This is a genomic window from Pseudomonas sp. PS01300 (assembly GCF_029960155.1).
GTDB lineage: Bacteria > Pseudomonadota > Gammaproteobacteria > Pseudomonadales > Pseudomonadaceae > Aquipseudomonas > Aquipseudomonas palmensis.
This window is the reverse complement of sequence record NZ_JASCPN010000047.1, coordinates 1-43,886: the sequence shown is the minus strand read 5'-3', so window position 1 is coordinate 43,886 and position 43,886 is coordinate 1. Positions and strand designations below refer to the sequence as shown.

Genomic DNA, 43,886 nt, shown 5'->3' with positions numbered 1-43,886 from the left:
GGTCAAGCCCGCTCCCACTAGGACTATCGCTGTCCTTGTGGGAGCGGGCTTGACCCGCGATTGTTTCACCCTAGATCCTGAAGCTGCCCACCAGCTGCTTCAACCTGTCCACCTGGCTCTGCAGGTCATTGCAGGCCCGCAGCGTCGCCTGCAAATTCTCCACCCCTTCCTGATTCAGCGTATTGATCTCGGTGATGTCGACATTGATCGATTCCACCACGGCCGTCTGCTCTTCGGTGGCGGTGGCCACCGACTGGTTCATCCCGTCGATTTCGCCAATGCGCACGGTCACGCTGCCCAGGCGCTCGCCGGCCTGGTTGGCAATGCCCACGCTGTGCTCGCTCTGGCGCTGACTCTCGGTCATGGTGCCCACCGCCACCTGTGCGCCGGCCTGCAACTGCTCGATGATCTTCTGCACCTGTTGCGCCGAGTCCTGGGTACGGTGGGCCAGGTTGCGCACCTCGTCGGCCACCACCGCAAACCCGCGACCGGCCTCGCCGGCACGTGCCGCCTCGATGGCCGCGTTCAGTGCCAGCAGGTTGGTCTGCTGGGAAATGCCGCTGATCACCTCGAGAATCTGGCCGATGTTCACCGTGTTGGCGTTGAGCGTCTCGATATGGGTGCTGGCGTCGCTGATCTTGCTCGACAGCTGGTTCATCACCGCAATGGTCTGGTCGACCACCTGCTGGCCGTCCTCGGCCAGGTTGCGTGCTTCGCTGGAGTGCTGTGAGGCAAGGGCGGCGTTGTGGGCAATCTCATGGGCGGCGGCGCCCAGCTGGTTGATCGCCGCCGCCACGCTGCTGGTGCGGCCCGACTGCTGGTCGGCATTGTGGATCGACGCGTTCGAGGCGCTGACCACGCGCAGGGCCACTTCATTGACCCGACCGGTGGCCGAGGACACTTCGCTGATCGAGTTGTGGATACGTTCCACGAAGCGGTTGAACGAGGAGCCCAGCGCGCCGAACTCGTCATGGGCATGAATGCGCAGGCGCCGGGTCAGGTCGCCTTCGCCTTCGGCGATATCGTGCATGGCGCGGCCCATCACATGCAGCGGCTCCATCAGGACGCGGATCAGCACGCCGAGCAAGGCGATGATGATCAGCACGGCGATGGCCGTGGCCACGATGGCCGAGGTACGAAACTCGCCGAGCATGGCAAAGGCGTAGTCCTGGTCGACCACCATCGCCACGTACCAGTCGGCCGAAGGCACGCCGTTGACGCGGGTGAAGCTGATGAACTGCCGGCGCCCGTCCTGCTCGACTTCCTTGAGGCCGCTACCCGGCTGCGGCGTGCCCTGCGGGTAGGCATCGGCCAGGCGCTTGAGGGTCAGCGAGCTGTCCGGGTGGATCAGGATCTTGCCCTCGGCATTGACGATGAACGCCAGGCCGTGGCCGTCGAAGTTCAGCGAGTTGATGATGCTGCTGATGGTGTCCAGGTCGGTGTCGGCACCGCTGACACCGATCAGGCGGCCAGCCTGCTGCACCGGGGTGGCAATGGTGATCACCAGCTTGCCCGAGGAGGCCGAGACGTAGGGTTCGGTAACGATGCTGCGCCCGGCCTCGCTGGCGCCCTTGTACCAGCCGCGTACCCGCGGGTCGTAGTCGGCGGCGCGGTTGCCCGTGGGCACCGATTGCATGCTGCCGTCCTGGCCGCCGAAGTAGGTCAGGGTGAAGTTGCTGGCATACACCGGCAACGCCATCAGCCGGTCCAGGCTCGGCTTGCCGGGGCCATCCACGGCCACCTGCTGGGCAAACGAATGCTGCAGCTGGATGCGGCTCTGCAGCCAGGTCTGGATGTTGCTGGTGGTAAGGCTGCCGAGCTCCTGCATCGTGGCCTCGGTGTTGCTGCGCAGCGACTGGCGCTGGCGGTAATCGTTGAACAGGATGAAACAGGTAAACGCCACCGCGACCACAAGGGCGGCGGCCAGCAGGATCTTGTGGCTGAACTTCAGGTTTTTGGTCATTGCGAGGTCTGTCTGCACAAGGCGGTCAACGGGGAGGGCGCGGCGAAACGTCGCAGCGCCCTCCTGTGTCGTCCGCGCCGGGCAAAAAATGAGGCGGATGTGCGACTAGTCGACAAATGGCAACGATAACCGTGCAGGTAATTGGGGTTGCCGGGAACCGGATAGGGGTTTTTGCTTCTAAGCTCGAGTCAGGCCCCGTGCTTGCACCCTCATGTTCAGGAGTGACCCCATGTCGTTGCGTTCCCTCGCCTTGTTGTCGTTGTGCGTGTTGCTGGCCGCATGCAGCAAGATCAACCAGGAAAACTATTCCAAGCTCCAGGCCGGCATGCCCAAGGCCGAGGTCGAGCGACTGCTGGGCAGCCCCACCGAGTGTTCCGGCGCGCTGGGCATGACCAGTTGTACCTGGGGCGACCAGAAAGCCTTCATCAGCGTGCAGTACGCCGCCGACAAGGTGCTGATGTACTCGGGGCAGGGTCTCAAATGAAACGCCTGCCCCTGCTGTTGAGCCTGTGCGCCGGCCTGCTGCTGACCGGTTGTGCGCATTCGCGCGACGACGGGCCGTTGCCGCCCAAGACCGTCGACAGCGTCGACCTCAAGCGTTACCAGGGCAAGTGGTTCGAGCTGGCGCGGTTGCCGATGTTCTTCCAGCGCAATTGCGCGCAGAGCGAAGCGCATTACAACCTCAAGCCGGACGGCACGGTGGGCGTGCTCAACCGCTGCATCACGCTCGAGGGCGAGTGGGAGGAGGCCAGTGGTACGGCGACGCCACAGGTGCAGGGCAAGACCGACAAGCTGTGGGTGGAGTTCGACAACTGGTTCTCGCGGTTGCTGCCGGGGGTGACGAAGGGCGATTACTGGGTGCTGTACGTGGACAAGGACTACCAGACGGCACTGGTGGGTAACCCGGACCGCAAGTACCTGTGGATACTGTCGCGCACGCCGACGATTCCGGCGCTGGAGCGCGAGAGCCTGCTGGCGCGGGCGCGTCAGCAGGGGTATGACACCACGCGGCTGATCTGGCGGGTTTCGGACAGGGACATCGCGCACAGTCAGTGAGGGCCTCTTCGCGGCGTGGTTCTGGCTCAGCCCAGCAAGTTGCGCAGCACCCCGGCAAACGCCCGCGCACTCTGTTCTTCACCCGCATGCCGCCCCTGCTTGACCACCCACTTGCCATTCACCATCACATCGCGCACCTGCCGGTCGCCGCCGGCAAACAGCCAGCGATTGAGAACCCCGTCCCCGCTCGCCGTGGCGATATACGGATCGGCCCCATCCAGCACGATCCAGTCGGCCCGCCTGCCCACCGCCAGTTCGCCAACCGGCTGCCCCAGCGCCTGCGCACCGCCGGCCAGGGCCGCATCGAACAGGGTGCGCCCCACCATCGGCTGATCGGCCCCATGCAACCGGTTGCGCCGCTGGTCGCGCAGGCGCTGGCCATATTCGAGCCAGCGCAATTCCTCCACCACGCTCAGCGACACATGGCTGTCCGAGCCGATGCCCATGCGCCCGCCCTGGGCCAGGTAGTCGACGGCAGGGAAGATGCCGTCGCCCAGGTTGGCCTCGGTGGTCAGGCACAGGCCGGCCACCGCCTTGCTGCGCGCCATGGCGCTGACTTCGTCGGGCTCGGCGTGGGTGGCGTGCACCAGGCACCAGCGCTGGTCGACATCGACGTTTTCATACAGCCACTGCAACGGCCGGCGGCCACTCCAGGCCAGGCAGTCGTCGACTTCCTTCTGCTGTTCGGCAATGTGGATATGCACCGGGCAGGCCTTGTCGCCGGCAGCCATGACCTGGGCGATCTGCTGCGGGGGGACCGCGCGCAGGGAGTGAAAGCACAGCCCCAGGCGCTGCGCCGGTTGCTGGGCGAGCAGCGGCGCCAGTTGCGTGTGCAGGTGCAGGTACTGCTCGGTGCCGTTGATGAAGCGACGTTGCCCGTCATTGGGCGCCTGCCCGCCGAAACCCGAGTGGCTGTACAGCACCGGCAGCAAGGTCAGGCCGATGCCGGTGTCGGCGGCGGCCTGGCTGATGCGCAGCGACAGTTCGGCCGGGTCGGCATAGGCCTTGCCCTGGGCGTCATGGTGCACGTAATGGAATTCGGCCACCGAGGTGTAGCCGGCCTTGAGCATCTCGATGTACAGCTGGCGCGCGATGATGCCCAGTTGCTCGGGGCTGATCCGGCCCACCAGTCGGTACATCAGCTCGCGCCAGGTCCAGAAGCTGTCGTTGGGGTTGCCGGCCACTTCCGCCAGGCCGGCCATGGCGCGCTGGAAGGCGTGCGAGTGCAGGTTCGGCATGCCCGGCAGCAACGGCCCGGCCAGGCGCTCGGCGCCATCGGCCGAGGCGCCTGGCTGTACGCTATTCAACAGGCCGTCGGGGCCTGTCTCGATTCGCACGTTTTCTGCCCAGCCTGTAGGCAACAAAGCACGTTCGGCAAAGAACACGGACATCGGTACGCCACCCTTTTCTGGTTATTTGTATATACATATACAGACGTTTGCCTGCCCGGTAAACTGCGGCACTCTACCGGTCATACTCATCACCAAGGATTTTTGCCGTGTCGACACCTCCTGTCTCCGCGTTGGTTGCCCACATGGGCGAGGGCCCGGCGCCGCTGTATGCGCGGGTCAAGCAGATGATCGCCCAGCAGATCCAGAACGGCAGCTGGCCGCCGCATCACCGCGTACCGTCCGAGAGCGAACTGGTCACCGAGCTGGGCTTCAGCCGCATGACCATCAACCGCGCCTTGCGCGAGCTGACCGCCGAAGGCCTGCTGGTGCGCATGCAGGGCGTCGGCACCTTCGTCGCCGAGCCCAAGAGTCGCTCGGCGCTGTTCGAGGTCAACAACATCGCCGACGAGATCGCCGCGCGCGGCCACCAGCACAGCTGCAAGGTGATCACCCTGACCGAAGAGGCGGCAGGCTCGGAGCGGGCGCTGGCGCTGGACATGCGCGAAGGGCAGCGGGTGTTCCATTCGCTGATCGTGCACTACGAAAACGGCATCCCGGTGCAGATCGAGGACCGCTTCGTCAACGCCCAGGTCGCCCCGGACTACCTCAAGCAGGACTTCACCCGCCAGACCCCCTACGCCTACCTGTCCCAGGTGGCGCCGCTGACCGAAGGCGAGCACGTGGTCGAAGCGATCCTGGCCGAACCCGAGGAATGCCGCCTGCTGCAGATCGAGCCGGGCGAGCCGTGCCTGCTGATCCGCCGGCGCACCTGGTCGGGTCGCCAGCCGGTCACGGCGGCGCGCCTGATTCACCCCGGTTCCCGTCACCGCCTGGAAGGACGCTTCAGCAAATGAGTTCGTTGACCCTGTTACGTGCCGCCGACTACCCGCGCATGCCGTGGAAGAACGGCGGCGGCAGTACCGAAGAGATCACCCGCGATGGCGGGGCCGGCCTGGAGGGCTTTGGCTGGCGCCTGTCGATTGCCGACATCGCCGAGTCGGGCGGGTTCTCCAGCTTTGCCGGGTATCAGCGCGTGATCAGCGTGCTGCAGGGCGATGGCATGCGCCTGATGGTGGATGGCCAGGCCAGCCGCGAGCTGCTGGCGTTCGATGCCTTTGCCTTCAGCGGCGAAAGTGCAGTGAGCTGCAACCTGCTGGGCGGACCGATTCGCGACTTCAACCTGATCTACGCGCCGCAGCGGTTTGCCGCGCGGTTGCAGTGGCTGTCGGGTGACAGCCGGGTGTACAGCTCGGCCCAGACGCTGCTGGTGTTCGCGGCGCACGAGCGGGTGCGGGTCAAGGTCGCAGGGCATGCCGAGCAGTGGCTGGGTCGCTATGACTGCCTGCGGCTGGACGGCAATCACGGGTTGCTGGAATTCGAGGTCAGTGGGCAGATCTGCCTGATCGAGCTGACCGAACGTTAAGGGCTTCGCCAGCAAGGCTGGCTCCTGCAGGTTCCATTCTTTTTTTGCGTGTGGGAGCCGGCCTTGCCGGCGAAGCGGACGACACTGTTTTTTGGTTGCCTGTACTTGTACATACAAGTAAATATATGTTTGTATTGCATCCATGGCAGTGCCATCCCGAATTCGCCTTTCGCTCGAGGAGCCCTTACGTGACGAACAAGCACAATAAATTCCGTGACGTCGAAATTCGCGCCCCGCGCGGCACCCAGCTCACCGCCAAGAGCTGGCTGACCGAAGCGCCGCTGCGCATGCTGATGAACAACCTCGACCCGCAAGTTGCCGAGAACCCCAAGGAGCTGGTGGTGTACGGCGGCATCGGCCGCGCCGCGCGCAACTGGGAGTGCTACGACAAGATCGTCGAGAGCCTCACCCACCTGAATGACGACGAGACCCTGCTGGTGCAATCCGGCAAGCCGGTCGGCGTGTTCAAGACCCACAGCAACGCCCCGCGCGTACTGATCGCCAACTCCAACCTGGTGCCGCACTGGGCCAACTGGGAACATTTCAACGAACTCGATGCCAAGGGCCTGGCCATGTACGGCCAGATGACCGCCGGCAGCTGGATCTACATCGGCAGCCAGGGCATCGTGCAGGGCACCTACGAAACCTTCGTCGAAGCCGGCCGCCAGCACTACAACGGCAGCCTCAAGGGCAAGTGGGTGCTCACCGCGGGCCTGGGCGGCATGGGCGGCGCGCAGCCACTGGCCGCGACCCTGGCCGGCGCCTGCTCGCTGAACATCGAATGCCAGCAGAGCCGCATCGACTTCCGCCTGAGCAGCCGCTACGTGGATGAACAGGCCACCGACCTGGACGACGCCCTGGCGCGCATCGCCAGATACACGGGCGAAGGCAAGGCCATCTCCATCGCCCTGCTGGGCAATGCCGCCGAAATCCTGCCCGAGCTGGTCAAGCGCGGCGTGCGCCCCGACATGGTCACCGACCAGACCAGCGCCCACGACCCGCTCAATGGCTACCTGCCGGCCGGCTGGACCTGGGAGCAGTACCGCGACCGCGCGCAGACCGAACCGGCGGCGGTGGTCAAGGCTGCCAGGCAGTCGATGGCCGTGCACGTGCAGGCCATGCTCGACTTCCAGAAGCAGGGCATCCCGACCTTCGACTACGGCAACAACATTCGTCAGATGGCCAAGGAAGAGGGTGTGACCAACGCCTTCGACTTCCCCGGCTTCGTACCTGCCTATATCCGCCCGCTGTTCTGCCGCGGCGTGGGCCCGTTCCGCTGGGCCGCGCTGTCGGGCGACGCCCAGGACATCTACAAGACCGACGCCAAGGTCAAGGAACTGATCCCCGACGACGCGCACCTGCACAACTGGCTGGACATGGCCCGCGAGCGCATCAGCTTCCAGGGCCTGCCGGCACGTATCTGCTGGGTCGGCCTGGGCCTGCGCGCCAAGCTGGGCCTGGCGTTCAACGAAATGGTGCGCAGCGGCGAGCTGTCGGCACCGATCGTGATCGGCCGCGACCACCTGGACTCCGGCTCCGTCTCCAGCCCCAACCGTGAAACCGAAGCCATGCAGGACGGCTCCGACGCCGTGTCCGACTGGCCTCTGCTCAATGCCCTGCTCAACACCGCCAGCGGCGCGACCTGGGTCTCGCTGCACCACGGCGGCGGGGTGGGCATGGGCTTCTCGCAGCACTCGGGCATGGTCATCGTGTGCGACGGCACCGACGAAGCCGCCGAGCGTATTGCCCGCGTCCTGCACAACGACCCGGCCACCGGCGTGATGCGCCATGCCGATGCCGGTTATCAGATCGCCATCGACTGTGCGAAAGAGCAGGGCCTGAACCTGCCGATGATCACGCGCTGAGCGGCGCCCTGGTCGATACTGAATTCATGACGGGCGTGAACGCCTTTCGAGACGGAGCAATAACGTGACCCAACTGACCCTGAAGCCTGGCACCCTGACCTTGGCTCAGCTGCGTGCGATCTACCAGCAACCGCTGACCCTGCAACTGGACGCCAGCGCCGACCAGCAGATCGAAGACAGCGTGGCCTGCGTCGAGCAGATCCTTGCCGAGGACCGCACCGCCTACGGCATCAATACCGGTTTCGGCCTGCTGGCCTCGACCCGCATCGCCAGCCACGACCTGGAGAACCTGCAGCGCTCGCTGGTGCTGTCCCACGCCGCCGGCGTCGGCGCGCCGCTGGACGACGCCCTGGTGCGCCTGATCATGGTGCTCAAGGTCAACAGCCTGAGCCGTGGTTTTTCCGGCATCCGGCGCAAGGTGATCGACGCGCTGATCGCCCTGATCAACGCCGAGGTCTACCCGCACATTCCGCTCAAGGGCTCGGTGGGCGCCTCCGGCGACCTCGCACCGCTGGCGCACATGTCGCTGGTGCTGCTGGGCGAAGGCAAGGCCCGCCACAAGGGCCAATGGCTGTCGGCCACCGAAGCGCTGGCGGTGGCCGGCCTCGAACCGCTGACCCTGGCTGCCAAGGAGGGCCTGGCCCTGCTCAACGGCACCCAGGCGTCCACTGCCTATGCGCTGCGCGGGCTGTTCGAAGGCGAAGACCTGTTCGCTGCCGCCGTCGCCTGCGGCAGCCTCACCGTCGAAGCGGTGCTGGGCTCGCGCTCGCCCTTCGATGACCGCATTCATCAGGCCCGCGGCCAGCGTGGCCAGATCGACTCGGCCGTCTGCTACCGCGACCTGCTGGGCGACGGCAGCGAAGTGTCGGCCTCGCACCAGAACTGCGGCAAGGTGCAGGACCCGTACTCCCTGCGTTGCCAGCCACAGGTGATGGGCGCCTGCCTGACCCAGTTGCGCCAGGCCGCCGAGGTACTGGTGGTGGAGGCCAACGCGGTGTCCGACAACCCGCTGGTATTCGCCAAGGAGGGTGACGTGATCTCCGGTGGCAACTTCCACGCCGAGCCGGTGGCCATGGCCGCCGACAACATGGCCCTGGCCATCGCCGAAATCGGTTCGCTGAGCGAGCGGCGCATCTCGCTGATGATGGACAAGCACATGTCGCAGTTGCCGCCGTTCCTGGTGGCCAATGGCGGGGTCAACTCCGGCTTCATGATCGCCCAGGTCACCGCCGCCGCGCTGGCCAGCGAGAACAAGGCGCTGGCGCACCCGCACAGCGTCGACAGCATTCCCACCTCGGCCAACCAGGAAGACCACGTGTCGATGGCCCCGGCCGCCGGCAAGCGCCTGTGGGAAATGGCCGAGAACACCCGCGGTGTGCTGGCCGTGGAATGGCTGGCCGCCTGCCAGGGCCTGGACCTGCGCACCGGCCTCAAGACCTCGCCCAAGCTGGAGCAGGCGCGCCAGGCCCTGCGCGGCCAGGTCGCGCACTACGACAAGGACCGTTTCTTCGCCCCCGACATCGAGGCGGCCATCGCCCTGCTGGCCGCGGGCACGCTGACCGGCCTGCTGCCGGCCAAGGTGCTGCCCAGCCTCTGACGCCACCGGCTGGCCGTGCAGGCCAGCCGTCTGCCGCGCGAACCCTGGCGGGTTCGCGCTGCTTTTCGCCTACAAAAAAAACAGGAACGCGAAATGCAATCTCAAGCACAAGGTCTCAAGCGCGGGCTTACGGCCCGGCACATTCGATTCATGGCACTGGGCTCGGCCATCGGCACCGGGCTGTTCTACGGTTCGGCCGCGGCCATCCAGATGGCCGGCCCGGCGGTGTTGCTGGCCTACCTGATCGGCGGCGCGGCAGTGTTCATGGTGATGCGTGCACTGGGTGAAATGGCCGTGCACAACCCGGTGTCCGGCTCGTTCGGCAAATACGCCAGCACCTACCTGGGGCCCATGGCCGGCTTCGTGCTGGGCTGGACCTACGCCTTTGAAATGATCATCGTGTGCCTGGCCGACGTCACGGCCTTCGGCATCTACATGGGCTTCTGGTTTCCCGAGGTGGCGCGCTGGGTGTGGGTGCTGGGCATCGTGTTCCTGATCGGCGGGCTCAACCTGTGCAACGTCAAGGTGTTCGGCGAGATGGAGTTCTGGCTGTCGCTGCTCAAGGTCGGCGCGATCGTGGCGATGATCCTGGCCGGTTTCGGCATCATGGCCTTCGGCCTGGCCAATGCCGAGGCGGGCAACACGGTGGGCATCGGCAACCTGTTCGATCACGGCGGTTTCATGCCCAACGGTGTCGGTGGCCTGATCGCCTCGTTCGCGGTGGTGATGTTCGCCTTCGGCGGCATCGAGATCATCGGTATCACCGCCGGTGAAGCCAAGGACCCGCAGCGCGTGATCCCCAAGGCGATCAACGCCGTGCCGCTGCGCATCCTGCTGTTCTATGTGCTCACCCTGTTCGTGCTGATGTGCCTGTACCCCTGGCCGCAGATCGGCAGCCAGGGCAGCCCGTTCGTGCAGATCTTCAGCAACCTGGGGATCGGTTCGGCGGCCACGGTGCTCAACATCGTGGTGATCTCGGCGGCGGTGTCGGCCATCAACAGCGATATCTTCGGTGCCGGGCGCATGATGTATGGCCTGGCCGAGCAGGGCCACGCGCCCAAGGGCTTCTCGAAGATCTCGCGCCACGGCGTGCCGTGGATGACCGTGCTGGTGATGGGCGCTGCGCTGCTCGGTGGCGTGGTGCTCAACTACCTGATTCCGGAAAACGTGTTCCTGCTGATCGCCTCCATTGCCACCTTTGCTACGGTATGGGTGTGGCTGATGATCCTGGTGACCCAGGTGGCCATGCGCCGCAGCATGAGCCGCGAAGAGGTCGCGCAACTGAAGTTCCCGGTACCGTTCTGGCCGTATGGGCCGGCCGCAGCCATCGCCTTCATGCTGTTCGTGTTCGGCGTGCTGGGCTACTTCCCCGACACCCAGGCGGCGTTGATCGTCGGCGTGGTGTGGGTGGTGTTCCTGGTGGCCGCCTACTGGCTGTGGTGCAAGCCGCGTGGCACGGTCACGCAGCCGGTGTCGACGCCTCAATAGTTACGGAGACTGTGCATGAAAACCCTCTGGCAGCACTGCCATGTGGCAAGCATGGCGCACGGCGCCTACTCGATCATCGAGGACGCGGCCATTGTCACCTGCGCCGGGCGCATCGAATGGATCGGCCCGCGCCAGGCGCTGGCAGGCCCTGTGCCTGACAGCACGGTCGACCTGGGCGGCGCCTGGGTCACCCCCGGGCTGATCGACTGCCACACCCACGCGGTGTTCGGCGGCAACCGCAGCGGCGAGTTCGAACAGCGCCTGCAAGGCGTGAGCTACGCCGAGATCGCCGCCCAGGGGGGTGGCATCGCCAGCACCGTGCGCGCCACCCGCGCCGCCAGCGAAGACGAGCTGTATGCCAGCGCCCTGCGCCGGGTGCAGGCCCTGATGCGCGATGGTGTGACCACCCTGGAGATCAAGTCCGGCTACGGCCTGGACCTGGACAACGAGCGCAAGATGCTCAAGGTGGCGCGCCGGCTCGGCGAAACGCTGCCGCTGACCGTGCGCAGCACCTGCCTGGCGGCGCATGCCTTGCCGCCCGAGTACGCCGAGCGCGCCGACGACTACATCACTCACATCTGCGAGCAGATGCTTCCGGCGCTGGCTGGCGAAGGGCTGGTGGACGCGGTGGATGCGTTCTGCGAATACCTGGCGTTTTCGCCGGCGCAGGTCGAGCGGGTGTTTCTCAAGGCCCGCGAGCTGGGTCTGCCGGTCAAGCTGCATGCCGAGCAGCTGTCGTCGCTGCACGGTTCGAGCCTGGCGGCGCGCTACCAGGCACTGTCGGCCGATCACCTGGAGTTCATGGACGAGGCCGATGCCATCGCCATGGCCCAGGCCGGTACGGTGGCGGTGCTGCTGCCGGGGGCGTTCTACTTCTTGCGCGAAACCCAGCTGCCGCCGATGGACGCGCTGCGCAGGCACGGCGTGAAGATCGCGATTGCCAGCGACCTCAACCCCGGCACCTCGCCGGCCTTGTCGCTGCGCCTGATGCTGAACATGGCCTGCACCCTGTTTCGCATGACCCCCGAAGAAGCCCTGGCCGGTGTCACCGTGCATGCCGCCACGGCGTTGGGGCTGGGCGACAGTCATGGCTCGCTGGAGGTCGGCAAGGTGGCCGACTTCGTGGCCTGGGACATCGAACGGCCGGCAGACCTGGCCTACTGGCTGGGCGGCGACCTGCACAAGCGGGTGGTGCGCCACGGCGTTGAACTGACCGATAAAGGGGAGGCTGCATGGACAAGGTCGTGAGTTTTCACCAGGGTACGCTGCCGCTGCTGGTCAGCATTCCCCATGCCGGGCTCAGGCTGACCCCGGCGGTCGAGGCCGGGCTGGTGGACGAGGCCAGGGGCCTGCCGGACACCGACTGGCACATTCCGCGCCTGTACGCCTTTGCCCGTGAGCTGGGCGCCAGCGTGGTGGTGGGCGAGTATTCGCGCTTCGTCATCGACCTGAACCGGCCCGAGGATGACCAGCCGCTGTATGCCGGCGCCACCACCGGGCTGTTTCCGGCCACGCTGTTCGAAGGGCAGCCGCTGTTCAAGGCGGGGCTGGAGCCGAGTGCGGCTGAGCGGGCGGGCTACCTGGAGGCCATCTGGCGGCCGTATCACGACACCCTCACCGGCGAGCTGGCGCGCCTGCGCGAGCAGTTCGGCTATGCGTTGCTATGGGATGCACACTCGATCCGCTCGGTGATCCCTCACCTGTTCGACGGCACGTTGCCGGACTTCAACATCGGCACCTTCAATGGCGCGAGCTGCGACGCGGCGCTGGCCGAGCGGGTCAGGGCGGTGGCGGCCGGCGCGCAGGGCTACAGCCATGTGCTCAACGGGCGCTTCAAGGGCGGGCACATCACCCGTCACTATGGCGCCCCGGCCAACAACGTGCATGCGGTGCAGATGGAACTGGCGCAGTGCAACTACATGGAGGAGGTGGCGCCGTTCACCTACCGCGACGATCTGGCGCAGCCGACCCAGCGGGTGCTGGAGCAGATGCTGGTGGCGATGCTGGGGTGGGGGCGCGAGCGTTACCCGGCATAGGACCGCGGCGCTGCCTTCGCCGGCAAGGCCGGCTCCTGCAGACGGTTGCGAACCGGTAGGAGCCGGCCTTGCCGGCCAAGGGGCCCGAAAGCCGAACACTGGTACATGCTCAAAGCGCATTTCGGGTTTATGATGCCCAACGGCAGCCTATTTCCCCACACGGAGTGCGTAATGCAGACCTTGTACCCGCAGATCAAACCCTACGCCCGGCACGATCTGGCCGTGGAAGCACCGCATGTACTGTACGTCGATGAAAGCGGTTCCCCGGAAGGTCTGCCCGTGCTGTTCATTCATGGCGGCCCGGGCGCCGGCTGCGATGCGCAAAGCCGCTGCTATTTCGACCCCAACCTGTACCGCATCGTCACCTTCGACCAGCGCGGCTGCGGTCGCTCCACCCCGCACGCGAGCCTGGAGAACAACACCACCCAGGCCCTGATCGAAGACATCGAGCGTATCCGCGAGCACCTGAACATCGAAAAATGGGTGCTGTTCGGCGGTTCCTGGGGCTCGACCCTGGCCCTGGCCTACGCCCAGACCCACCCCGAGCGAGTGCACGGGCTGATCCTGCGCGGCATCTTCCTGTGCCGCCCGCAGGAAATCGAATGGTTCTACCAGGCGGGTGCCAGCCGACTGTTCCCCGACTACTGGCAGGATTACATCGCGCCGATCCCCGCCGACGAGCGCGACGACCTGGTCAAGGCCTTCCACAAGCGCCTTACCGGCAACGACCAGATCGCCCAGATGCACGCGGCCAAGGCCTGGTCCACCTGGGAGGGCCGCACTGCGACGCTGCGTCCCAACCCGCTGGTGGTCGACCGCTTCTCCGAGCCGCAACGCGCCCTGTCGATTGCCCGCATCGAATGCCACTACTTCATGAACAACGCGTTCCTGGAGCCCGACCAGCTGATCCGCGACATGCCGCGTATCGCCCACCTGCCGGCGGTGATCGTGCACGGTCGCTATGACGTGATCTGCCCGCTGGACAACGCCTGGGCGCTGCACCAGGCCTGGCCCAACAGCGAGCTGAAAGTGATTCGCGACGCCGGCCACGCCGCCTCCGAGCCCGGCATCACCGATGCATTGGTGCGCGCCGCCGACCAGATGGCCCGGCGCCTGCTCGACCTGCCGCTGGAAGAAGCGTGAAGGGCCTGCTGCAACGCGCGCGTGGCGCGCGGGTAGAGGTCGACGGCGAGATCGTCGGGTCCATCGACCAGGGCCTGCTGGTGCTGGTCGCCGTCGAGCCCGGCGACACCCCGGCCCACGCCGACAAACTGCTGCACAAGCTGCTCAACTACCGGGTGTTCAGCGACCCCCAGGGCAAGATGAACCTGTCGCTCAAGGACATCGACGGCGGCCTGCTGCTGGTATCGCAGTTCACCCTGGCTGCCGACACCCAGAGCGGCCTGCGTCCGAGCTTTTCCACCGCCGCGCCACCGGCACTCGGTGCCGAACTGTTCGATTACCTGCTGGCCCAGGCGAGGCTCAAGCACCCCACGGTGGCGAGCGGGCGTTTCGGTGCGGACATGCAGGTTCACCTGGTCAATGATGGCCCTGTGACATTTATGCTACAAATATGAAGGTGAAAAGGCCGCTGCTTGCATGAAAACAGCGGCTTTTCAGCATAAATAGTTGCTTGGCCCTGATGCGTTGTAACGCGGCCTGCTGGATAATCGCGCGAAATGTGGGCCTGCGTTCGCAGGCCCGTTTTACTCTGACTTGAGCATCGTCCGGAACCGTTTGGGGAATCATTGTGCCCTTTCGGAGTCCGAACAGTGCTCGCCAACCCGGCATACGTCGCTGGCCGTTGGTTCTTTGATCTGTTTTCGGCGAGGGTTGCTCGTGATTGTAAGTCCCTGTAATGCACCAAGAACTTCCGCCAATCGGCTGCGCAAGGCCTTCGTGGCAGCCTCTGCACTGGTCTGCCTGCTCAGCGCGGGCCAGCTCTGGGCGTTCAACCTCGACGACGTGGCAGCCAAGGCCAAAGACCTGGCCGGGCAGAAGTACGAAGCACCCAAGAGCAACCTGCCGGCCGTGTTCCGTGACATGAAGTACGGCGACTACCAGAAGATCCGCTTCCTGCAGGACAAGGCCGAGTGGGCCCAGGACAAGACCCCGTTCAAGCTGTCGTTCTACCACCAGGGCATGCACTTCGACACGCCGGTGCGCATCAACGAAGTCACCGCCAACAAGGTGCAGGAGATCAAGTACGACCCGAGCCGCTTCGACTTCGGCGACGTGCAGTTCGACCCCAAGGCCACCGACAAGCTCGGCTACGCCGGCTTTCGCGTGCTGTACCCGATCAACAAAGCCGACAAGCAGGATGAAATCATGACCCTGCTTGGCGCCAGCTATTTCCGCGTGGTCGGCAAGGGCCATGTGTATGGCCTGTCGGCCCGTGGCCTGGCCATCGACACCGCGCTGCCGTCGGGCGAGGAGTTCCCGCGCTTCACCGAGTTCTGGGTCGAGAAGCCCAAGCCGACCGACAAGCACCTGGTGATCTACGCGCTGCTCGATTCGCCGCGCTCCACCGGCGCCTACAAGCTGACCCTGCGCCCGGGCACCGACACCATCGTCGACGTCAAGTCCAGGGTGTACCTGCGTGACCACGTCAGCCGCCTGGGCATCGCCCCGCTGACCAGCATGTTCCTGTTCGGCGGCAACCAGCCGTCCAAGGTGCCCAACTACCGCCCTGCGCTGCACGACTCCGAAGGCCTGTCGATCCATGCGGCCAACGGCGAATGGCTGTGGCGCCCGCTCAACAACCCCAAGCACCTGGCCGTGAGCAACTTCAGCGTCGAGAACCCGCGTGGGTTCGGCCTGCTGCAGCGCCAGCGCGAGTTCAGCCAGTTCGAAGACCTCGACGACAACTACCAGAAGCGCCCGAGCGCCTGGATCGAGCCGAGCGGCGACTGGGGCAAGGGCACCGTCGACCTGGTCGAGATCCCGACCGCCGACGAGACCAACGACAACATCGTGGCCTTCTGGAGCCCGGAAAAACTGCCTGAGCCCGGTGTGGCATCCGAATTCAACTACCGCCTGCACTGGACCATCGACGAGTCCGAGTTCCACTCGCCGAACCTGGGCTGGGTCAAGCAGACCCTGCGCTCCACCGGTGACGTCAAGCAGTCCAACCTGATCCGCCAGCCCGATGGCAGCATCGCCTTCCTGGTCGACTTCGAGGGCCCGGTGCTGGCCGCCCTGCCGGAAGATGCCAACGTGCGCAGCCAGGTGACCACCGACGACAACGCCGAAGTGGTCGAGAACAACCTGCGCTACAACCCCGAGATCAAGGGCTGGCGCCTGACCCTGCGCCTGAAGGTCAAAGACCCGAGCAAGGCCACCGAAATGCGCGCCGCGCTGCTGCGCGACGTGCCGGTCGAACAGCCCAAGCCGGCCAAGCCTGCCAAGCAGGACAAGGCCGCTGCCAAGCACGCCAAGCAGGAAAAACCTGCCCAGCCGCCAGCCGCCGATGCGGCGACCACCACCGGGACACCGGCCACCACCGAACAGGTGTTGACCGAGACCTGGAGCTATCAGTTGCCTGCCGATGAGTAACTCTTCACAAAGGCCGGAATCGCTTGGCGAGTACCTGGCCCATCTGCCCCTGAGCGACGAGCAGCGCGCCGAACTGGCCAGCTGCAATTCGTTCAGCGAGCTGCACCGACGCCTGTCGGCGCAGCCGCCGGTGGGTGAAAACGGTTCGGTACAGGGTTCGGTGGGCAGCCGCCTGACCCTGGACAGCGCTGCGGAACTGGAAGAGGCCGAGATGCTCGCCCTCGACGCCAGTGGCCGGGTGTGCCTGAAGGCCACCCCGCCGATCCACCGCACCCGGGTGATCCCCGAGCCATGGCGCACCAACATCCTGGTGCGCGCCTGGCGCCGGGTCACCGGACGTACCAACGCGCCGGCGCCTGAACAGCGCGAGCTGCCCAAGGCGCGCTGGCGCTGGGTGGGTTCGATGCGCCGCTACATCCTGCTGGCGTTGATGCTCGGCCAGACCGTGGTCGCCGGCTGGTACATGAAGGGCATCCTGCCGTACCAGGGCTGGTCGTTCGTCGACCTCGACGAAATCATGCACCAGTCGTTCATGCAGACCGTCACCCAGGTGTGGCCGTATGCGCTGCAGACCAGCATCCTGATCCTGTTCGGCATTCTGTTCTGCTGGGTGTCGGCCGGTTTCTGGACCGCGCTGATGGGCTTTCTGGAACTGCTCACCGGGCGTGACAAGTACCGGATCTCTGGCAGCAGCGCCGGCAACGAACCGATCGAGGCCGGGGCGCGAACCGCACTGGTGATGCCGATCTGCAACGAAGACGTGGCCCGGGTGTTCGCCGGCCTGCGTGCGACCTTCGAGTCGGTGGCGGCCACGGGCAACCTGGACCGCTTCGACTTCTTCGTGCTCAGCGACACCAACGACACCGACATCGCCGTGGCCGAACAGCAGGCCTGGCTGGACGTATGCCGTGAGGCCAAGGGCTTCGGGCGCATCTTCTACCGTCGCCGTCGTCGCCGGGTCAAACGCAAGAGCGGCAACCTCGACGACTTCTGCCGTCGCTGGGGCGCGGACTACCGTTACATGGTGGTACTCGACGCCGACAGCGTGATGAGCGGCGAATGCCTCACCAGCCTGGTGCGGCTGATGGAAGCCAACCCCGACGCCGGGATCATCCAGACCGCGCCCAAGGCGTCGGGCATGGATACCCTGTATGCGCGCATGCAGCAGTTCGCCACCCGGGTGTACGGCCCGCTGTTCACCGCCGGCCTGCACTTCTGGCAGCTGGGCGAATCGCACTACTGGGGCCACAACGCGATCATCCGCATGAAACCCTTCATCGAGCACTGCGCCCTGGCGCCGTTGCCGGGCAAGGGCGCCTTCGCCGGTGCGATCCTGTCCCACGACTTCGTCGAAGCCGCATTGATGCGCCGTGCCGGCTGGGGCGTGTGGATCGCCTATGACCTGCCGGGCAGCTATGAAGAGTTGCCGCCCAACCTGCTCGACGAGCTCAAGCGCGATCGGCGCTGGTGCCACGGCAACCTGATGAACTTCCGCCTGTTCCTGGTCAAGGGCATGCACCCGGTGCACCGTGCGGTGTTCCTCACCGGGGTGATGTCGTACCTGTCGGCGCCGCTGTGGTTCTTCTTCCTGGTGCTGTCGACCGCGCTGCTGGCGACCAACACCCTGATGGAGCCGCAGTACTTCCTCGAACCGCGTCAGCTCTACCCGCTGTGGCCGCAGTGGCACCCGGAAAAAGCCATCGCGCTGTTCTCCACCACCATCGTGCTGCTGTTCCTGCCCAAGCTGCTGAGCATCATCCTGATCTGGGCCAAGGGTGCCAAGGAGTTCGGCGGGCGCATCAAGGTCACCCTGTCGATGCTGCTGGAGATGCTGTTCTCCATGCTGCTGGCGCCGGTACGCATGATCTTCCACACCCGCTTCGTGCTGGCCGCGTTCCTGGGCTGGGCCGCGACCTGGAACTCGCCACAGCGTGACGACGACTCCACCCCGTGGAGCGAAGCGGTGCGCCGGCATGGCCCGCAGACCCTGCTGGGCGTGGCCTGGGCGCTGCTGGTGGCGTGGCTGAACCCGAGCTTCCTGTGGTGGCTGGTGCCGATCGTGGGCTCGCTGATGCTGTCGATCCCGGTGTCGGTGATTTCCAGCCGCACCAACCTGGGCCTGCGCGCCAAGGACGAGAAGCTGTTCCTGATCCCTGAGGAATACGCCACGCCGCAGGAACTGCTGGCCACCGACCAGTACACCCACGAAAACCGCTGGCATGCGCTGAAGGACGGTTTTGTGCGGGCCGTGGTCGACCCGCAACAGAACGCCCTGGCCTGTGCCCTGGCGACCGCGCGCCATGGCGTGGCGGAGGTGGTCGAGCGCAACCGCGCCGAGCGCATCGCCAAGGCCCTGGAAGTCGGCCCGGCCGCGCTGGATGGCGCCACGCGCCTGGCGCTGCTCAGCGACCCGGTCGCCCTGGCACGGCTGCACAGCCGCGTGTGGGCCGAAGACAACCGCGCCTGGCTGGATGTGTGGCGTGAGTCGATTGCCAACGACCCGCACTCGCCGCTGTTGCCGCTGCACCCGCAGCACGAGGGGCAGGCAGCACTCGCCGGGGCCTGATCTGCGGGCCCCTTCGTCAGCAACGCTGGCTCCTACAGGTCATCCGTGCCGTTGTAGGAGCCGGCTTTGCCGGCGATGTTTCACTCCTTTTTCTGATACCAACAACGCCCCCCATGCGTTAGCATCCCCCCCGATAATAAAACTCGAAGTTTTCCTGCTGGGGGATCTGGTGATGATGAAAAAGTATCTGTCGATGCTGATGATCGGCGTCGCGGCACTGATGACGGTGAACGCTGCACAGGCAGCCGGCGCCATCGATGACGCGGTCAAGCGCGGCACCTTGCGCGTAGGCATGGACCCTACCTACATGCCATTCCAGATGACCAACAAGCGTGGCGAGATCATCGGCTTCGAAGTCGATATCCTCAAGGCCATGGCCAAGTCCATGGGCGTCAAGCTGGAAACCGTCTCCACCGCCTACGACGGCATCATCCCGGCCCTGATGACCGACAAGTTCGACATGATCGGCAGCGGCATGACCCTGACCCAGGAGCGCAACCTCAAGCTCAACTTCAGCGAACCCTTCATCGTGGTCGGTCAGACCCTGCTGATCCGCAAGGAGCTGGCCGGCGAGATCAAGACCTACAAGGACCTGAACAACGAGAAGTACCGCCTGACCTCCAAGCTCGGCACCACCGGTGAAATGGTCGCCAAGAAGCTGATCGGCAAGGCCAAGTACCACGGCTACGACAACGAGCAGGAAGCGGTGATGGACGTGGTCAACGGCAAGGCCGACGCGTTCGTCTACGACGCCCCGTACAACGTGGTGGCAGTGAACAAGGCCGGCGCCGGCAAGCTGCTGTTCCTCGACGAGCCGTTCACCTTCGAACCGCTGGCCTTCGGCCTGAAGAAGGGCGACTACGACAGCCTGAACTTCATCAACAACTTCCTGCACCAGATCAAGCACGACGGCACCTACGATCGAATCCACGACAAGTGGTTCAAGGACACCGCCTGGCTGAAGGACATGGAATAAGGCCGCGGCCCCACGCCCGGTTCGAAACCCGACGCGCAGGCTGGCCCTGCGCGTTCGCTTTTACGGAAGTACCCCCGTGATCAAACACAAGAAAGCCCAGTGGCCCTGGCATGGGCTGACGGCGCTGGTCCTGATCGGCCTGGCGCTGAGCCTGTATTACGCAACCTCGGTGATCTCCTACGAGTGGCGCTGGAACCGTGTGCCGCAGTACTTTGCCTATCAGGCCGAAGTTGCCCAGCGCGCCGCCGAAAACGGCGTGATCGAGGCGATCGAGCGCAAGGGCGACATGGCCCGCGTCACCTTGCGTGACGAGAGCGGCGCCGAACAGGTGCTGAACGTCGAGCAGGCCAGCCTGCAGATGGACCGTGGCGACGACGTGGCCGAGGGCGACCTGATCGGCGTGACTCACCAGTGGGCCGCCGGGCCGCTGGCCTGGGGCCTGTTCACCACCTTGTGGATCTCGGTGGCGGCGGGGGTGCTGGGGTTGGTGATCGGCCTGTTCGCCGGCCTGTGCCGGTTGTCCAGCAACCCGACCCTGCGCGACCTGTCGACGGTGTATGTGGAGCTGGTGCGCGGCACGCCGCTGCTGGTGCAGATCTTCATCTTCTACTTCTTCATCGGCACCGTGCTCAACCTGTCCCGCGAGTTTGCCGGGGTGGCGGCACTGGCGCTGTTCACCGGCGCCTATGTCGCCGAGATCGTGCGCGCCGGGGTGCAGTCGATTGCCCGCGGCCAGGGCGAGGCGGCCCGTTCGCTGGGCCTGAGCGCCGGCCAGTCGATGCGCCACGTGGTATTGCCGCAGGCGTTCAAGCGCGTGCTGCCGCCGCTGGCCGGGCAGTTCATCAGCCTGGTCAAGGACACCTCGCTGGTGTCGGTGATCGCCATCACCGAACTGACCAAGAGTGGCCGCGAGGCGATCACCACCTCGTTCTCCACGTTCGAGATCTGGTTCTGCGTCGCCGGGCTGTACCTGCTGATCAACCTGCCGCTGTCGCATTTCGCCAGCCGGCTCGAGCGGAGGCTTGCGCAAAGTGATTGAAGTCCGTGACCTGGTAAAAGTCTTCGACACCCGTGGGCAGGTGGTGCGTGCGGTGGATCACGTCAGTACCGACGTGGCCAAGGGCGAAGTGCTGGTGGTGCTGGGCCCGTCGGGCTCGGGCAAATCGACCTTCCTGCGCTGCCTCAACGGCCTGGAAACGTTCGACGAGGGCACCGTGGCCATCGACGGCCTGCAACTGGCCGACCCGAAGACCGACGTGAATGCCTACCGGCGTGAAGTCGGCATGGTGTTCCAGCACTTCAACCTGTTCCCGCACATGACCGTGCTGGAGAACCTGTGCCTGGCGCAGAAGGTGGTGCGCAAGCGTGGCAAGGCCGAGCGTGAGGCCAAGGCGCGTGCGTTGCTGGAGAAGGTGGGCATTGCGCAGAAGGCCAACGAGTTTCCCTCGCGCCTGTCTGGTGGCCAGCAACAGCGCGTGGCGATTGCCCGTGCGCTGGCGATGGAGCCGAAGGTGATGCTGTTCGACGAGCCGACCTCGGCGCTGGACCCGGAGATGGTTGGCGAGGTGCTGGACGTGATGAAGACCCTGGCCCTGGAAGGCATGACCATGGTCTGTGTGACCCACGAAATGGGCTTTGCCCGGGAAGTGGCGGACCGCGTGCTGTTCTTCGACCATGGCAAGTTGCTGGAAGATTCGCCACCGGAGGCGTTCTTCACTGCGCCGAAGGACCCACGAGCCCAGGCGTTCCTGCGCCAGGTGCTGTAACCGCAGCGTGGCCTTCGCCAGCAAGGCTGGCTCCTGCAGGGTTTCGCCGCACCTGCAGGAGCCAGCCTTGCTGGCGAAGAGGCCGTTACAGGCTGAACCGCCCGACCAACGTCTGCAACTGCCCCCCCAGCCGCGCCAGCTCCACGCTCGACGCCGCAGTCTGCTGGCTCGCCGTGGTCGTCTGATCGGCAATATCTCTCACCGTCATCACATTGCGGTTGATCTCCTCGGCCACCGAGCTCTGCTCTTCACTGGCCGTGGCGATCTGCTGGTTCATGCCCTGGATGCTCGACACTGTCTCGGTGATCTGCCCCAGCGCCGCGCCCGCCCGCCGGCTCAGTTCGACGCTGTCGCGGCTCAGGTCGCGGCTGCTGTCGAGCAGGTGCACCACCTGCGCCGTACCACTGTGCAGGTTGCCGATCAGCTCCTCGATCTCCCCGGTGGACTGCTGGGTACGCTGGGCCAGGCCGCGCACTTCATCGGCCACCACCGCAAAACCACGCCCGGCCTCGCCCGCCCGCGCAGCCTCGATGGCGGCATTGAGCGCCAGCAGGTTGGTCTGCGACGAAACCGACTTGATCACATCCAGGATGCTGCCGATACGCTCGCTCTCCTGGGCCAGCTGCTGCATGGCCAGGATCGACTCCTCCACCTGCCTGGCCAACTGCTCGATCTGCCCGATGGCGTCGTTGACCACCTGGTTGCCTTCGCGCGCCTGGCTGTCTGCGGCAGTGGCTGCCGCCGAGGCGAACTCGGCGTTGCGCGCCACCTCCAGTACCGTGGCGGCCATCTCGTTCATCGCGGTGGCCACCTGGTCGGTCTCGTCCTTCTGGTTGCCGGTCATCAGCTGGGTGCGCTCGGCGACACTCGATAGCTCGCCCACCGCAGCGGTCAACTGGCCGGTGCCCTGGCCGATGCCACCGATCAGCTCGCGCAGGCTCAGGGCCATCTGCTGCATGCTGTTCTGCAACTGCCCCAGCTCATCCTGGCGTGATACCCGCAGGTCGCTGCGCAGGTCGCCCTTGGCGATGCATTGCGCCGCTTGCAGGGTGCGTCTGAGCGGTTCGGTGATCTGGCGCGTGATCAGCCACGCGGCCAGGCTGCCGAGTACCAGCGCCAGCAAGGCGATGACGCTGAGCATGCTGCGTGCCTCGAGGGCTTCTTCGTCGCGCAGCTGGATCTGGTGTCGGGTCAGTACGCGACTGGCATCGCGCAGCTGGTTGCCCATGGTCTCCAGCCCGCCCTGAAGCTGCTCTACCGCAATGGCGGCCTGGCGGTAGCGGTCCAGCAACTGCACATAGCTGGCGAGCGCGGCGGTAGTGGCCTGCAGGTCGCTGGGCGGCAGGTTGCGCCTCAGATCGGCCAGGCTGGCCTGGGCGGCGCCGAGCGCGCTGGCACCCACCTGCTCGAAGGCACTCAGCGGGCTGAAGGTATAGGCCGGGGCGCGGCTTTGCTGGCCGGCGGTCTCGATGTGTCGTGCAAGCGTTGCGAACAGGCGCTGCTCCGAGGCCTGCCGTTCGCTGCCCTGGCGCTCGCCCAGCAGGGTCTTCTGCTCCAGCGTGTCGATGCCGTCGAGCAGGCGCTGCTCCTGTTCACGCAGGGCGGTTTCGTGCGTATGGCGCGTGCCGACGGCCTGCTGCAAGGTGTCGAAGTCGCGCACGAACTGGCCGACCACCTGCTGATTGGCCGTGATCACCTGGCGGTCGGCCGCATCGTCGAACTGCCCCAGCATGCTCTGCAGCAGGCGCTCCAGTTCGGTCAGGGTCGCGCTGATCCTGCGCCTGCTCTCGTCGTCCGCCAGCACCCGGTAGGTGATACGCTCGGCACGCAGGTCCTTGCTCAGGTCGTTGATCGCGGCAATCTGGGTGAGGCGCTGCGAGCTGTCGATGGATTCGTTCAGTGCATGCCAGCCGCCCAGGGTGGTCGCCAGCGTCAGCAGCAGGACGCTGGCAAATCCCAGGGCCAGCTTGAGCCTGACGCTCAGGTTGCCAAGCATCCGGTACAAAGGTGCGAACATGACGGTTCTCCAGTGAAATGAGGGATGTAGCGCCTGGATAGTGTCGGGCGCAGCTACCTGTGCTCATCGGCCACTGGAGGCCAAGCTGGACCTGCAAATGCTGTAGGAAAATTCCCATCTTGCAGGCGGAAAATTCCACCTAGAGCTGGAAGCGCCCGACCAGCGCCTGCAATTGAACCCCCAGGCGTGCCAGCTCGATGCTGGAGGCCGCGGTCTCTTCGCTGGCGGCGCTGGTCTGGTCGGACACGTCGCGCACGTTGATCACGCTGCGGTTGATTTCCTCGGCCACTGCACTTTGCTGTTCGGCCGCGGCCGCAATCTGCTGGTTCATCGCCTGGATCGACGACACCGTGGTGCTGATGGTGGCCAGCGAGGTGCCGGCGCGCCGGGTCAGCTCGACGCTGCTCAGGGTCAGCTCGCGGCTGTTGTCCAGAATCCCGGCGACCTCGGAGGTGCCGCGGTGCAGGCCGGCGATCAGGCCTTCGATCTCTTCGGTGGATTGCTGGGTGCGTCGGGCCAGGCCGCGTACCTCGTCGGCGACCACGGCGAAGCCGCGCCCGGCCTCGCCGGCGCGGGCGGCCTCGATGGCCGCGTTGAGCGCCAGCAGGTTGGTCTGCTGGGCTACCGACTTGATCACGTCGAGCACGCTGCCGATCTTGTCGCTTTCGGCCTTGAGCTGGGCCATGGCTTCGCCGGAGTGGTCGACCGCCGCCGCCAGGCGCTCGATCTCGTCGATGGCCTCGCTGACCACCCGATCGCCTTCGCCGGCCTGCTGGTCGGCCAGGGTGGCGGCCTCGCTGGCCTGCTCGGCATTGCGCGCCACATCCTGCACGGTAGCGGCCATTTCATGCATGGCAGTGGCCACCTGGTCGGTTTCGACCTTCTGCGTGCCGACCCCGCTGCTGGTCTGCTCGGTCACGGCCGAGAGCTGCTCGGCGGCGCTGGCGATCTGGGTCACGCCCTCGCCGATGCCACCGACCAGCTCGCGCAGGCTCACGGTCATGCGCTGCATCGCACGCTGCAGCTCGCCCAGCTCGTCGCGTCGCTCGGCCACCAGGGTCTGGCTCAGGTCGCCGCCGGCCACCCGTTCGACCAGGCGCAGGGTCTGCTGCAGGGGCGTGGTGATCTGGCGGGTGATCACCCATGCGGCCGCGATGCCCAGCAGCAGCGCAATGGCGATCGCCAGGCCCAGGTTGTAGCGTGCCTGCAGGGCCTGCTGGTCGACCAGCTCGGTCTGCGACTGGGTCAGCTCGTCGCTCACCGCCAGCAGGCTGTCGCCCAGCTGTGCCAGGTGCTGCAGGGCCGAGTCGCTGGCGCTGCGCGCCGCGCTGAAGTCGAGCACGGCGGCGCGGTAGTCGGCCAGTGCCCCCGCGGCGGCACGCAAGGTGTCGCGATAGGTGCTCGGTAGCCTGTCGGGCAGTGCGTCAAGCTGGCTGGCCGCCTGGTCGATGGCGGCCAGTGCCGGTGCCTCGAATTCGGCGCGGCCGCTGTAGGTGTAGCCGCGCAGGTGAAAGCGGGCCTGCTGGATCTGCTGGTCCACCGTCACCAGGCTGGCGTAGGCGCTGAAGTCGGCACGCTCGCGCAGGGCCTGCCCGACTGGCGCCAGCAGCACCACCGCGCGTTCGGCGCTGCTGCCCAGGGCGTCGCGTGCCTGCTGGCGCGCCTGCACCGTGGTCTGCAGCTCGGCGAAGGTGCGCCGGTACTGGTCGAGGGTGTTTTCCTGGCGTTGTACCCGGGCAAGGTTGGCCGGCACGTTGAGGCGCCGCTGCAGGTAGGCCAGGCGCTCGGCCACGTCGTCCAGCTCCTTGTCCATCTGCTGGCCGACGGCAGGCTCAAGGTTGCGCTCGTAGACCAGCCGCTGGTTGCGCACATCCTGGATCTCCTTGTTCACCGCCCCGATGTCGGTGAGCTTGTCGCTGCGGTCGGCAAGGTCTTCCAGGGTGGTCCAGCCGATCAGGGCGATACCCAGCGTCAGCAACAGAACCAGGGCAAAGCCCAGGGCCAGTTTCAGTTGAATGCTCAGGTTGCCCAGCATCCGATTCATCGTCACAAGCATGGTGGCTCTCCAGGTACGAGGTTCAGACGCACCCGTGGGTGCGCCAATGCGAACGCATCGGCTGGAGCGCCAAGGTCTGGACCTGCAAACGCTGTAGGACTTTTCGCTATTTGTTCGACGGCCACAGGGGGCCGGACACCGGCAGCGATCAACGCCGCTGCCGGCAGGGTGGGGGGTTACAGGCTGAAGCGGGCGACCAGGGTCTGCAGGTGGGTGCCCAGGCGCGCCAGCTCGACGCTGGAGGCGGCGGTCTCTTCGCTGGCGGCGCTGGTCTGGTCGGACACATCGCGCACCGTCATCACGCTGCGGTTGATCTCTTCGGCCACTGCGCTCTGCTGCTCGGCAGCGGCGGCGATCTGCTGGTTCATGGCCTGGATCGAGGACACGGTGCGGGTAATGGTTTCCAGCGAGGTGCCGGCGCGGCGGGTCAGCTCGACGCTGCTGCCGGTCAGGCTGCGGCTGTTGTCCATCACCGTGGCGACCTGCTGGGTGCCGTTCTGCAGGCCGGCGATCAGCTCCTCGATCTCTTCGGTCGATTGCTGTGTGCGCTGGGCCAGGCTGCGCACTTCATCGGCAACCACCGCGAAACCGCGCCCGGCCTCACCGGCACGAGCGGCCTCGATGGCGGCGTTGAGGGCCAGCAGGTTGGTCTGCTGGGCCACCGACTTGATCACGTCGAGCACGCTGCCGATCTTGGCGCTTTCGGCCTTGAGCTGACCCATGGCTTCGCTGGAGTGTTCCACCTCGGCGGCCAGGCGCTCGATCTGGTCGATGGCCTCGCCCACCACGCGGTCGCCTTCGCGGGCCTGCTGGTCGGCCATCTGCGCCGCCTCCGAGGCCTCTTCGGCGTTGCGCGCCACTTCCTGCACGGTGGCGGCCATCTCGTTCATGGCCGTGGCCACCTGGTCGGTCTCGACCTTTTGATTGTTGACCCCGGCGCTGGTCTGCTCGGTGACGGCCGAGAGCTGCTCGGCGGCGCTGGCGATCTGGGTGACACCATCGCCGATACCGCCGATCAGCTGGCGCAGGTTCACGGTCATGCGCTGCATGCTGTGCTGCAACTGGCCGAGTTCGTCGCTGCGCTCCACGCGCAGGTCGTGGCGCAGGTCGCCGCTGGCGATGCGGTCCACGGCGCCGAGGGTGTGGCGCAGGGGTACGACGATCTGGCGGGTGATGGCCCACGAGGCGAGGATGCCGAAGAACAGCGCCAGCGCCGTGGCCAGGGCCAGCATCGACTGGGCGTGCTGCGATTCGTCGTCGCGCAGTTGGGTGAGGCTGCGGCTCATCTGCTGGCTCAGGTCGATCAGCAGCGTGCCCTGTTCGGCCATGTGCTGCAGGGCCGCGTCATTGGCGGCCTGGGACTGGCTGAACTGCTCCACCGCGTTGCGGTAGGTGGCCAGCGCCTGGGTGGCGGCGGCCAGGGCATCGGCATGCTCGGCCGGCACCTTGGCCGGCAGGCTGCGGATGACGCTCAGGGCCTGGTCGATGGCCTGCAGGGCGGTCTGCTGTAGCTCGGCCTGCCCGCTGAAGATGTAGCCACGCACGTGGAAGCGGGCCTGCAGCATCAGCGCCTTGGCCTGCACGGCGCTGTTGAAGGTCTGGATATCGCCGCCTTGCAGCAGCCCGCGCTCTACCTGATCCAGCGATGCGGCGGTCTTTTCCGCGCTGCTGCTCATGGTCGCACGGCTGGCCTCGCGGGCCTGGGCCGCCTGCTTGAGGTCGGCGAAGGCGCGCTGGTACTGGGCAACCGCCTCGTTCTGGCGTTGCAGGCGGTCGCCGTTTTCGCTGGGCGGTATGTGCTGTTCCACGTTCTTGAGCTGGCGATCCAGCTCTACCAGGGCGTTCTCTACCGCGTCGGCGCTGGCAGCATCGCGTTTGTGCTCATAGGTCTGGCGGGCGATGCGCAGGTCCTGGGTGATCTGGTGAATCCGGGAAATCTCGCCCAGGGTGTCGCCGCGCTGGGTGACACCGTTGAGCCCCTGCCAACCGGTGAGTGCGATCAGCAGGGTCAGCAGCAACACGGTGCCGAAGCCGATGCCGAGTTTGAGCGTGACGCTAAAATTGCCCAGATGGTGGGCGAACCAACGGTACATGGGGTGACTCCATTGCGGTCAGGCGGGGGCGGATGCGTGGTCTGTGGCCAATGCATCGGCCTGGGGTCACAAAACTGAAGGTGTGTATGAAAGGCGTCGCCGGCAAGGCCGGCTCCTACGCACAGCAGCGGACGCGGTGCTAGAACAACCGCGCCAGCAGGGCGGTGACCGCCGTCTCCACGCGCAGGATGCGCTCGCCCAGCTGTACCGGGTTCAGCCCGGCCTTGCCCAGCAGCTCGACCTCATACGGGATCCAGCCACCTTCCGGGCCGATCGCCAGGGTCACCGGCTCGGTCAATGCGCGCGGGCAGGGCGGGTGGTTGCCTGGGTGGCCGACCAGGCCCAGGGTACCCTCGGCAATCGCTGGCAGGCGATCTTCGACGAAGGGCTTGAAGCGCTTCTCGATCACCACCTCGGGCAGCACGGTGTCGCGCGCCTGCTCCAGGCCCAGCACCAGTTGCTCGCGGATTGCCGCAGGCTCCAGGAAGGGGGTTTGCCAGAAGCTCTTCTCGACCCGGTAGCTGTTGACCAGGATGAGCTTGCCCACGCCCATGGTGGCCACGGTCTGGAACACCCGGCGCAGCATCTTCGGGCGCGGCAGGGCCAGCACCAGGGTCAGCGGCAGCTTGGCCGGCGGCGGCTGGGTGAACTCGACCGACAGTTCGGCTTCATGGCCCTCCAGGCGCAGCACCACGGCCTGCCCCATCAGCCCCCCCAGGCGTCCCACGCGCAAAGTGTCGCCCACCGCCACGCGGTGGATCTCCTGCATGTGGGTAAAGCGCCGGTCGCCCAGCACCACACGGTCGGCCGCGACGAAGTCGGCCTCCTCGAGCAGCAGCAGGTTCACGGCTGGGTGGCTGGCGGCTGGTCGTCAGGCTCGTCGGCCTGCACCGGGGCACTGCGCTTGCGGATCAGCCCGCCGAACAGCACGCCGACTTCGAACAGCAACCACATCGGCACGGCCAGCAGGGTCTGCGAGAAGATGTCCGGCGGGGTCAGCACCATGCCGACCACGAAGCAGCCGATGATGACGTAGGGGCGGATCTTCTTCAGGTACTTCACGTCGACCACGCCGATCCACACCAGCAGGATCACCGCCACCGGGATCTCGAAGGCCACGCCGAAGGCGAAGAACAGGGTCATGACGAAGTCGAGGTAGCTGGCGATGTCGGTCATCATCGACACGCCTTCGGGCGTGGCGCTGGCGAAGAAACCGAAGATCAGCGGGAACACCAGGAAGTACGCGAAGGCCATGCCGGCATAGAACAGGAAGATGCTCGACACCAGCAACGGCACTGCGATGCGTTTTTCATGGCGGTACAGGCCGGGGGCGATGAACCCCCAGATCTGGTGCAGGATCACCGGGATCGCCAGGAACAGCGAGACGATCATGGTCAGCTTGAATGGCGTGAGGAACGGCGAGGCCACGTCGGTGGCGATCATCGTGGCGTTGGCCGGCAGGTGGGCGCGCAACGGTGCCGAAACCAGGGTGTAGATCTGCTGGGCGAAGGCGAACAGGCCGGCGAAGATCACGAAGATGACCGCGACGCAGCGCAACAGGCGCGTGCGCAGCTCGGTAAGGTGCGAGACCAGCGGCATCGGCTGGTCGTTTTCCGGGATTTCGCTCATGGGGCTCGCGGCGGCTGTGTCGGTTCGGTGGGCGGTGCTGCTTCGACGGCAGGTGCAGGTGTCGGTGCAGTCACAGGTTCTGGTGCAGGCGCCGGCGCAGCCTCGGTGGCGGTGGCGGCTGGCTCCGCGCCGGGGGTGTGCGCCGGATCGGGCTGTACCGATTGCGGGTTGAGGATGCGCCGGGCTTCCTGCTCCATGGAGAGGATGTGCTCGTTGTGCAGCTGGCGCCGGATATCGTCGGCACCGATCTCGCGCTCCACCTCGTTCTTGATCGCGTTGAAGCTGCGTTTCAGTCGGCCGATCCACAGCCCGGCGGTACGCGCAGCGCCCGGCAGGCGCTCGGGGCCGAGCACCAGCAGGGCCACCAGGCCGACAAGCAACAACTCACTGAAGCTGATCCCGAACATGTGTTCACTCTTTCCTGGTCGGCTCTTCGACCTTGTGCGCCTGGCCATCGAAGGTCTGCGGCTGGTTCAGCGGTGCAGCGGCGGGCGGCGGGGTCGGCTGGGCAGGCTGTACGGTGGGCTGCTCCGGCTTGTCTTCCTCTTCGTTCATGGCCTTCTTGAAGCCCTTGATCGATTCGCCCAGGTCGCTGCCCAGGTTTTTCAGTTTCTTGGTACCGAACACCAGTACAACCACCACCAGCAGGACGATCCAGTGTTTCCAGTCAAAAATACCCATGGTGCAATCCTCGATTGAATTCGTTAGGCCGACGGCTGGCGGGCGGCCTTCTCGTCGTGCCCGGACAGGCCGAAGCGGCGGTCCAGTTCGTCCAGCACGGCCTGCGGGTGCTGGCCCAGGGCGGCGAGCATGACCATGCTATGGAACCACAGGTCGGCGGTCTCGTAGATGACATCGCTGCATTCGCCACTGACGGCGGCGTCCTTGGCGGCGATGATGGTCTCGACCGATTCCTCGCCGACCTTTTCCAGGATCTTGTTCAGGCCCTTGTGGTACAGGCTGGCCACGTACGAGGTGTCGGGGGCCGCGCCCTTGCGCGATTCGAGCACTTCGGCCAGGCGGATCAGGGTGTCGCTCATGTCAGTGTCCTGCGCTGTAGATGGCATGCGGGTCTTTGAGTACCGGGTCGACGGTCTTCCACGCGCCGTTCTCGTACACGCGGTAGAAGCAGCTTTCACGGCCGGTATGGCAGGCGATGTGGCCCAGTTGCTCGACCATCAGGATGATCACGTCGGCGTCGCAGTCCAGGCGCATTTCATGCAGCTTCTGCACGTGGCCGGACTCTTCGCCCTTGCGCCACAGTTTGCCACGCGAACGCGACCAGTAGATGGCGCGCTGCTCGGCGGCAGTCAGGCTCAGGGCCTCGCGGTTCATCCAGGCCATCATCAGCACGCGCCCGGTCTTGTGGTCCTGGGCGATCGCCGGTACCAGGCCATCGCTGTTCCAGTTGATCTCGTCCAGCCAGTCTTTCATGTTCGACTCCAAAATAGGCCACGGTCCCGCACCGATGCCACCTGCTAGTGTGCCAGCCACGCAGCAGGCTGGCTATCGGCGCACGATCAGGTAAAGGCCCCCGGCCAGCATCAGCCAGGCCGGCCAGGCTGCCGGGGCGCTGAGGCTCACAGCGCCTGCGGCGAGGGTAGCGCCGCCCGCCAGCAGGCCGGCACCGAGCAGGCGCAGGGCCCAGCGATCGCGCTGCTGCCAGGGTGGCGGCGGGTCGTTCAGGTGCGGTTGCGACATGCGTTCGAGCAGGTCGCGGGTCATGCCGGCCAGGTGCGGCAGTTGCTCGACCTGGCTGTGCAGGTTCTGCAGCACGTTTTTCGGGCTGACCCGCTCGCGCATCCAGCGCTCCAGAAACGGCTGGGCGGTGCTCCACAGGTCCAGGTCAGGGTACAGCTGACGGCCCAGGCCTTCGATGTTGAGCAGGGTCTTCTGCAGCAGCACCAGTTGCGGCTGCACTTCCATGTTGAAGCGCCGCGCGGTCTGGAACAGGCGCATCAGCACCTGGCCGAAGGAAATATCCTTTAACGGTTTTTCGAAGATCGGCTCGCACACGGTGCGGATCGCCGCCTCGAATTCGTTGAGCTTGGTCTGCGCCGGTACCCAGCCCGAGTCGATGTGCAACTGGGCCACGCGACGGTAGTCACGCTTGAAGAAGGCGAACAGGTTGCGTGCCAGGTAGTCCTGGTCCTCGGGGGTGAGGCTGCCCACGATGCCGCAGTCGATCGCGATGTACTGCGGGCTCCACGGCTTGACGGTGCTGACGAAGATGTTGCCCGGGTGCATGTCGGCGTGGAAGAAGCTGTCGCGAAACACCTGGGTGAAGAAGATCTCGACGCCGCGCTCGGCCAGCAGCTTCATGTCGGTGCGCTGGTCGGCCAGGGTGGCAAGGTCAGTGACCTGCACGCCATAGATTCGCTCCATCACCAGCACCTTGGGCCGGCACAGGTCCCAGTACACCTGGGGCACGTACATCATCTCCGAGCCTTCGAAGTTGCGTCGCAGCTGGCTGGCGTTGGCCGCCTCGCGCAGCAGGTCGAGCTCGTCGTAGATGGTCTTCTCGTAATCGTTGACCACCTCTACCGGGTGCAGCAGGCGGGCATCGGCCGACACCCGCTCGGCGCCGCGGGCGATCAGGAACAGCCAGGCCAGGTCCTGCGCGATGATCGGCTTGAGGCCTGGGCGCACCACCTTGACCACCACTTCCTCGCCGCTCTTGAGGCGCGCCGCGTGCACCTGGGCCACCGAGGCCGAGGCCAGCGGTTCGACGTCGAAGCGGCTGAAGATCTCGCCCACCTTGGCGCCGAGCTGCGATTCGATCAGCGCCACGGCCTTTTGCGGGTCGAAGGGCGGCACGCGGTCCTGCAACAGCATCAGCTCGTCGGCGATGTCGGCGGGCAGCAGGTCACGGCGGGTGGAGAGCAACTGGCCGAACTTGATGAAGATCGGGCCCAGGTCCTGCAGCGCCAGGCGCAGGCGCGCGCCACGGCTCAGGGGCGACGGCTTGCGCGGCAGCCAGCGCCAGGGCATGGCGAAGCGCAGGGTCATCAGCCACCAGGGCAGGGGCAGGTCGAACAGCAGGTCATCGAGACGGTAGCGGATCACGACGCGCTGGATGCGCAACAGACGGCGGACGGCAAGCAGCTTCATGCGTTATCGCTGGATTCAAGGGATCGGGCAAGGCGCGCAATGCGTGCCTCGAGGCGTTCTACATCGATTTTCAGGGCATCGAGCTCGGCGAAGCGCGCTTCGGCTTCGCGCTGGCCGACCAGGGTGCGGGCCTCTTCGGCCAGGTATTCGCCAAGGTTCTGGTTGAGGCTGGCCAGGCCCTGGCGGGTCCAGCGCGCGCGGCTGCGCAGGTGGCCGCCGATCAGCTGGGTGGCGACCGGGCCGAGCCAGCGCGAGAGTTCGTACTCCCAGTCCAGCTCCAGGTCCTGCAGCACGCCGACCAGGTCGAGCAGCACCGCGCTGTCGCCTTCGAGTTCCACCTGCGGGCTGTGCAGCACCGCCGGCTTGTCCTGGCTCAGGGCCAGTTGCAGCAGGCTGCTGGCCGGTGCACGCAGGGTGCAGTCGGCCTCGGTTTCCCAGTGGCTGGCGAGCATCAGGCCTTCATCGCCGGGCAGGATGTACAGCTGCAGCGCCGGCTGGCGGCAGTCGATGGCAATGATCTTGCCCTCGAGCGCAGCCAGGCGCGGCAGCGCAGTGCTGTCCATGCGCAACACACGGTTGAGACCGTGTTCGACGCTGGCGAGCAGCCCGGCCAGCAACATCAGGGTTTGATACCGCGGTGCAGGGCCACGATACCGCTGGTCATGTTGTGGTAGGTGACGCGGTCGAAACCGGCGTCGACCATCATGGCCTTGAGAGTTTCCTGGTCGGGGTGCATGCGGATCGATTCGGCGAGGTACCGGTAGCTGTCCGCGTCGTTGGTGATCAGCTTGCCGGCCAGCGGCATGAAGGCGAACGAGTAGGCATCGTAGACCTTGGACATCAGCTTGTTGGTCGGCTTGGAGAACTCCAGCACCAGCAGGCGGCCGCCCGGCTTGAGCACGCGCAGCATCGAGCGGATCGCGTCGTCCTTGTGGGTCACGTTGCGCAGGCCGAAGGCAATGGTCACGCAGTCGAAATGGTTGTCGGGGAAGGGCAGCTTCTCGGCGTCGGCCTGGACGAACTCGATGTTGCCGGCCACGCCCTTGTCGAGCAGGCGGTCACGACCGACCTTGAGCATCGAGGCGTTGATGTCGGCCAGTACCACCTGGCCGGTGGGGCCGACCAGCTGCGAGAACTTGCGCGCCAGGTCGCCGGTGCCGCCGGCGATGTCGAGCACGCGGTTGCCAGGGCGCACGCCCGACAGCTCGATGGTGAAGCGCTTCCACAGGCGGTGCATGCCGCCGGAGAGCACATCGTTCATCAGGTCGTACTTGGCGGCCACCGAGTGAAAGACTTCGGCGACTTTCTCGGCCTTCTGACTTTCGGGGACATCCTTGTAGCCGAAGTGGGTGGTGGGTTCGGCGTGTTCGCCTTTGCGCTGGTCGTTCATATCGCTTCACCGGAAAAAATTACTGGCCATTCTAGGGCGTGCGGCTGCATTTGTCTTGGCGGGGTGTGTCGCAGGCGGAGGCAGGGGCATAATGGGAGTATGCCCTTCTAGCCAGGATTGATTGAATGACCCAGATCAGCGTCGAACGCAAACACAGCCTGGGGCGCGCAGCGGCCCGGGAAAAGGCCGAAGCCCTGGTGGACAAGCTGACCCGCGAGTACGACCTCAAGGCGCAGTGGAACGGTGACCGGGTCGAGGTCAGGCGCAGCGGTGCCAATGGCAGCATCGATATCGGCGACGACAGCATCCGGGTGGAGTTGAAGCTCGGGATGATGCTGTCGATGATGGGCGGCACGATCAAGGCCGAGATCGAGCGGGCCCTGGACAAGGCCCTGGCCTGAAACCGCTGTACAGGGTCAAGCGGCCCCGCAGGTTCACTGCAGGCCCTGTGGGCGCGGGCTTGACCCGCGACAGGGGCCTTCGCTGCACAGCAAATCCTGCCCTTAGGGTGAGGATTCTAATTTTTCCCCCTACCTTTGTGCCCAAGCCCAACTTTCACGGGCGTAACTCCATTTCCGTTCAAGCGTGAGGTGCAGAGCATGGCCAAAGTGACCCTGAAGAAAATCGACGACGCCCCGGGCAAGGCCCTGGGCGAGGTGCGCGGCTACGCGCGCAAGATCTGGCTGGCAGGCCTGGGGGCCTACACCCGGGTCGGGCAGGAGGGCGCCGAGTACCTCAAGGAGCTGGTCAAGGCCGGCGAAACCGTGGAGAAAAAAGGCAAGAAACGTCTCGACCACGAACTCGATGCCGCCAACAGCGAGATCCAGTCCGCCAGGCAGGAACTGGGCAGCGTGAAGGGCAAGGTCGAAGTTCAGCTGGATAAAATCGAAAAGGCTTTCGACACACGGGTCGCCAGCGCCTTGAATCGCATCGGCATTCCGTCTAAACATGACGTGGAGGCACTTTCTGCCAAGCTCGAAGAGCTGACGCTGTTGCTCGATCGTGTCGCACGCAAACAATAAGGAGAGCGGGATGGCTGGCAAAAAGACAACTGAGAAAGAGAGCAGCTCCTGGGTCGGGGGGATCGAAAAGTATTCCCGCAAGATCTGGCTGGCTGGTTTGGGTATCTACTCCAAGATCGATCAGGACGGCAGCAAGCTTTTCGAAACCCTGGTCAAGGACGGTGAGAAAGCTGAAAAGCAGGCCAAGGGCAGCGTCAACTCGGCCAAGGCCAGTGCCAAGTCTGCGACCTCGCGCGTAGGCGACGTGAAAGACCGCGCACTGGGCAAGTGGAGCGAACTCGAAGAGGCTTTCGACAAGCGCCTGAACAGTGCCATCTCGCGCCTGGGCGTGCCCAGCCGCAATGAGGTCAAGGCACTGCACCAGCAGGTCGACACCCTGACCAAGCAGATCGAGAAACTGACCGGTGCCTCGGTCAAGTCGGTCTCGGCCAAGGCGCCGGCCAAGCCACTGGCCAAGGCAGCACCTAAAGCGGCGGCCAAGCCTGCGGCCAAAACTGCGGCGGCCAAACCGGCAGCGGCCAAGCCAGCAGCCAAGCCGGCCGCGGCGAAAACTGCAGCCGCCAAGCCTGCAGCGAAAGCGGCGGCCAAACCTGCCGCAAAACCTGCCGCCAAGCCGGCAGCAGTGAAAAAGCCAGCGGTGAAGAAAGCCCCGGCCAAGCCTGCTGCAGCCAAGCCCGCAGCGGCCAAACCGGCAGCGCCAAGTGCCAGTGCGGCACCGGCGCCAAGCCCGGCGGCCACTGCGGCGCCAGCCGCGTCGGCAGCACCAGCACCTTCGAGCCCGGCCAGCCAGGCCTGACTCGAGGTAGCTGTACAGAAAACGCCCGGCCTGTGTGCCGGGCGTTTTTATGTGGGGTGCCTGTGCTGGCCTCATCGCGGGTCAAGCCCGCTCCCACAGGGATCACTGCCTTCCTTGCAGGCGCGGGCTTGTTCCGCGATGGGACCCTCAGCCCTCCAGGTACCTCAGGGCCAGTTGCTCCGCTGCCAGGCGTGACTCCACTTCCAGGTGCGGCGCCACCAGCATCATCACCTGGTACACCACGATCCCGACCTCGCCCTCGCGCGCCAGAATCCGCTGGTAGTCCAGCGAGAACAGCAAGGTCATGCTGATCTGCTCCACCAGTTGCCCCAGTGCGCGGGTATCGCTGGTCACCTGCCCATGCGCCTTGAGGCTCGCCAGCAATGCCGCCAGCGTGCGCTTGAGCGCATTGAGCAGGGTGCGCATGCCCCGCGCCAGCTTGGGCAGGCGCCCGGTAAGGTTGGACAGGTCCTGGAACAGAAAGCGGTACTGCGCCATGCGCTCCACGATCAGGTGCAGGAACAGCCAGTAGTCCTCGGCATCCAGGCGCACCTCCAGGGGCGGGTCGAGCAGGGGCGTCAGCTCCTCCTCGAAACGCTCGAACAGGCCCAGCACCAGCGGCTCCTTGCCGTGGAAGTGGTAGTACAGGTTGCCCGGGCTGATGCCCATCTCGTTGGCGATTTCCAGCGTCGAGACATTCGGCTCGCCCTGACGATTGAACAGGTGCAGGGCGCACTCCAGGATACGGTCGCGGGTCTTCATCCGTTCTTCTTGCTCAGCGCACCAGCACGTAGGTGCCGGGTGCGGGGTCCATGGGAGGGTAATTGGCGCTGCCCAGCGACAGGCGGGTTTCGCGCTGCGCACCGGAGCGCGCCTGTATCCAGTCGAGCCACTGCGGCCACCAGCTGCCCTCGACCTTCTGCGCATCGTGGTACCAGGCCCGCGGGTCGCTGCTCAGCCTGGGGTTCTCGACAAAATGCGCCTTGGGGTGGCCCGGCGGGTTGAGGATGCTCTGCACATGCCCGCTGTTGGCCAGCACGAAGCGCCGCTCGCCGCCCAGCAGCAGGGCCGAGCGGTACACCGCGTCCCACGGGGTGATGTGGTCGTTGCTGCCGGCCACGTGGAAGCTGTCCACCGTGACCTTGTTCAGGTCGATCGGCGTGCCGCATACCTCGAGGCCGTCGGCGTGCGTCAGCGGGTTGAATTTGAAGAAGTCCAGCAGATCGCCGTGCAGCGCGGCCGGCAGGCGGCTGTTGTCGTTGTTCCAGTACAGGATGTCGAATGCCGGGGGCGCCTTGCCCAGCAGGTAGTTGTTGACGAAGTAGTTCCAGATCAGGTCGTTGGGGCGCATCCAGGCGAACACCCGTGCCATCTCGCGGCCCTCCAGCACGCCCTGCTGGTAGGAGCGGCGCTTGGCCGCCTCCAGGGTCTGCTCGTCGGCGAACAGGCTGGCGGGGCTGTCGAACTGGCTGTCGAGCAGGCTGACCAGGTAGGTGGCGCTGTGCACCCGGCGCATCTGGCGCTTGGCCTGCAGGTGGCCCTGCAGGGCCGCGATGGTCAACCCGCCGGCACAGGCGCCGAGCAGGTTGACGTCGCGGCTGCCGGTGATCGAGCGGCACACGTTCATGGCTTCCTCGACCGCCGCCACGTAGCTCGACAGGCCCCATTCGCGATGCCGGGCGTCGGGGTTGCGCCAGCTGATCATGAAGGTCTGCAGGCCGTTCTTGAGGGCGTACTGCACAAAGCTGTTGGTCGGGCTGAGGTCGAAGATGTAGAACTTGTTGATCTGCGGCGGCACCACCAGCAGGGGCCGGGCGTACTGTTTTTCACTCATCGGGCGGTACTGGATCAGCTCCAGCAGCTCGTTGCGAAACACCACCGCGCCGGCGGTGCTGGCCAGGTTCCTGCCCACCTCGAAGGCGTCCGGGTTGACCTGGCGTGGCAGGCCGTCGTTGTGGCGCAGGTCGTCGAGCAGGTGGTTCAAGCCGCGCACCAGGCTCAGCCCGCCGGAGTTCAGCAGCTCCTTGACCGCCGCCGGGTTGAGCAGGGTGTTGCTGGGCGACATTGCATCGTTGAGCAGCGAGAACACGAAGTGCGCGCGGGCGCGGTCATCGTCGTCCAGCTGGCTCTCGTCGATCCACTGGCAGGTCTGCTGCTGCCAGGCCAGGTAGGCCTGCAGGCCGCGTCGGTACAGCGGGTTGAGCTGCCAGGCCGGGTCGTTGAAGCGGGTGTCGCGTGGCGAGGGCTGGTAGGGGGTATCGCCCAGCATCACGCGCCCCAGCTGGCCACCCAGCGCCAGCAGGTGGCGCGCAGTGTGCAGCGGGTGGCGCAGGCCGTGGCGCCCCAGCTGGTGCACCGTCGACAGCAGGTCGCGACCGCGCAGGCCACTGATGGCGCTGCGCACGTTGAGATAGGCAGCGGGGGTCGGTACCCCGGGCTTCGCGGGCTTGTCTTTCATCCAGGCAACACTCCGTCGTCAGGCCATCAACCAATGTTTCAATGCAAGAGCGACACCAACCCGAACTGGCGCTGACATGCCCCGGCGCTCCTGCCGGGGGTGCAAGCGATAGAGGTGCTCAAGCGCTCGGGGCGGGCCGTGGATGCATGACGGCGCGTTGGCGCTCCTGCTGCAGGAATTTCATGATGATCGGGGCAACGGCTTCGGCCCGGGTGATCAGGAACAAGTGACCGTCGTCGATTATGTGTAGCTGGGCATTGGGAATTCGCCAGGCCAGCAGGCGCATATTGATCAGCGGGATCAGCGGGTCGTCGTCGCCGGCCAGCACCAGGGTCGGCTGCTGGATCTTGTGCAGCCAGTGAATGCTGGTCCAGCCCATGCCGGCGAACAGCTGCCAGTAATAGCCCAGCTTGCCCGAGGAACGCACCTTGGCCGCATGCGACGCGGCCAGGTTCGGGTCGCGGCGAAAGGCCCCGCCGTAGATTTCCGGGGCGATGCGGATCACGTGGGACGGCTGTATGTAGCGCCTGGGGCTGGCCATCAGCCACAGCACCCGTGGCTTGCCCGGCACCATCACCGCACCGGCGGCGGTGGCCGCCAGCACCAGCTTCTTGCAGCGCTCGGGGTAATCGTGGGCGAACTGCTGGGCCAGCGCTCCGCCCCACGACACGCCGATGGCATTGACCTGCCCGTAGTCGAGGTAGTCGAGCATGCGCGCCGTCAGCTTGGCCAGCCCGGGAAAGCGGTAGGGCCGGCGCGGTGTCGACGAACCGCCCACGCCGGGCACGTCGAAGGCGATCACTTCAAGGTCCGGGTCCAGCGCATCGATGAACGGGAACACCAGCTCCAGGTTGGCGCCGATACCGTTGAAGATCAGCAGCGGCGTGAGGTGCGGCTTGCCGGGGCGAACGGCCGTGCGGATGGACTGGCCATCGAGCTCGACGGTTCTGAAGAGGTACGGTTGCGGCATGCGCGAGCCCTGTCGTGAGTAGCAGCGCCGCCTTGCCTGCGGCGGCGCCGGGTGTTTTCAGCGTTCGTGGACGTAGGTGCCGGGCGACGCTTCGGCGCTCGGATAGGCCTTGTTGCCCAGCTTGGCGGGTGCCGGCTTGAGTGCGCCGGAGCGCTCGGCCAGCCACGCCTGCCAGTACAGCCACCAGGAATCGGTGTGCTTGGTGGAGTTCTCCTGCCAGTCGTCGGCCTGGGCCGGCATCTCGCTGCTGGTCATGTAGCGCGACTTGGGGTTGCCCGGCGGGTTGAGGATGCTCTGGATATGCCCGCTGTTGGACAGCAGGAACTCGACCTTGCCGCCGAACAGCTGCGCCGACTTGTAGCAGGACTTCCATGGGGTGATGTGATCGTTGGTGCCGGCCACGCTGAAGATGTCGGTGGTGACCTGGCTCAGGTCGATCGGCGTGCCGCACACTTCCAGTGCACCGGGGCGCACCAGCGGGTTGTTCTTGAACATTTCGATCAGGTCGCCGTGGAAGGCGGCGGGCAGGCGCGTGGTGTCGTTGTTCCAGAACAGGATGTCGAACACCGGCGGCTCGTTGCCGAGCAGGTAGTTGTTGACCCAGTAGTTCCAGATCAGGTCGTTGGGGCGCATCCAGGCGAACACCTTGGCCATGTCGCGGCCTTCGAGCACACCGGCCTGGTAGGAATGGCGCTTGGCCGATTCCAGGGTCTGCTCGTCGACGAACAGCGCCACCTGGGTATCGAGGGTGGTGTCGAGCACGCTCACCAGCAGGGTCAGGGCATTGACCTTCTTCTCGCCCAGTGCCGCGTAGTGGCCCACCAGCGCGGTGCAGGTGATGCCGCCGGAGCAGGCACCGAGCATGTTCAGGTCCTTGCTGCCGGTGATTGCCAGCACCACGTCGACGGCCTCCTTGAGCGCATCGATGTAGGTCGACAGGCCCCACTCGCGCTGGGACTTGTTGGGGTTGCGCCAGCTCACGATGAAGGTCTGCACCGTGGAGCGCAGGCAGAAGCGCGCCAGGCTCTTTTCCGGGCTGAGGTCGAAGACGTAGAACTTGTTGATCTGCGGCGGTACCACCAGCAGCGGCTTTTCGTGCACCTGCTCGGTGATCGGGCGGTACTGGATCAGCTCCAGCACGTCGTTGCGAAATACCACGGCGCCCTCGGTGGTGGCCAGGTTCTTGCCCACCTCGAAGGCGTCCATGTTGACCTGGCTGGGCATGCCGCCGTTGTGCACCATGTCCTTGGCCAGGTGCGACAGGCCGTCGAGCAGGCTCTTGCCACCGGTTTCGAAGAACCGCTTGACCGCTGCCGGGTTGGCCGCGCTGTTGGTGGGGGCCATGGCCTCGGTCATCAGGTTGATGACGAAGTGCGCGCGGCTGATGTCCTGCTCCGACAGGTTGCTGTTGCCGATCCAGTCGTGCAGTTCCTTGCGCCAGGCCAGGTAGGTCTGCAGGTAGCGGCGGTACAGCGGGTTCTGGCTCCAGGCCGGGTCGCTGAAGCGGCGGTCGTCGCCCTCCGGCTGCAGGCCGGACTTGCCGAAGATCACGTCCTTGAGCTGCAGGCCGAAATGCGCGACGTGCTTGGCACTGTGCAGCGGTTGCTTGATGGCCTGACGCAGCACCATCCGGGCCGAAGACAGCAAATCCTTTCGGCGCAGGCCAATGATGGGGCTCAGGCCCAGGGTGTTTTCAGAGGCTTGGCGCTGCAGGTCATCGTTGTTCTTGTTACTCATCTACGACGCTCCGTTGTCCTGAGACGAGTACCGGCTGGGCTGTGGGCGTTGCACAGACGAATGCCTGGTACTACTGCTCGGGTGACCAGTGATAACGAACTGCGGTCCTGCGACCGGATGCGCGACGGTGATGAGCCCTGCGGGTTTATGCGTGTGAAGACAACCTGCTTTCGCTCGCGACCTCGGCATACCGGCCAGACCCTGCATCAACCCGCCCATGCAGGGTACTTGCCATATCCATTGGTTACCCGACTTTCATGGAATGCGCAAGCCGGCCAATCGCTGGCCGGCGCACGGGCATTCAAGCAAATAGAATTAGAAAATGCGCTCTAAAACGCCGGAGTGCCGGGCTAGAGCATCAGCTTGACGATCGACTCGGAAGGGTCGCGGGATTTACCGGCCTTGGCCAGCTCGTCGAGGTACTCGGCCCACAGCTGGTCCTGGCGCAGGCACAGCTGTTCGAGGTATTCCCAGGTGAACAGGCCGCTGTCGTGGCCGTCGTCGAAGGTGAGCTTGAGCGCGTACTGCCCGGCGGGCTCGAGCTGGCTCAGGCCGACGCAGAGCTTGCCAAATTGTAAGATCGGATTGCCGTGGCCCTGGACCTCGGCGGAAGGGGAGTGCACGCGCAGAAATTCGGCGGGCAGGTGATACACCTCGTCGGGCCCGTAGGTCAGGCTCAGGGTCTTGGAGGCTTTGTGCAGATTGATGGCGGTAGGCAGACGGGGCATGGCTATAAGGCTCTTGGGCTTCAAGCTGCAAGCTACAAGCTGCAGGAGAAGGCGTCCAGCACCTCCGGCCTGCAGCTCGCCGCTTGCCGCTGAGCTACAGAATGTAGCGCGACAGATCTTCGTTCTGTGCCAATTCGCCCAGGTGGCTGTTGACGTACTCGGCGTCGATGCGGATCGGCGCTTCGCTGTGGGCGCTGGCCAGGTCGCCGGCGCTGAACGACACCTCTTCGAGCAGGCGCTCGAGCAGGGTGTGCAGGCGACGGGCACCGATGTTCTCGGTCTTCTCGTTGACCTGCCAGGCAATCTCGGCCAGGCGCTTGATGCCGTCGGCAGCGAACTCGATGTTCAGCCCCTCGGTCTTGAGCAGCTCGCGGTACTGCTCGGTGAGCGAGGCATGCGGTTCGCTGAGGATGCGCTCGAAGTCTTCCGGGCTCAGGGCCTTGAGTTCGACACGGATCGGCAGACGACCCTGCAGCTCGGGCACCAGGTCGCTCGGCTTGCTCAGGTGGAACGCACCGGAGGCGATGAACAGGATGTGGTCGGTCTTGACCATGCCCAGCTTGGTATTGACCGTGCAACCTTCGATCAGCGGCAGCAGGTCGCGCTGCACGCCTTCACGGGACACATCGGCGCCACCGACGTTGCCGCGCTTGGCTACCTTGTCGATCTCGTCGATGAACACGATACCGTGCTGCTCGACCGCCTCGAGGGCCTTGGCCTTGAGTTCTTCCTCGTTGACCAGGCGCCCGGCTTCCTCGTCGCGCACCAGCTTGAGCGCTTCCTTGACCTTGAGCTTGCGGCTCTTCTTCTTGCCCTTGCCCATGTTGGCGAACAGGTTCTGCAGCTGGTTGGTCATCTCTTCCATGCCCGGCGGCGCGGAAATGTCGACGCCGACCGCTTCGGCCACCTCGATCTCGATTTCCTTGTCGTCCAGCTGGCCTTCACGCAGGCGCTTGCGGAACAGCTGGCGGGTGTTGGAATCGCTGCTGTTGACCGGGTCTTCGTTGAAGCCGGTGCGGGCCGGAGGCAGCAGTGCATCGAGGATGCGCTCTTCGGCGGCGTCTTCGGCACGGTGGCGCACGCGCACGATCTCCTGCTCGCGCAGCAGCTTGATCGCGGCGTCGGCCAGGTCGCGGATGATCGACTCGACGTCACGGCCCACATAGCCCACTTCAGTGAACTTGGTGGCTTCGACCTTGATGAACGGCGCGTTGGCCAGCTTGGCCAGGCGACGGGCGATTTCGGTCTTGCCCACGCCGGTGGGGCCGATCATCAGGATGTTCTTGGGGGTGACTTCCACGCGCAGCTCTTCGGGCAGCTGCATGCGGCGCCAGCGGTTGCGCAGGGCGATGGCGACGGCGCGCTTGGCATCGTCCTGGCCGATGATGTGGCGGTTGAGTTCGTGGACGATTTCGCGGGGGGTCATGGACATAATGGTCGATGGTCCTGTGGGCAAGTGTTCAGCGTGGAAAAGCCCGACCGTCGGGGTCGGGCGCCAGAACAGCTGAATTACTCGGCCAGGTCCTGCTCCTCGATGGTCAGGTTGTGGTTGGTGAACACGCAGATGTCGCCGGCGATGTTCAGTGCGGTCTCGGCGATTTCGCGAGCCGACAGGTCGGTTTTCTGCAGCAGGGCGCGTGCGGCGGCCTGGGCGTAGGCGCCGCCGGAACCCATGGCGATCAGGCCGTCTTCGGGTTCGACGACGTCACCGTTGCCGGTGATGATCAAGGAGGCGTCCTTGTTGGCCACGGCCAGCATGGCTTCCAGACGGCTCAGCGAGCGGTCGGTACGCCATTCCTTGGCCAGCTCGACGGCGGCGCGAATGAGGTGGCCCTGGTGTTTTTCGAGCTGGCCTTCGAAGCGCTCGAACAGGGTGAAGGCGTCGGCGGTGGCACCGGCGAAGCCGGCGATGACCTGGCCGTGGTACAGGCGACGAACCTTCTTGGCGTTGCCTTTCATCACGGTATTGCCGAGGGAAACCTGGCCGTCGCCGCCCATGACGACTTTGCCGTGGCGACGAACTGAAACGATGGTGGTCAAGGGAGAGTCTCCACGCAGCGAGGCGAAAATGCCTGATGCAGACTCATATGGGGGTGGGGGGAAAGATTTCAACCTTTTCGGCCCCTTCGCCGGCAAGGCCGGCTCCTACCGGTAGGAGCCGGCCTTGCCGGCGAAGGGGTTGGCTCAGGCTTGGTGG

The 43,886-nt window shown here is 65.6% G+C and carries 40 protein-coding genes; 19 read left to right on the top strand and 21 right to left on the bottom strand.

Features of this window, described 5'->3' with window-relative positions:
- Positions 1-70: 70 nt before the first annotated feature.
- Positions 71-1,963: a methyl-accepting chemotaxis protein gene (locus QMX96_RS19930; RefSeq protein WP_043862185.1), complete on the bottom strand. Its 1,893-nt coding sequence runs from the start codon at positions 1,961-1,963 to the stop codon at positions 71-73.
- A gap of 229 nt (positions 1,964-2,192) precedes the next feature.
- Here QMX96_RS19930 and bamE point away from each other — a divergent pair, with 229 nt between their 5' ends.
- Together bamE and QMX96_RS19920 are read left to right on the top strand one after the other, a co-directional pair.
- A complete protein-coding gene (bamE, locus tag QMX96_RS19925; protein WP_043862184.1) occupies positions 2,193-2,447 on the top strand; it encodes an outer membrane protein assembly factor BamE in 255 nt (84 codons plus the stop codon).
- Positions 2,444-3,019, top strand: a complete 576-nt coding sequence (locus tag QMX96_RS19920) for a lipocalin family protein (protein WP_043862183.1) — start codon at positions 2,444-2,446, stop codon at positions 3,017-3,019. The genes bamE and QMX96_RS19920 overlap by 4 nt, the downstream gene beginning before the upstream one ends.
- A 26-nt stretch (positions 3,020-3,045) precedes the next feature.
- On the opposite strand, the gene QMX96_RS19915 is transcribed toward QMX96_RS19920, so the two are convergent.
- Positions 3,046-4,410: a formimidoylglutamate deiminase gene (locus tag QMX96_RS19915; RefSeq protein ID WP_282362273.1), complete on the bottom strand. Its 1,365-nt coding sequence runs from the start codon at positions 4,408-4,410 to the stop codon at positions 3,046-3,048.
- Positions 4,411-4,553: 143 nt separating this feature from the next.
- On the opposite strand from QMX96_RS19915, the gene hutC reads away from it, so the two are divergent.
- The 14 genes from hutC (at position 4,554) to QMX96_RS19845 (ending at position 21,682) form a co-directional block, all read left to right on the top strand.
- On the top strand, positions 4,554-5,264 hold the full coding sequence (gene hutC / locus QMX96_RS19910) for a histidine utilization repressor (RefSeq protein ID WP_162484873.1): 711 nt from the start codon (positions 4,554-4,556) through the stop codon (positions 5,262-5,264).
- Complete coding sequence (locus QMX96_RS19905) at positions 5,261-5,833, top strand: HutD family protein (protein WP_278929396.1); 573 nt, start codon at positions 5,261-5,263, stop codon at positions 5,831-5,833. The genes hutC and QMX96_RS19905 overlap by 4 nt, the downstream gene beginning before the upstream one ends.
- A 188-nt stretch (positions 5,834-6,021) precedes the next feature.
- Entirely contained in the window at positions 6,022-7,698 is a 1,677-nt protein-coding gene (hutU, locus tag QMX96_RS19900) for a urocanate hydratase (protein WP_043862179.1), read from the top strand.
- A gap of 64 nt (positions 7,699-7,762) precedes the next feature.
- Complete coding sequence (hutH, locus tag QMX96_RS19895) at positions 7,763-9,295, top strand: histidine ammonia-lyase (RefSeq protein WP_282362272.1); 1,533 nt, start codon at positions 7,763-7,765, stop codon at positions 9,293-9,295.
- 93 nt (positions 9,296-9,388) lie between these two features.
- Positions 9,389-10,783 carry an amino acid permease gene (locus QMX96_RS19890; RefSeq protein ID WP_123753321.1) on the top strand — a complete coding sequence of 465 codons (1,395 nt, stop codon included), beginning with the start codon at positions 9,389-9,391 and terminating at the stop codon, positions 10,781-10,783.
- Positions 10,784-10,798: 15 nt separating this feature from the next.
- A complete protein-coding gene (gene hutI, locus QMX96_RS19885; protein ID WP_058541645.1) occupies positions 10,799-12,031 on the top strand; it encodes an imidazolonepropionase in 1,233 nt (410 codons plus the stop codon).
- Positions 12,016-12,819, top strand: a complete 804-nt coding sequence (gene hutG, locus QMX96_RS19880) for an N-formylglutamate deformylase (protein WP_054915776.1) — start codon at positions 12,016-12,018, stop codon at positions 12,817-12,819. The genes hutI and hutG overlap by 16 nt, the downstream gene beginning before the upstream one ends.
- A gap of 171 nt (positions 12,820-12,990) precedes the next feature.
- On the top strand, positions 12,991-13,962 hold the full coding sequence (gene pip / locus QMX96_RS19875; RefSeq protein ID WP_058541644.1) for a prolyl aminopeptidase: 972 nt from the start codon (positions 12,991-12,993) through the stop codon (positions 13,960-13,962).
- On the top strand, positions 13,959-14,396 hold the full coding sequence (gene dtd / locus QMX96_RS19870; protein WP_088514678.1) for a D-aminoacyl-tRNA deacylase: 438 nt from the start codon (positions 13,959-13,961) through the stop codon (positions 14,394-14,396). Before pip ends, dtd begins: the two co-directional genes overlap by 4 nt.
- A 262-nt stretch (positions 14,397-14,658) precedes the next feature.
- Entirely contained in the window at positions 14,659-16,374 is a 1,716-nt protein-coding gene (locus QMX96_RS19865; protein WP_078479895.1) for a glucan biosynthesis protein G, read from the top strand.
- Positions 16,367-18,940 carry a glucans biosynthesis glucosyltransferase MdoH gene (gene mdoH, locus QMX96_RS19860; RefSeq protein WP_043862171.1) on the top strand — a complete coding sequence of 858 codons (2,574 nt, stop codon included), beginning with the start codon at positions 16,367-16,369 and terminating at the stop codon, positions 18,938-18,940. Before QMX96_RS19865 ends, mdoH begins: the two co-directional genes overlap by 8 nt.
- 175 nt (positions 18,941-19,115) lie before the next feature.
- Positions 19,116-19,916 carry a transporter substrate-binding domain-containing protein gene (locus QMX96_RS19855; protein WP_043862230.1) on the top strand — a complete coding sequence of 267 codons (801 nt, stop codon included), beginning with the start codon at positions 19,116-19,118 and terminating at the stop codon, positions 19,914-19,916.
- Between the two features lie 76 nt (positions 19,917-19,992).
- Complete coding sequence (locus tag QMX96_RS19850) at positions 19,993-20,955, top strand: amino acid ABC transporter permease (protein ID WP_043862170.1); 963 nt, start codon at positions 19,993-19,995, stop codon at positions 20,953-20,955.
- Complete coding sequence (locus tag QMX96_RS19845) at positions 20,948-21,682, top strand: amino acid ABC transporter ATP-binding protein (RefSeq protein WP_043862229.1); 735 nt, start codon at positions 20,948-20,950, stop codon at positions 21,680-21,682. The genes QMX96_RS19850 and QMX96_RS19845 overlap by 8 nt, the downstream gene beginning before the upstream one ends.
- An 85-nt stretch (positions 21,683-21,767) precedes the next feature.
- Here QMX96_RS19845 and QMX96_RS19840 read toward each other — a convergent pair whose 3' ends face one another.
- From QMX96_RS19840 to ubiE, 12 genes are all read right to left on the bottom strand, one after another.
- Positions 21,768-23,699, bottom strand: coding sequence for a methyl-accepting chemotaxis protein (locus QMX96_RS19840; RefSeq protein ID WP_282362270.1), 1,932 nt, complete (start codon positions 23,697-23,699; stop codon positions 21,768-21,770).
- A 139-nt stretch (positions 23,700-23,838) separates the two neighbouring features.
- Entirely contained in the window at positions 23,839-25,755 is a 1,917-nt protein-coding gene (locus QMX96_RS19835; protein ID WP_282362268.1) for a methyl-accepting chemotaxis protein, read from the bottom strand.
- Positions 25,756-25,931: 176 nt separating this feature from the next.
- Positions 25,932-27,848: a methyl-accepting chemotaxis protein gene (locus QMX96_RS19830; RefSeq protein ID WP_054915770.1), complete on the bottom strand. Its 1,917-nt coding sequence runs from the start codon at positions 27,846-27,848 to the stop codon at positions 25,932-25,934.
- A 139-nt stretch (positions 27,849-27,987) separates the two neighbouring features.
- A complete protein-coding gene (locus QMX96_RS19825; RefSeq protein WP_043862166.1) occupies positions 27,988-28,695 on the bottom strand; it encodes a 16S rRNA (uracil(1498)-N(3))-methyltransferase in 708 nt (235 codons plus the stop codon).
- A complete protein-coding gene (tatC, locus tag QMX96_RS19820; protein WP_043862165.1) occupies positions 28,692-29,477 on the bottom strand; it encodes a twin-arginine translocase subunit TatC in 786 nt (261 codons plus the stop codon). Before tatC ends, QMX96_RS19825 begins: the two co-directional genes overlap by 4 nt.
- Positions 29,474-29,884 carry a Sec-independent protein translocase protein TatB gene (gene tatB / locus QMX96_RS19815; RefSeq protein WP_058541639.1) on the bottom strand — a complete coding sequence of 137 codons (411 nt, stop codon included), beginning with the start codon at positions 29,882-29,884 and terminating at the stop codon, positions 29,474-29,476. The genes tatC and tatB overlap by 4 nt, the downstream gene beginning before the upstream one ends.
- A gap of 4 nt (positions 29,885-29,888) precedes the next feature.
- A complete protein-coding gene (locus QMX96_RS19810; protein WP_043862163.1) occupies positions 29,889-30,158 on the bottom strand; it encodes a twin-arginine translocase TatA/TatE family subunit in 270 nt (89 codons plus the stop codon).
- A 23-nt stretch (positions 30,159-30,181) separates the two neighbouring features.
- On the bottom strand, positions 30,182-30,517 hold the full coding sequence (locus tag QMX96_RS19805) for a phosphoribosyl-ATP diphosphatase (protein WP_043862162.1): 336 nt from the start codon (positions 30,515-30,517) through the stop codon (positions 30,182-30,184).
- A gap of 1 nt (position 30,518) precedes the next feature.
- Entirely contained in the window at positions 30,519-30,911 is a 393-nt protein-coding gene (gene hisI, locus QMX96_RS19800; protein WP_043862161.1) for a phosphoribosyl-AMP cyclohydrolase, read from the bottom strand.
- A 72-nt stretch (positions 30,912-30,983) separates the two neighbouring features.
- Complete coding sequence (gene ubiB / locus QMX96_RS19795; protein ID WP_043862160.1) at positions 30,984-32,588, bottom strand: ubiquinone biosynthesis regulatory protein kinase UbiB; 1,605 nt, start codon at positions 32,586-32,588, stop codon at positions 30,984-30,986.
- Entirely contained in the window at positions 32,585-33,208 is a 624-nt protein-coding gene (locus QMX96_RS19790) for an SCP2 sterol-binding domain-containing protein (RefSeq protein ID WP_043862159.1), read from the bottom strand. Before QMX96_RS19790 ends, ubiB begins: the two co-directional genes overlap by 4 nt.
- Complete coding sequence (gene ubiE, locus QMX96_RS19785) at positions 33,208-33,978, bottom strand: bifunctional demethylmenaquinone methyltransferase/2-methoxy-6-polyprenyl-1,4-benzoquinol methylase UbiE (protein WP_043862158.1); 771 nt, start codon at positions 33,976-33,978, stop codon at positions 33,208-33,210. Before ubiE ends, QMX96_RS19790 begins: the two co-directional genes overlap by 1 nt.
- 125 nt (positions 33,979-34,103) lie before the next feature.
- On the opposite strand from ubiE, the gene QMX96_RS19780 reads away from it, so the two are divergent.
- The 3 genes from QMX96_RS19780 to QMX96_RS19770 all read left to right on the top strand — a co-directional run bounded on the left by QMX96_RS19780 (position 34,104) and on the right by QMX96_RS19770 (position 35,796).
- Complete coding sequence (locus QMX96_RS19780; protein WP_043862157.1) at positions 34,104-34,379, top strand: polyhydroxyalkanoic acid system family protein; 276 nt, start codon at positions 34,104-34,106, stop codon at positions 34,377-34,379.
- A 198-nt stretch (positions 34,380-34,577) separates the two neighbouring features.
- Positions 34,578-35,000 (top strand): phasin family protein, encoded by a 423-nt coding sequence (locus QMX96_RS19775; RefSeq protein WP_043862156.1) that lies wholly within the window; start codon positions 34,578-34,580, stop codon positions 34,998-35,000.
- A gap of 10 nt (positions 35,001-35,010) precedes the next feature.
- Positions 35,011-35,796: a phasin family protein gene (locus QMX96_RS19770; protein ID WP_116052521.1), complete on the top strand. Its 786-nt coding sequence runs from the start codon at positions 35,011-35,013 to the stop codon at positions 35,794-35,796.
- 147 nt (positions 35,797-35,943) lie between these two features.
- Here the strand turns inward: QMX96_RS19770 and QMX96_RS19765 are convergent, their stop codons facing one another.
- From QMX96_RS19765 to hslV, 7 genes are all read right to left on the bottom strand, one after another.
- A complete protein-coding gene (locus QMX96_RS19765) occupies positions 35,944-36,558 on the bottom strand; it encodes a TetR/AcrR family transcriptional regulator (RefSeq protein WP_043862154.1) in 615 nt (204 codons plus the stop codon).
- Between the two features lie 13 nt (positions 36,559-36,571).
- A complete protein-coding gene (gene phaC, locus QMX96_RS19760) occupies positions 36,572-38,254 on the bottom strand; it encodes a class II poly(R)-hydroxyalkanoic acid synthase (RefSeq protein ID WP_116052522.1) in 1,683 nt (560 codons plus the stop codon).
- Positions 38,255-38,372: 118 nt separating this feature from the next.
- A complete protein-coding gene (gene phaZ, locus QMX96_RS19755; protein ID WP_043862152.1) occupies positions 38,373-39,224 on the bottom strand; it encodes a poly(3-hydroxyalkanoate) depolymerase in 852 nt (283 codons plus the stop codon).
- A 57-nt stretch (positions 39,225-39,281) separates the two neighbouring features.
- Positions 39,282-40,961 carry a class II poly(R)-hydroxyalkanoic acid synthase gene (phaC, locus tag QMX96_RS19750; RefSeq protein WP_043862151.1) on the bottom strand — a complete coding sequence of 560 codons (1,680 nt, stop codon included), beginning with the start codon at positions 40,959-40,961 and terminating at the stop codon, positions 39,282-39,284.
- Positions 40,962-41,311: 350 nt separating this feature from the next.
- The gene (locus QMX96_RS19745) at positions 41,312-41,689 is read right to left on the bottom strand and encodes a DUF971 domain-containing protein (RefSeq protein ID WP_282362267.1); all 378 of its coding nucleotides are present in this window, start codon (positions 41,687-41,689) and stop codon (positions 41,312-41,314) included.
- 94 nt (positions 41,690-41,783) lie between these two features.
- Complete coding sequence (gene hslU, locus QMX96_RS19740) at positions 41,784-43,121, bottom strand: ATP-dependent protease ATPase subunit HslU (protein WP_054915767.1); 1,338 nt, start codon at positions 43,119-43,121, stop codon at positions 41,784-41,786.
- A gap of 77 nt (positions 43,122-43,198) precedes the next feature.
- Positions 43,199-43,729 (bottom strand): ATP-dependent protease subunit HslV, encoded by a 531-nt coding sequence (hslV, locus tag QMX96_RS19735; RefSeq protein ID WP_028945572.1) that lies wholly within the window; start codon positions 43,727-43,729, stop codon positions 43,199-43,201.
- Between the last annotated feature and the right edge of the window lie 157 nt (positions 43,730-43,886).

Coding starts and splice junctions, on each gene's coding strand:
- QMX96_RS19915 (WP_282362273.1), bottom strand. CDS start 4,410: ATGTCCGTGTTCTTTGCCGAACGTGCTTTGTTGCCTACAGGCTGGGCA.
- hutI (WP_058541645.1), top strand. CDS start 10,799: ATGAAAACCCTCTGGCAGCACTGCCATGTGGCAAGCATGGCGCACGGC.
- hutC (WP_162484873.1), top strand. CDS start 4,554: ATGGGCGAGGGCCCGGCGCCGCTGTATGCGCGGGTCAAGCAGATGATC.
- ubiB (WP_043862160.1), bottom strand. CDS start 32,588: ATGAAGCTGCTTGCCGTCCGCCGTCTGTTGCGCATCCAGCGCGTCGTG.
- pip (WP_058541644.1), top strand. CDS start 12,991: ATGCAGACCTTGTACCCGCAGATCAAACCCTACGCCCGGCACGATCTG.
- QMX96_RS19790 (WP_043862159.1), bottom strand. CDS start 33,208: ATGTTGCTGGCCGGGCTGCTCGCCAGCGTCGAACACGGTCTCAACCGT.
- ubiE (WP_043862158.1), bottom strand. CDS start 33,978: ATGAACGACCAGCGCAAAGGCGAACACGCCGAACCCACCACCCACTTC.
- QMX96_RS19930 (WP_043862185.1), bottom strand. CDS start 1,963: ATGACCAAAAACCTGAAGTTCAGCCACAAGATCCTGCTGGCCGCCGCC.
- tatC (WP_043862165.1), bottom strand. CDS start 29,477: ATGAGCGAAATCCCGGAAAACGACCAGCCGATGCCGCTGGTCTCGCAC.
- QMX96_RS19855 (WP_043862230.1), top strand. CDS start 19,116: ATGAAAAAGTATCTGTCGATGCTGATGATCGGCGTCGCGGCACTGATG.
- QMX96_RS19780 (WP_043862157.1), top strand. CDS start 34,104: ATGACCCAGATCAGCGTCGAACGCAAACACAGCCTGGGGCGCGCAGCG.
- QMX96_RS19905 (WP_278929396.1), top strand. CDS start 5,261: ATGAGTTCGTTGACCCTGTTACGTGCCGCCGACTACCCGCGCATGCCG.
- hutG (WP_054915776.1), top strand. CDS start 12,016: ATGGACAAGGTCGTGAGTTTTCACCAGGGTACGCTGCCGCTGCTGGTC.
- QMX96_RS19830 (WP_054915770.1), bottom strand. CDS start 27,848: ATGTACCGTTGGTTCGCCCACCATCTGGGCAATTTTAGCGTCACGCTC.
- QMX96_RS19805 (WP_043862162.1), bottom strand. CDS start 30,517: ATGAGCGACACCCTGATCCGCCTGGCCGAAGTGCTCGAATCGCGCAAG.
- bamE (WP_043862184.1), top strand. CDS start 2,193: ATGTCGTTGCGTTCCCTCGCCTTGTTGTCGTTGTGCGTGTTGCTGGCC.
- phaC (WP_116052522.1), bottom strand. CDS start 38,254: ATGAAAGACAAGCCCGCGAAGCCCGGGGTACCGACCCCCGCTGCCTAT.
- QMX96_RS19890 (WP_123753321.1), top strand. CDS start 9,389: ATGCAATCTCAAGCACAAGGTCTCAAGCGCGGGCTTACGGCCCGGCAC.
- hslU (WP_054915767.1), bottom strand. CDS start 43,121: ATGTCCATGACCCCCCGCGAAATCGTCCACGAACTCAACCGCCACATC.
- QMX96_RS19770 (WP_116052521.1), top strand. CDS start 35,011: ATGGCTGGCAAAAAGACAACTGAGAAAGAGAGCAGCTCCTGGGTCGGG.
- QMX96_RS19775 (WP_043862156.1), top strand. CDS start 34,578: ATGGCCAAAGTGACCCTGAAGAAAATCGACGACGCCCCGGGCAAGGCC.
- hisI (WP_043862161.1), bottom strand. CDS start 30,911: ATGAAAGACTGGCTGGACGAGATCAACTGGAACAGCGATGGCCTGGTA.
- QMX96_RS19920 (WP_043862183.1), top strand. CDS start 2,444: ATGAAACGCCTGCCCCTGCTGTTGAGCCTGTGCGCCGGCCTGCTGCTG.
- tatB (WP_058541639.1), bottom strand. CDS start 29,884: ATGTTCGGGATCAGCTTCAGTGAGTTGTTGCTTGTCGGCCTGGTGGCC.
- QMX96_RS19745 (WP_282362267.1), bottom strand. CDS start 41,689: ATGCCCCGTCTGCCTACCGCCATCAATCTGCACAAAGCCTCCAAGACC.
- QMX96_RS19840 (WP_282362270.1), bottom strand. CDS start 23,699: ATGTTCGCACCTTTGTACCGGATGCTTGGCAACCTGAGCGTCAGGCTC.
- phaC (WP_043862151.1), bottom strand. CDS start 40,961: ATGAGTAACAAGAACAACGATGACCTGCAGCGCCAAGCCTCTGAAAAC.
- mdoH (WP_043862171.1), top strand. CDS start 16,367: ATGAGTAACTCTTCACAAAGGCCGGAATCGCTTGGCGAGTACCTGGCC.
- phaZ (WP_043862152.1), bottom strand. CDS start 39,224: ATGCCGCAACCGTACCTCTTCAGAACCGTCGAGCTCGATGGCCAGTCC.
- QMX96_RS19810 (WP_043862163.1), bottom strand. CDS start 30,158: ATGGGTATTTTTGACTGGAAACACTGGATCGTCCTGCTGGTGGTGGTT.
- QMX96_RS19835 (WP_282362268.1), bottom strand. CDS start 25,755: ATGCTTGTGACGATGAATCGGATGCTGGGCAACCTGAGCATTCAACTG.
- QMX96_RS19765 (WP_043862154.1), bottom strand. CDS start 36,558: ATGAAGACCCGCGACCGTATCCTGGAGTGCGCCCTGCACCTGTTCAAT.